Genomic DNA, 54,557 nt, shown 5'->3' with positions numbered 1-54,557 from the left:
GCGCGGCAATGGTTATCTGGTCGTGTTCGACGATATCAGCGAAGTGATCTCCGCCAATCGTACTGTCGCGTGGGGCGAAGTCGCGCGACGGCTGGCGCACGAGATCAAGAATCCGCTGACACCCATACAGCTGTCCGCCGAGCGCCTGGCCATGAAGCTGGACGGACGGCTCAGCGAAGACGATGCGGCCATGGTCACGCGCTCGACAAATACCATCGTCAATCAGGTGTCCTCGCTCAAGAAAATGGTGGATGACTTCCGCGAATATGCGCGTACGCCGCCGGCCCAGATGCAGCCTATCGATATCAACGCCCTGGTGGGTGATGTGCTGTCGCTGTATGGATGGGATCCGTCAGGCGAGGGTGGGCGGGTGCATGTGCCCGCGCCAGGCATGGAGGTTAGCTTCGATGCCGACCTGCCGCAGATAGAGGGCGATCCCACCCAACTGCGCCAGATCATCCACAATCTGTTGGCCAATGCGCGTGACGCCGCGACACAAGAGCAGCCGATGTCAGAGGCCAGGATTTTTGTTCAGACCCGCTTGACACATACGCCCAGCGAAGGCCGGGCCGACCAGCCTGCCGTGCGTTTGACCGTGTCCGACAATGGCCCGGGCTTTGCGCCGCAAGTGATTACCCGGGTGTTTGAGCCGTATGTCACGACAAAGACGGGCGGTACAGGGCTAGGACTTGCTATAGTTAAAAAAATCGTGGAAGAACACGGCGGCAGGATCGATGTATCCAATCGCCGTGAGGGTGGGGCACGTATATCCATTCTCCTGACTCGGCTGGCCGATACGCGGCCTGCGCTGGACGGCAGCGTGCAACGATACGATAATTCAGAAAATAAATAGGTGATGCCATATGGCCAGAATTCTGGTTGTTGACGACGAAATAGGTATTCGTGAACTTTTGTCCGAGATTCTTTACGACGAAGGCCACACGGTCGAACTCGCCGAGAATGCCGCGCAGGCAAGGGCCGCGCGCCTGCGCGCGCGCCCCGATCTCGTCCTGCTCGATATCTGGATGCCGGACACCGATGGCGTAAGCCTGCTCAAGGAATGGAGCTCGCAAGGCCTGCTCGATATGCCTGTCATCATGATGAGCGGGCATGCCACGGTGGATACCGCGGTTGAAGCCACACGCATCGGTGCGGTGGATTTTCTCGAAAAGCCCATTACCCTGCAGAAGCTGCTCAAGACAATCGCGGCGGGCCTGGCCAGGCCAGTCGTCACGCCTGCCGCCGTGGCTGCTGCGCGTATGGAGCAAGCCGATTCGTTGATATCCGGGCAATCGCAGGCGGTACGCGCGCAGCCGCTCACGACATCGGCCATGGAGGATGTTGCTGCCGAAGCCATGCAGCCCGCCAACAATTCGCTGTTGGGCAGTATCTCGCTCGATCAGCCGCTGCGCGACGCGCGTGATGAATTCGAGCGTATCTACTTCGAATATCATCTGGGCCGCGAAAACCACAGCATGACGCGGGTGTCCGAAAAAACCGGGCTCGAGCGCACGCACCTGTATCGCAAGCTCAAGCAGCTAGGGATAGATTCCTCGCGCCGCAAGCAGTCCTCCAGTAATTCATAGCGGCCCTTTTCGGCTTGCACTGCTTCACCGGCATGCGCGCAACACGCATGCCATGCTTCTGATGGTGCATGTTCGCAGCCAGCGTCAATCGTCAATGCCGCAGCGCTAATCCTCGCCAGGCTTGTTGCGGGGTACGACGCGCGGCCCTGATGCGCCGCTTCGCCCTATGGCGCCCACCGAAATGCGCGTTTCGCCCGAAGGCAAGCGCCGAGAGGCGGTGCGCCACGCATGCCCATAAGCAACTTCCATGGTCAGATGTATCGTGCCGTCGATATGGCGTTGTGCCGACAGCGCGTCGAGCAAGCGCTGGCGCCATGCGCGGCCCGACAGACCGGGTTTGCGATCCAGGCTGGGATTGCCGCCCAGCGCGCGCAAGTCTTCGAGCAGCTTCTCGGGCGTGCGGTAGGTCAGCGTGATGAGCTCCTGATCCATGACGGGGTCCGCGAATCCGTGGACGAGCAGCAGGTCACCGAAATCATGCATATCCACGAACGCCGGGGTTGCGGTGTTCAGGCCTGCATCGGTAATGGCCTGGCGCACTTCCTTGAGCGAACCGGGACCCAGGCAGGAAAACATGGCCAACGCGCCTGGCTTGAGAATGCGGCGCCATTCGGCCAGGGCATGATGTGGTTCGGGATGCCAGTGCAACGCCATATTGGACCAGACCAGCTCGATGCTTTCGGGTGGCAGGCTCGATTCAGCCAGATCGGCCAGGGAAAACTGGACAGGCCGCATTGGCTTGTTGCGCAACCGTTGCCACAGGCCAGGTTTGGTCAGATAGCGGTCGCGCGCGACGTCGAGCAAGGCGGCGCAGCTGTCCTGGCCGGTGTAGTCGATGGCGGGATAGCGCGCGCGCAAAGGCTCCAGCGCATGGCCTGCGCCACAGCCAGCGTCCAGGACGGTGCCGGGTGTCATGCGGATGACACTCAGGCGCTGGAGCATGCGCTGGGCAATTTCTCCGTAGAAAAACTGGGCGGCATCGAGCGGGCTGCGGCGAGCGAACTGCTGGCTGACATGTCCGGTGGCAATGCGCAGGGAAGGCGGCTGTGACATAAGAGGACGCGAGGACTGGCGGCTGGCGGGCAATCGTGCTGAGATGACCAGAGCCCGTAAAACTGTCTTGTCCAATCGGAAAAAATACCATTATGGCTTATCTGTCACGACTGCGCGAATTGGTGCCCACCGCCTGCCCGCTGTGTGAGTGCGCATCACGTGGCGGCGATTTGTGCATGGCGTGCGATCAGAGCGTCATGCGCACACTACGTGCCAGCGGGCCGCGCTGTCCGGTGTGCCAGCTTGCGCTTGCGCAAGACGGTCGCTGCGCGGACTGCCGTGCGCGAGCCCCCGCGTTTGACCGGGTCGTCATCGCCTTCGACTACACAGAACCAGGTGATTTTCTGGTGCATCGGCTGAAATCCGGGTACCGCTTTGTGCTTGCGCCCATGCTGGCGCGTCTGTTGGCGCGCGCCGCCCGCCAGGCAAAGCTGCCGGACAATACAATGCTGGCGCCCGTGCCTGCGCGCCGTGCGGGGATTCTGCAGCGCGGCTTCAATCCGGCAGCTGAAATTGCGCGCCATTTGGCGCGGCAACTGAACCTGCCCTGCCAGCCAGCGCTGTTGCGCCGCGTACATGAGGGCAGACGGCAGGCGGGGCTGCCGCGCGCTGAGCGCATGCGCAATGCGCATTCGCTGTACGATTGTGCCCGGCATGTTGATGGCCTGCACATTGGTGTGGTCGATGATGTGCTGACGACAGGCAGCACGCTGCACAGCATCGCGACGGTACTCAAGGGCGCCGGCGCTGCGTCGGTGTGCGGGCTGGTGCTGGCGCGCACGCCACACGGCTGAACTAACCTATGGATTCCTATGTTTCACATCATTCTGGTAGAGCCTGAAATCCCGCCCAATACTGGCAATGTCATACGACTGGCCGCCAACACGGGTGCGTATTTGCACCTTGTCCGCCCGCTCGGTTTTGTACTTGACGACAAGAAGCTCAAGCGTGCCGGGCTCGATTACCACGAATGGGCGCGCATGCGCGTACACGACAGCCTGGAGATCGCCCTGGAGGCGATCGGCGGCGATCCAGCGCGCCGCTTTGCACTGACCACCAAGGGGCATCAACAACTGGGCGCAACCCCTTTGCGGCCCGGGGACATATTTGTGTTTGGTCGGGAAACCGCGGGCCTGTCCGCAGCGCAGATGGCCTTGTTCGGGCCATCGCAGCGGTTGCGGCTGCCCATGATGCCCGAGCAGCGTAGCCTCAATCTGTCCAATGCAGTCGCGGTGACCGTATTCGAAGCCTGGCGCCAGGCGGGTTACGCTGGCGCAGTCTGATCGTTTTCTTATAGATAGATACGGAACATAAAAATAATTTACATATATGTTTTTTATATAAATAATGCTGTTCCGGCTTATCGTCATTTTCTGCGGTTCCTGCTAAGGTAGATCCTCCTCTTCTTGATCCGAATCAGGTGTTCAGCATGGCTCTCTCCTCCTTATCTCATCGTTCTGTGTTTCGCGCTACGCAATCCCTGGCCGCCGGGCTGGCCCTGCTAACGGCCTGTGCCGGCAGTCTGGCCGCCGAATGGCCGGATCGTCCCATCACCATGCTGATGGGGTTTTCGGCAGGCTCAGGCGTCGACGTCATCGCACGAAGCATCCAGGAACCATTGCAGCAGGCGCTGGGCGCTACCGTGGTCATCGACTATCGCGCGGGGGCGGGCGGCAACCTTGCTTCCGCCGCGGTGTCGCGCGCCCAGCCTGATGGCTACACCATTTTGTTGGGCACGGCTGCAACCCACGGCATCAATCCCGCCATTTACAAAGAGCTGCCTTTCGACGTCGAAAAGGACTTCACCCCGATCGCGCCTTTGGTCGATGTCTCGAATGTGCTCACCATCAACCCCGACGTCATCGACGTCAACACGGTCGAAGAGTTCATTGCCGAGGTCCAGGCCAACCCCAACAAATACTATTTTGCCTCTACCGGCATTGGTACGGGCACACAATTGGCTTTTGAAGAGTTCAACGCCAAGGCCAAGCTCAAGATGGTGCATGTGCCCTACAAGGGCGGGCCCGAGGCCTTGCAGTCCGTGGTCAAGGGGGAAACCTGCTGCATTTTCAATCAGGTGCAAACAGTGTTGGGGCAATACAAGGCCGGCAAGGTACGGTTGCTGGGCGTGTCCACAGCCAAGCGTATCGATGTCATCAAAGAGGTGCCCACTATCGCCGAAAAGGCCATTCCTGGCTTCGACAGCTACATCTGGTTCGGTTTGTTCGGGCCCAAAGGCATGGATCCGGCGCTGGTCGAAAAAATCAACGCCGCAGCGTCCCGTGCCGTGGAGAACCCCGAGGTCATCAAACGCCTGAGCGCTACGGGCAACACCATACACGTCAGTTCACCAGAGGAATTCACTCAACTGGTCCACGAAAACCGCGTCAAATGGGCGCAGGTTGTCGAGGCGGCAGGGCTCACTCCCCAATAAGCCAACCGCAGACACGCAGCGCGCGAGCCTGGATATTCACCAGGCTTGCCTGCGTTTGCCGCATCGTCACGCGGCCCGACTCAGCCTTCTTGTTTTGCAAGCTCGGGCTCACCCAGGTTCAGCATCAGTCGGTTTGCCCAGGCAAAAATGGAACCCGCGTGCAGCAAGTCGAGAATTTCATTGTCCGGCAGGCCAACATCCTTCAACGCCTGTATATCTGCCGGGCCGATATCCTGCGGGGCTTCGGTCAGGCGTATCGAGAACTTCACGATCGCCTGTTCGCGCGCGTTGGTGCCGGCCGTGTGCGGGTCATCGAACACCTGCACCACGGTGTCATGGCGCTTGGCCAGCTGTTCGAAACGCTGTGCGTGCACCGAGGCGCAATACACGCAGCCGTTGATGCGTGACACCACCAGAGAACTGAGCTCGCGGTCCGCGCGGGCCAGACCCCCCGGCGCATACATGATGGCGTTGAAGGCTTCGGAGCGCTGGCGCAGGATGGCGGGCTGATGCACCAGAAAAAGATAGTAGTCCTGAACCCTGGCCTTGGGATGGCTCATGCCCAGCACTTCCTGCTGTTCGGGCGTGGCGGTGTCAGGATCCACAACGTCCAGCCACGCCTTCCAGTCCAGTGTTTCGTTGGTAAAGCCGTTGTTTTTGATGACTGTGCTCATGCTGCCTCCGATGCTTTCATGGCCGACAGGCCCGCGACCACTCTGATCTGGTACGAGAGATAGGCCACCAGTTGGGCCAGGGTGACGATATCGGGGGTGGACAGGCCCGCGGTATGCAAGGCTTGCAGCGCAGCCTTGTCACCCTCAATGGGGCGGGTGATCAGGGTCTCAGTGAAGACCAGCATGGCTTTCAGGGGCGAGTCCGGCAGGGTTGCGATGTCGCCGGCTTCAACGGCTGCCAGGGCGGCGGTATCGACGCTGCTGGCTTGCAGCGCCGCGCGATAGTGCTGTGTGAGCGTTGCGGCGTGCGACAGGCGACAGGCATGCAAAGCGATCAGCAGGCGCTCACCCAGCGGCAGTTGGTGGCCCTCGGGTGCAAAGAACAGCGCATGACTGGCCTGCGTCGCGTCGACGACTTTCTGACGGGCGTGGCGCGTGGCATAGAGCGCATCGTCGGGGGTGAGCCCCACGACCATGTCTATGACGTCATCGGCCGGCGTATGGGCGGTGGCGGGTGATACTGCGGGGTGTTCCATCTTTGGGCTCCATGTTGATCCAGCGCTGTGCGTGAGGTGGGTCGGCTGGCGCGCGGATGTGCCAGCCATGTCCGGCAAGGGGGTAGCGCTGCCTTAATCGGCGGGTGTCCATTCATCGCCAAACACTTCGGGTTCGGCATAAGCCTGCAGATCCGCGAACTGAGTTGCGACGGTTTCAGTCAGCAGCAGGCTGGCGATGCCTCGCGAGAGGCGGCCGGCACCGTCGCTGATGGCGGGAATATCGCCTGAGACCTGGCCATGCGTCAATGTGGCGGGGTAGCAGAAACAATGCACCCGGGACAGCCCGGGCAGTGCGCCCGGGGATTTTTCCTGAAACTCGAAGGCCGGGCCGAGGTCGGGCGAATCTCGCAATTCGCGATCGTCCCCGCCTTCTTCGGGCTGGAAACGATCGGACCATACCCGTAGATGCGGCGCGATCATGGCATATTCCGGCCTGCTGTTCCAATCGATACAGAAGCCCGTGGACAGTACCAGAAAATCCAGCTCAAAGGTTTTGCGAGGCGTGGCGACCTGCAGCGTGTTTCCGGCTTCGGTCACCGACAGCACAGGCGAGCCCAGATGAAAGCGGGCCTGAGGGTGCCGGGAGACGCGCAGCACACTGCCGCGCGGCGGGGGAACCTGCTGGACGTTGATATAGTGCCGTATGCGCCATTTCCATTCGTCAGGCAAGCCGGCGAAACCGTGCACATAGCCGGGATGGCCGGCGCCCTTGTTTTTGTTGATGCTGGGCATCTCGGGGCGCCGGATAAGCAAGTCTACGCTGGCAGCGCCGTTTTCCAGCGCGGTGGCAGCGCTGTCCATGGCCGATGCGCCAGCCCCGACAACACCAACACGCAGCCCACGCAGCGAGGCATAGTCCGTGTCGTCCGACGAGTGCGCCCAGTGCTTGCGGCTGACGCCCTGGATAAAGTCGGGAACGGTGGCGCCGCCCAGGCCGTCCCGGCCTGTAGCCAAGACGACCCGGCGCGCGTAGGCCGTTCGGGCGCCGTCGGGTGTCTGGATGTCTAGCTGTACATAATCGGGATGCGGAACGATATTGCATACGTCGTGCTGGTTGCGCAGATCCACCTTCATGACTCGGCGGTACCAGCGCAGATAGTCCATCCACTGCAGGCGTGGAATCTTGTCCAGCGCATCCCAGGCCTGCTGGCCGAACTGAGCTTCGAACCAGGCGCGAAAAGTCAGCGCCGGCAGGCCCAGCGCCGGGCCCGTGAGATGCTTGGGGGAGCGCAGGGTTTCCATGCGCGCAGTCGTGGCCCAGGGGCCTTCGAAGCCCGCAGGCGCTGCGTCGAAAATCGGTGCGCAAATACCCAGGTGCTTGAGGGCGGTGGCGGCCGCCATGCCGGCCATGCCGCCACCTATGATGGCGACATCCAGCAAAGGTTGGCCATGAATGTCCGCAGCGGGCACCCAGGGCTGCGCAGGCAGCGCCAGCCACGCCAGATCCTGAGCGAGGCGCTGCTCCAGGGCCTGCAGGCCTTCTCTGCCTGTCGAGTGCTCAGCCTTGTGCATAGGTGTACCAGCCATCAGTCCAGAGAGAGTCCAAGACGATCGATCAATTCTTCCCAACGCGCCGTTTCGTTGATGATGAGGTCGGTCAAGGCTTGAGGGGAGGAAGGCGCGGGCGTAAAGTACAGCGCAGCCATTTGCTTGCGTATGTCGTCGCGTTGCAGGATTTTTCCGACGGTGGCGTTCAGCCGCGCGACGATATCCTCCGGTGTGCCGGCCGGCACAAACAGCGCATCCCAGGAAATGGATTCGAAGCCAGGATAGCCCTGCGAAGCCATCGTCGGGATGCCGGGCAGCACATCGCTGGGCTCGAGGCTGGTAATGGCCAATGCGCGCGCTTTGCCGGCAGCCACCTGGGGCATGGCGATGCCAGGCACCATGAAGCCGGCCTGTACATCGTTGTTGATGATGGCCATGATGACCTGCGGGAAGCCGGGGTAGGGAATCTGTTCCAGCTTGATATCCGCCTGGTGCTCCAGCATGGCCATGCCCAGGTGCGACGAACTGCCCGGGCCGACCGTGCCGTAGTTCAGCGCGCCGGGGCTGGATTTGGCCGCGTCGACAAAGTCTTTGACGGACTTGACTCGAGACTTCTCCGGCACCACAAGCACGTTGGGGCTGGTGCCTACCAGGCTGATGGGCGCGAGATCCTTGAGCGGATCGTAGCCCAGTGTTTTCTTGTAGAGTGCCGGCGCCGTCACCATGGGGCCGTTGATGGTCAGCAGCAAGGTGTAGCCATCAGGCTTGGCGCGACTGGCGTACCGCGTGCCGATATTGCCGCCCGCGCCAGATTTGTTTTCCACGACGACAGGCTGGCCCAGATCTGCCGACAGTGGCTCTGCAATGGCGCGCGCCAGCGTATCCGGCGACGATCCGGGTGGAAAGGGCACAATCATCTGTATTGGCTTCTCTGGCCATGCGGCCTGTGCCGACATCGACAGGGCGAGTGCGCCAGCACCCATCAGCAAAGCGAGCGTCCGGCTCAATCGGCGGCCTGCAAAAACATTCATTGTCATGAGTATTCCTTGTTCAATCGCATTCTTGTTCCGCTGAGCGGGGAAAGGCATGGGATGCTGAAAGGGCGGGCGCCCAAGCGTGCATGAAAACCATGCCGGCCGGCGCGGCGGCGCGTCAGGTCGGCGCTTCGGGCCGGGCTTCCCGGGCCAGCAGCGACGACACCGCCTTGCGGGGCGACAGCCCTTCGAACAGCACCTGGCATACCGCCTGGGTAATGGGCAGTTCTACCCCCATGTGTTGGCCGAGGGCCAGCGCCGCTCTGGCGCAGCGCGCGCCTTCGGCGGTGATGCCGCCAGCCAGCGCCTGCTCCAGGGTTTTGCCTTCGCCGATGGCGACGCCCACCTGCCGGTTGCGAGAAAGCGGCCCCGTGGCCGTGAGCACGAGATCGCCCAGGCCTGTCAGGCCGGCAAAGGTTTCTGCCTGACCGCCCAGCGCCAGGCCCAGCCGCTGCATTTCGGCCAGCCCGCGTGTGATCAGCGCGGCGCGCGCATTGGTGCCCAGTCCAAGGCCATCGCCGATGCCACAGGCTATGGCCATGATGTTCTTGAGCGCGCCGCCGACTTCAACGCCGACAATATCCGTGCTGGTGTATATCCGGGCGAGGCGGCCGTGCATGATGTCGACCACGCGCTGCGCCGTAGGGGAGCTGGTGGTGGCGATAGTCAGTGCGACAGGCAGCCCTTGCGCGACTTCGCGGGCGAACGAAGGGCCGGACAACACACCCAGCCCCACGCCGGGCAACGCGGCAAACGCGGACGCGGCGATCTGGTGGGGAAGTTGGCCTGTTTCGTGATGAAAACCCTTGCAGGTCCAGACCACGCTCAAGCCCTGATGTGGCCGGTTGACCAGCCGTTCCGCAAGCTGCCTGCAGATCTCGGCGAGGCCCGCAACCGGAACGCCAAGAATAATGAGGTTGTTCCCGGCGACCTGTGTGTTGGCGGCCTGGGGCCCGGCCGTATTGGCAGGGACGATTGGCGCGCGCGATTCGTTCGGCAGCCCGGATGGCGCGACATGGCTGATGGCTTCATCCAGGTTTGCCGTCGCCCGCAGCGCATCGGGCAGCGCGACATCCGGCAGATACCGCTGGTTGACATGATGCGCATTAATGGCGCGCACGATGTCGGCGTTGCGGGCCCAGAGCAGTGTGCTCGCCCTGGCGGTTGCCAGCGCGGCCAGGGCCGTGCCCCAGCTCCCTGCGCCTAGAACGGCGACACGCGGCGCCACTGCGTTCATCGCAATTACTGGCGGGTTGTGCCAGGAGGCACGTACAGACCCGATTCCTTCTCGTCTTTTTGCTCCTCGGCGGCCTGTGCCAGCCGCTGCTCGTACAGCCCCTGGAAGTTGACTTCGGTCAGGTGCAATGCGGGCAGCGACGTGCGGTTGATGGCATCAGCGACGTTGGCTCGCAGATAGGGGTAGAGCATGGTCGGGCACACAATGCCGAGCAGTGGATCGAGCTGTTCAGCAGGGATGTTGGCGGCTTCGAAAATGCCTGCCTGCGTTGCTTCGACCAGATACAGGACTTTATCCTGGATACGCGTGGTGACAGTGGCTGTCACGGTGGCTTCGTAGACGGTTTCGGCCAGGCGCTGGCCGCCGACATTGATGGAAACCTCGACCGTGGGGCCTTCCTGTTCGAGGAAGATCTGTGGCGCGTTCGGCATTTCCAGGGACAGGTCCTTGATGTAGGTGCGCTGCAGGCTGAAGCTTGGCGCGTTTTGCTGTTGTTCCTGGGCGTTGGTCTTTTGTTCGTCGGCCATGTCGGTTCCGTTAGGTAAGGTTCAGTGTGGGAAGTTCAGTATTGTTATTCGGCCTGCAGCAGGGGCATGAGGCCGTCTGCGCGGTCCAGCGCAGCCAGTTCATCGTAACCGCCCACGTGGGTGTCGCCAATATAGATCTGCGGTACGGTGCGCCGCCCTGTGCGTTCCATCATGATGGCGCGTTGGGCGGGATCGAGATCAATGCGGATTTTGTCGATGTCGGCGACACCGCGCTGCTTGAGCAGCATTTCAGCGCGTACGCAGAAGGGGCAGACGCCCGTGGAGTACATGGTGACCTTGGCCATGATATGGTCCTTGATAAAACAATTCAGTGTTTGCGGGACAGCGGCATGCCTGCCTGCAGCCAGCTGCGCAGGCCTCCTTCGAGGCCCACCGCCTGGTCATAACCCTGTTTGCGCAGTGATCCGACAATACGTGTGGATTCGCGGCCTTGATCGCAAACAACGATAATGGGCTTGTCCTTGGGCAAAGAACCCAGTTTAGCTTGAATATCGGCGGCTGGCAGGCTGCGTGCCTGGGGAACCGTGCCCGCCTTGAACGCTTCCGGGCCGCGCACGTCGACAAAGACCCCTTGTTTTTGGTTGGCCAGCAGGACGGCCTCGCTGACGCTTACGGTTTTGGCGCCGCCCTTGAGAATAGTGGGCAGGAGCAGCATGATGCCGGAAGCAACGGCCGTGAATAAAATGATGAGGTTGGTCTGGTCAAGAAAAAAGTCCACGATGTGTCCTGTTATGGCCGGCGGGCGGCCTGTTCATGGCCCTGAATACAGGGCAGAATCCGGGGATTATAAAATGGTCCGCGATTTTCAACTTTTAGGCGTTAGCAATCATGTATAAACTCGTCCTGATGCGCCACGGCGAAAGCCAGTGGAATCTCGAAAACCGTTTTACCGGCTGGAAGGATGTCGATCTTACCGACACCGGACGGAAACAGGCCTGGCAGGCTGGCGAGCTGCTCCGGGACAACGGCTTTCAGTTTGATCTGGCATTCTCTTCTGTGCTCAAGCGCGCGATTCGCACGCTCTGGATCGCCCTGGATGCCATGGATGCCATGCATACGCCCGTGGGTCTGAGCTGGCGCCTGAACGAGCGTCATTATGGCGCCTTGCAAGGCTTGAACAAAGCGGAAACCGCCGCCAAGTTCGGTGAAGAGCAGGTGCTGGTGTGGCGCCGCGCCTATGCCATCGCCCCCGAACCCATGAGCCAGGATGATCCCCGTCACCCTCGTTTTGACCCGCGCTACAGCAAGGTTCCGGCCGACCAGCTTCCCTCTACCGAATGCCTGAAAGACACGGTGGATCGTGTGCTGCCATTCTGGAACGATTCCATTGCGCCCGCCATCCGGTCTGGGCGCCGGGTTCTGGTCGCCGCCCATGGCAACAGCTTGCGCGCGCTGGTCAAGCATCTGGACAATATTTCGGATGACGATATCGCCCAGTTGAATATCCCCACGGGGCAGCCGCTGGTCTACGAGCTCGATGACCAATTGAAACCGCTACGCCATTACTATCTGGGCGATCCGGCCGAGATCGAGGCCGCCATGACCGCCGTGGCCAACCAGGGCAAGGCCCGTACTTAAATGATGTTGACGCAGCGCGCGATAGCCTCCATGGTTCTGGCCCTCTGTAGTGGTGGGCTGGCATGGGGGGCGGACGCTCCGCTTGCGCAGCAGCAGGCCAGCGCGCGCAAGCAGCAGGCCGAGCTGCGCGATCGCATCGCGGCGCTGCAAAAAGAAATCGACAACCAGGAGTCCGCGCGCCGTGATGCGGCGAACGAACTCAAGGCGTCCGAGTCCGCCATTTCCGATATCAATCGGCGGCTTGCCGAACTGGATGCGCGCCGCAAGCAACTTGAAGCCGAACTCGCTGGCCTGAACGTCAAGATAAGCGCGCAAAAAGGTCGTCTGGCCGAACGTCAGGGCGAACTGGGCGACCAATTGCGCGCGCAGTACGCCGGCGGGCTGTCGCCCTGGACGGCGCTGTTGTCGGGCGATGATCCTCAGGTGATAGGCCGCAATCTCAGCTATCTGGGTTACATCACGCAGTCGCAGGCCCAGGCGATACGCGCCGTGCGGCAGGCGCTCGACGAGCTGGCCGTGCTGCAGAATCAGGCGCAAGCTGGCAAGCAGGCGCTCGAAAAGGTTGCAGACCAAACGACGAGCGAAAAACAGGCGCTCGAAAAGCAGAAGGCGGAACGTCAGCGCGTACTGGCCCGTATCGAACAGGCGCTCAAGACGCAGCGGAGCCAGGCGGCAGCGCTGTCGCGCAACGATGAGCGGCTCGGTGAGCTCATTACGGGGCTTGAGGCCGAAATCAAGCGCCAGGAAGAAATCCGCAAGGCAGAAGAGGCCCGCCGTCGCGCCGAGGCCGCCCGCAAGGCCGAAGAAGCCCGAAAAGCCGCGCTGGAGCGTCGGCAGGCGCTGGAACGCGAGCGTGAACGCGCCCGCGAAGCTGAACTCGCCGCGCAACGCGCTCAAGAGCAGGCCGAACGGCAACAAAAGGCTCAGGAAGCGGCGCGGGCTCGTGAGCAGGTGGAGCGGGCACGCCAGCAGGCCCGGGAGGCCGAGCAGGCCCAACAGGCCGAGGCGGCACGGCAGGCCGAAGCCCAGCGGCGCGAGGAGGCTACCCGGATCCGGGGCTCGGTCGAGGGGATCCGACCGCCCGGGACTGCGCCGGCAGGCGAGGCGGCGCCAAGCGCGCAGCCGGCGGTGCCGGCGGGCGGCTTCCAGGGCCTGGGCAAGCATCTGACCTACCCAGTCAAGGGTCAAATACAGGGCAAATTTGGTGCGCAACGGCCGGAAGGCGGGCTGTGGCGTGGAATTGTGCTGCGCGCGTCAGAAGGCACGCCGGTGCGCGTGGTGGCGGCGGGCCGTGTCGTATATGCCAATTGGTTGGCGGGTTTTGGCAACATCATGATCGTGGATCATGGCGACCAGTATCTTACCGTGTATGCTTACAACCAGAGCCTGTTAAAACAGGTAGGAGATATCGTCAAGGCAGGCGACACGGTCGCCGCGGTGGGGGCAACAGGGGGCCAGGTTGAGCCGGGTCTTTATTTTGAAATCCGGCATAAGGGAACCCCCGTAAACCCGCTGCTTTGGCTGTCGCGTTAATTTCGGTACTATTTGTTTGACACGATTGATTGACGGTGCGAACAATATTTTGAAAAACATATCGGGAACATGCATGGGCACTCGCAGGTTAGGCAGCTTCGGTTTGGTGGTAGTGGGGGCGCTGGGCGGTGTGCTGGTCAGCCTTGGTATTACAGCGGCTGCACAGCGGGGCGACCCATTGCCGCTCAAAGACCTGCAGCAGTTTGCCAATGTATTCGGCGCCATCAAAAGCAGCTATGTCGAGCCAGTCACCGACAAGCAGCTCATCGAGGATGCCATCAAGGGCATGTTCAGCGACCTTGATCCGCATTCCGCGTATCTGGACGCCGATGCGTTCAAGGAAATGGAAGCCATTACCCAAGGCGGTTTTGGCGGCCTGGGCATCGAGATCGGCAGCGAAGACGGCATGCCCAAGGTCATTGCGCCCATCGAAGATACGCCAGCGGCGCGGGCGGGCATTCTGGCCGGCGACCTCATCACCCACATTGATGGCAAGCCCACCAAGGGCATGACGCTCAGCGACGCCATCAAGCTCATGCGCGGCGAGCCCAAGACCACCATCGAACTCACCATTCAGCGCAAGGGCCGCGACAAGCCACTGGTCGTGAACATCGTGCGCGATCTGATCAAGGTGCGCAGTGTGCGCAGCAAATTGCTGCCCAACGATATTGCCTACGTGCGCATTGCCCAGTTCCAGGAACGCACCGTGCAGGACCTCACCCGGCAATTGGGCGAGCTGAGCACCAAAGAAAAGCCCAAGGCGCTGGTGCTCGACCTGCGCAACGATCCGGGCGGGTTGCTCGATAGCGCCATCGGCGTCTCGTCGGCCTTCCTCAAGCCAGACGTGCTGGTCGTGTCCACCAAGGGCCGCATCCCTTCATCCAATCGCAATTACTATGCCAAGCCGGCAGATTACATGCGCGGCTATTTCGATGTGGCCGCGCAGTCGGCGTCCGGCGCCAAGGTGGCCGACTGGGTCAAGACCGTTCCCATGGTGGTGCTGGTCAACGTAGGCTCTGCATCGGCCTCCGAAATTGTCGCGGGCGCACTGCAGGATCATGGCCGCGCCAAGGTCATGGGCAATCGCACCTTTGGCAAGGGATCTGTGCAAAGCGTGCTTCCCCTTAGCGAAGACACCGGCATCAAGCTCACGACGGCGCGCTACTACACGCCATCGGGCCGTTCCATACAGGTCACGGGCGTGGAGCCCGACATCACGGTCGACGACACGGCGCAGGGCAATCTGTTTCGCCTGCCACGCGAAGTCGATCTGCAACGCCATTTGATCAACGGCAATGTCGTCGAAGACGAATCGGTCGTGCCCGAAATCGAAGAATCCGAGTCCGATGTCACGCCCAAGATGTTCGAGTTTGGCGGCGACGATGATTATCAGCTCTCTCAGGCGGTCAATTTCCTGGAAGGGCGCCAGGTCAAGCAGAATGACCCCAAGCTGGTGGCGCAGGCCGAAAAATCACGCAAGGGCGCTGACAAGCAAGACGCCGGCACGGCATCGGACACGACGCCTGGCCGCCGTGGCGCGTCTGGCCCTGAGCAACGCAAAGACAAGCCTGCCTCATCCGGAAACAACCACAGCAGCGACAAGCCGGCGGCCGAAAAAAAAACTCTAGAGAAAACCAATAACGGGGCGCCGGTAGAGCATTTCCGCATTACACCCGAAGGAATTATGCCGGTAACGCAATGAATGATCAGCAGTTATTGCGCTATGCGCGGCACATTCTGCTCGATGAGTTTGGTATCGAAGGTCAGGAGCGCCTCCAGCAGGCCAGCGTGCTCATCGTAGGCGCCGGCGGACTGGGCTCGCCGGCAGCCACCTATCTGGCGGCGGCGGGCGTGGGCCATCTGATATTGGCCGACGATGACGAGGTCGAACTCAGCAATCTGCAACGGCAGATACTGCATACCACGCCCAGGGTGGGTTGGCCCAAGGCGGAATCGGGCAAGCGCATGTTGCAGGAGATCAACCCCGATATCCGTATCGATGCGGTGGTGGCCCGATTGCACGGCCTGGCGCTGGACGAACTGGTTTCCCAGGTTGATCTCGTGCTGGATTGCTGCGATAACTTTGCGACCCGGCACGAGGTCAACCGGGCTTGCGTCAAGGCCGGCAAGCCGTTGATCTCGGGCGCAGCCATCCGCTTCGCGGGGCAGGTCAGTGTTTACGATTTACGCCGCCCTGATGCCCCGTGCTACCACTGTCTGTTCCCCGAGCATGAAGGTGCGCGCGAGCTCTATTGCGCAACCACAGGGGTGCTTGGGCCGCTCGTGGGCATCATAGGCAGCACACAAGCCGCTGAGGCAATCAAACTGCTGTCGGGCATGGGGGAGCCCCTCACCGGCCGCCTGCTGTGTCTGGACGCGCTGTCGATGCAGTGGCAGAGCCTGGGATTCACTCGTGATCCGGGCTGCGCGGTATGCGCAGGCCGCAGCGGCCCACCAACAGATGGCCAATCGCATTGATCCGGGCGTCTACGTACAGACCGCGGCCGCTGTACAGGGCGGAAAAAGGCGTGCCAGGATGAAACACATGTACGGTGCGCATGCCGACCTGGCGCGCCCCGCGCAAATTGCGCAAGGTATCCTCAACCAGGATGACACGCCGGGCGGGCACGCCCAGCCGCGCGAGCACCTGCCGCATCAGCGCGGCGGAAGGCTTGGGCCGCATGCGGCCTTGCAGTGTCATGTGGTCAATGGCCCAGAGGCCGTCGAAACAATGCAGGATGCCCAGGGTGTTGAGGACTTCGCGCGCGTAGCGCAAAGGCGCATTGGTCAGCAGTATCTTGCGCCCGGGCAAGCACGCCAGCTTGCGCGCCAGCCCGCGCTCGCTGTGTACCAGCGGCGCGATCTCGAAATTGTGACTGCGTTCCAGGAAATCCCCGGCGCGTGCGCCATGATGGCGCACCATGCCGATGACGGTGGCGCCGTAACGTTTCCAGTAGCGATGTCGTATTTCGTCGGCGGCGGCCTTCTCCAGGCCGAGCGTGTCGGCTACCGCTCGGGACATGGCGGTGTCGATGGCGCCAAAAATGCCTCGCGAGCAGTCATGCAGGGTGTTGTCCAGATCAAAGAGCCAGACGGGGGCGCATTGCGCGCCGCCCGCCAGTTTGCGCACACGATGTTTGTCGGCTTTGCGCAGCGCGGCTCGTCCGGAAGAGGGCAACGCACGGATCGGGGGGCCTGACGCCGCTTCAGGCGGCGCGGGCGAACGGGCACGGCGCAGGGCGGACATGCGTCCTAGTGAGAACTGATCATGGTGCCGACGCCGCGGTCGGTCAGAATCTCGAGCAGCAGACAGTGGGGAACCCGGCCATCGACCACATGCACCGATGTTACGCCATTGCGGGCGGCATCCAGGGCAGACGATATCTTGGGCAGCATGCCGCCTGATATCGTGCCATCAGCAAAGAGTTCGTCGATATTGCGCGCAGACAGACTGCGCAGCAGTTCGCCGTTTCTGTCCAGCACGCCGGGGGTGTTGGTCATCATGACCAGTTTTTCGGCGCCAAGCACTTCTGCCATCTTGCCGGCGACAACGTCGGCGTTGATGTTGTATGCGGTACCGTCCTCGCCATAGCCGATAGAGGAAATGACAGGGATGAACTGATCATCCTGCAGCGCCTTGACGACGGCGGGCTCGATGCGGGTGATGTCGCCCACATAGCCGATATCCAGCCATTGGCCGGGGTTGTCGGCATCCGCCATCATTTTTTTCCTGGCCTGGATCAGGCAGCCATCCTTGCCTGTGAGGCCCACGGCCTTGCCGCCCGCCTCATTGATCATCATGACGATATCCTGCTGCACCTGGCCGCCCAGCACCCACTCGACCACTTCCATGGTTTCGGCGTCGGTGACGCGCATCCCCTGCACGAAAGTGCCTTCTTTGCCGATGCGCTTGAGCGCCGCGTTGATCTGCGGGCCGCCGCCGTGCACGACAACGGGATTGAGCCCCACCAGCTTGAGCAGCACGACATCATGCGCGAAACTGCGCTGCAGCGCTTCTTCTGTCATGGCGTTGCCGCCATATTTGATGACGACGGTCTTGCCGTGAAAACGGCGGATATAGGGCAGCGCCTCGGAGAGTACTTCCGCCTTGACAGTGGCGGGTTGGCTGGCCGGGTCGATGGAAGTGGTCATGTGCTTAACTGGCAAGGGCCTTGTTCACAGTTGTCAGGAATGCCGTCTTGTCGTAATTGCCAAGATAGCGCTTGATAATGTGGCCCTGCTTGTCGATCAGGAAAGCGGTGGGCGTAAGTTTGACGTCGCCGAAGGCCTTGGCCAGCTCTCCCTGCGCGTCGATGACGACAGGGAATGGCAGCTTGCGGGTTTCGGCGTAGTTGAGCACATAATTAGGTGGATCGTACTGCATGGCCACCGCGATGGTTTCATAGCCCTTGGACGACAACGCGTCGTAGTTGGCGATCATGTCGGGCATTTGCGCAATACAGGTGACGCAACTGGTGGCCCAGAACTTGACCAGCACCACCTTGCCGCGCAGGTCCTCGAGGCTGGTTTTTTGACCGGAAATGGTCGTGAACGCCACATTGGGCGCCGCCTGGCTGGTGCCGCCGAATTGCCAGATGCCGATGCCGGCCAGCGCCAGCACGGCAACAAGGCCGATAAGCAGTTTTTTCATTGCACAGGCAAGGCTTGTGGGCCTTCCTCGGTAGAGTCGGACAAGGTATTGGCGGAGCCCGTTGTTTCGGCAGGCTTCGATGGAACCGGCGCGCCTGGGTCGCGCAGGCTTTCCGGTGAAATGATTTCAAACAATTTTACTACCTTGCTCACGCCGCTGACACTGGCGGCGGCCTTGGCGGCGCGCTGGCCTTCGGCGTCTGTGACCTTGCCGAGAAGATAGACCACGCTTCTTTCGGTTTGCACAACGATGGTGCGGCTGGGGACTTCTTTGGTGTTGATGAGCGCGGTGCGCACCTTGGACGTGAGCCAGGTGTCGTTGGTGCGCACGCTGAGCTCGGTGAGGGTGCCCACGCGAAGCTGGTTGACCACGCGGTTGACCTTTTCTACCCTGGAAACGACGCTTTCGGCCTTTTGCTTGTCCTGCTCGGTGGGGACGTCGCCCGTGAGCAGCACCACGCCGGCATACGAGGTGGCCGCAACGCGTGCGCGGTCTTCGAACAGCTTGCGCATTTCGGATGCGGCTTTGAGCTCAATGGACTGGTCCTCGACCTGTTCGCCTGCGGTGCGCCGGTCGGTGGCAACGACAGCGGTGGTTGCGGCGGTGCCCCCTACCACCAGCAGGCCGCAGCCGGACAGTGGTGCAATCGAGGAAAGCGCAAGGCTCGCCAGCAGCAGGCGTTGAGCGATGGAGCGTTTGGACGTGGCAGGCATTACAGAGTGTCTCCGAGCAGTAGCGCATCGATGCCGTCGCAAAGGGCATGAAGCAGAACGATATGGACTTCCTGGATGCGCATGGTGCGGTCGTGAGGAACGCACAGGTGCACATCGGTTTCGTTGAGCAATGTGGTGATCTGGCCGCCGCCTTTGCCGGTGAGGGCAATGATGGACATCTCCCGATCGTGGGCTGCCTCGATAGACCGGATTACATTGGGCGAGTTCCCGCTGGTGGAGATCGCCACCAGCACATCGCCGGGCTGCCCGAGTGCATTGACTTGCCGTTCGAAGATCGAGTCGAAGCCGTAATCGTTGCCGACGGCTGTAAGAATGGAGGTGTCTGTGTTGAGCGCGATGCCGGCCAGCGGCAGGCGGTCGCGCTCGAAGCGGCCGACCAGTTCGGCAATGAAATGCTGCGCATCGGCTGCCGAGCCGCCATTGCCGCAGGCCAGCACCTTTCCGTTATTGGCCAGGGTGCCGAAAACCATGTCGACTGCCGTTGCCAGCGGCGAGGCGAGCTCTTGCGCACTGGCCCGCAGGGCATCAATCGCATCATCGAAATGCGTTGTCATGTGGGAAGTCATGTCCATGAGCACAATTATCTCATGTTCAAACAAAAACGATGTCAAGGGACGTAACGCGTGTACGTACGCGGGAGGGTCAGGTTGAAAACGCGTTGCGTATCCAGTGCAAGGCGCCTGGCTCCAGGCTCACGACATCAAAGCGGCAGGGCGGTGTGCGCCCCGCATAATAGCGCCTGCACAGCGTCGGCAGCCAGGCGTGAGCGGCGCGAACCAGCCTGGCCTGTTTTTCGAGCGTCACGCTGGCGGCGGCGCCGCCAAACTGGCTGGATTGCCTCAGCCTTACCTCGATGAATACCAGGGTGCCGCCATCGTCTGCCACCAAGTCTAACTCTCCTGTACGGGTGCGCAGGTTGTGGCCTAATATAGTCAACCCCTGCGTTTCAAGATGGGCGCGGGCGGCCTGCTCGCCCTTGTGTCCTGTGCGCTGGGTAGGTGAGCGCGCAAGCAGTTCGTCGGCAACCCGCCTTGTGTCGCGCGCGCGCTGTCGCGGGCGGCGCGCCTTGCGGTGTCGGGCGGCGCCGGCCAGTTCGTAGGTCAGAGTATCATCGGCCATCAATCGCTTATTCAAGGTATTCTGAGTCGCAGTATGCACGAAATTTCCGCTTCCTCAGGCGTCGACCAGACATGGAAACGTCTCACTGAGCGCGTCGACGCTCAGCACTGGCCGGTGGCCACCCTCTATGTGGTGGCCACGCCTATTGGCAACCTGGGCGATCTTAGCCTGCGCGCTTGGCAGGCGCTGTCGCGCTGCGATGTCATTGCGGCCGAAGACACGCGATCCAGCCGTGCTTTGCTGGATGCGTGGGGCGTGCAGACGCCCCTGATCGCAGCTCACCGGCACAACGAAGCCCAGGCCGCTCAGGCCATTGTTGAGCGCCTGTCGGCGGGCGAGCGTGTCGCGCTGGTGTCCGATGCCGGGGCGCCAGCGGTCAGCGACCCTGGCGGACGCATCGTGCGCGCCGTGCGCGAGGCCGGCTACGGCGTTGTGGCCTTGCCGGGTGCCAGCGCCGTCATCACGGCGCTCATGGCCAGCGGCGTAACATCCGATGAAAACCCGGCTTTTGTATTTGCTGGATTTCCACCTCCCAAGACCACGGCGCGGCAAAAATGGCTGCGTGGCTGGTGCGCAGTGCCGGCACCGATCATTATGTTCGAATCACCCCATCGGCTTGAGGCCACCGTGCGCGACCTGCTTGCGGTGTGCGGGCCTGCGCGGCGGCTCACGCTGGCGCGCGAGCTCACCAAGCGCTACGAGCAGGTGCATACGCTGGCGTTGGCCGACGCCGCCGGCTGGCTGGCCCAGGATGCGCACCGAAGCCAGGGGGAGTTTGTGCTCATTGTGCACGAGGCCGAGCAGGTATCGCAGGAGGACGGAGAGGTCGACGCCGCTGCCGCCACGATGCTCGATGCCTTGCTGGAAACTTTGTCGGTACGCGATGCGGCACGCGTCGCGGCCAGGGTGACCGGGCTGCCGCGCGATACGCTTTATGCCATGGCGCTGGCCCGGCGAGGCGACTAGCGCAGCGCCATGGTGGAGTTCATGCCGGTTTCCTGCTCGATACGCAGGGCGGCATTCACGGCTTCGGTACGCGACGCATACGGCCCGATACGAACCCGATACAGATCGCCGGAGGGCTGAACCCGCGCTACGCGCGTTTCAACCCCCATGATCTGCGCGTTGAGCTTGTGGGCGAGCGCATTGGCTGTGCTGGACGCGCTGAATGCGCCGAACTGCAGGAATACCTGGCCGGCCCCCCCGGTAGGATATGGGGCCTGGGCTGAGGGCGCGCTGGGGCCGGGCGTGTCTCCCTGAGCCCGCGTCTGGGCGGCGGGTGCAGGGCTGTCACCAGGCGCTGGGGGCGGCCCCGCATTCGTGGCGGAAGACAGCGCGAGAGCCTCCAGGGCATCCGGAACTGGCTGTGGCGTCGTGGCGGATCCATCCGACGACACGGTATGCATGGTCAGCTTGGGTTCCGGCGCGACGTCCGGCGTGTCGCGCGCCATCAGATGAGGCTCGGGCCTGGGCAAGTCGGTGTCGATGCCCGGCCCCGGCAGCCCTTCGCGTATTTGATCGTTGGTAATGGCTTCGACGATGACCTTGCCGCTGCCCGGCCCGATCAGCCCGAGCTTGGACGCCGCGACATAAGAAAGGTCGATAATGCGCGAACTATGGAATGGGCCGCGGTCATTGACGCGCACGATAACGGATTTGCCGGTGCTGGCGCGCGTCACGCGGGCGTAGCTGGGCAGGGGGAGCGTGGGATGGGCGGCCGTCATGGCGTACATATCGTAGATTTCGCCATTTGCCGTCTTTTTGCCGTGGAATTTCCGGCCATACCAGGAGGCTGTGCCCTCCTGGCGGAAGGCATCGTTGTCCTTGACGGGGATATATTGCTTGCCGAAGGCAGTGTAGGGCCGGAAGTTGGCCGGCGTATGGGTTTCGATGCGCGGCACTGCGTTTGGTATGTTCTCGATATCCGAGGGAATGTTGGATCCGGGGCCGTCATCCTTGTAGTACCCCTCGCCTTGAGTGCTGCGGCTGGTAGGCTTGTCGCCGGTGCCGGCGCAGCCGGCCAGCACGCTTGCCGTCAGAATCAGGGCGAAGGTCGTATAAGTGCTAAATCGGTTCATGGAATGTCTGGCGGCGGCTGATTGCGATGCCTGATCAGCAGTGGTGAGTGGTCGGCGAATCGCAGGGCAAGCTGTTCAGTGACATACACCGAACGGTGCTTGCCCCCTGTACAGCCGATCGCGACCGTAAGATAGTTGCGGGTATCCTGCATGTACAGCGGCAACCAGCGGCGGATAAATCCGGCGATATCCTCGATCATGGTTTCCACGCTGCCAAATTGTGACAGCCATTTGGCGACCGGGGCATCGCGCCCCGTGAGCGGGCGTAGCTCACGGTCGTAGTGGGGGTTGGGCAGGCAGCGCACGTCGAAAACCAGGTCGGCGTCGCCCGGTACGCCACGCTTGTAGGCGAAGGATTCAAACGTGAGCACGACAGGCGCGCGGTCTGCCTGAACCAGATCGCGCACCCAGGCGCGCAACTGCCCGGGCGTAAGATCCGAGGTATCGATGACGTGTTCTTGCTCTCGCAGTGGCGCAAGCAGTTCGCGCTCGGTGTCTATGCACTCCTGCAGCGAAGGCGATTTGCCGCCTTGCTGCAGGCGGTCGGTCAGTGGATGGCGGCGGCGGGATTCCGAGTAGCGCTGCTGCAGCGTATGGTCGTTGGCGTCCAGGAAAATCACCCTGAAGGCAACCCCTATGGACCGCAGGCTGGTAATGACGCCAGGCAGCTCGACAAGGTCGCCGGGCGTACGCACGTCTATGGCAACCGCCACCCGCTCCAGTTCGCTTTCGCGCGTGCTGGCGATGAAGTCATGCAGAAAACGCACAGGCAGATTGTCGACGCATGTGTAGCCGGCATCTTCCAGCAGACGCAAGGCGACAGATTTACCTGATCCAGAGATTCCCGTGATGAGTACAATCTTCAGCATGTTTGCACGACGCTTCCGGTAAAGGCGGGCCGGCGATGCCGGGGCCGCCCGGGGGCTAACAAAATGCGCCAGCGTTTAGGCTTGCGCTGCACAACCTGCCCAGGCGCCCGGCGCACAGGCAGGCAAGGGCCGTTGGTCAATCGTTGCGGCCGCTGCTTTCCATGATGGCAATGGCTTGCCGCTCGATGAAGTCGCCCATGGTGTCGATGCCGCGCAACGTGAGGATGGTGTTGCGTACCGCGGCTTCGACCAGTACGGCGAGGTTGCGCCCTGCCGCAACCTGCAGCATGACGCGGCGAATGGGCGTACCGAGGATGTCTTGGGTTTGATCCTGCATGGGCAGGCGCTCGAAGGCGTCTGGTGTGGACCGTATCAGGTGCACGACCAGCTTGAGTTTCATTTTACGCCGCACGGACGTTTCGCCAAATATGGTGCGTATGTCCAGCAGACCCAGGCCCCGGACCTCCAGCAGATTCTGCAGCAACGCGGGACACTGGCCTTCGATCACGTGGGGGGCGGTGCGCGAAAGCTCGACCGCGTCGTCGGCCACCAGCCCGTGGCCGCGCGAAATCAGCTCCAGCGCCAGTTCGCTCTTGCCCAGCCCTGATTCTCCCGTGATGAGCACGCCCACGCCGAGCACATCCATGAAAACACCATGGGCGGTGGTGCGCGGCGCCAGCCGCTTGCCCAGGTAGATGCGCAGCAGGTCGATGAGTTGCGCGGCATCGATAGAGGTGGCCAGCAGAGGAATTTGCTGCAGATTACAGAACTCGATGAGGTCGTCCGGCGGGTTGACGCCTTCGGCCATGAGTATGGCGGGCACCCCCCCTGTCACCAGGTCTTCGAGGTGGTGAATGCGGCGCTTGGCGTCGAAGCGGGTGTAGTAGGCCAGCTCTTCGGCGCCGAATACCTGTATGCGCGAGGGATGGATAAGGTTCAGGTGTCCGACCAGGTCTGCGGCGGACATGCCCAGATCCGGGATGAGGCGATGCGCGGCGCCTTGTCCGCCGACCCAGGTAAAGGGAATGCGGTCTGCGTTGTCGCTGACAAGTTCCTGGATGGTAAGCATGGCGTGGCTTCTCAGGCCGCCGGCCCACTGGTGAGCAGGCGATGGATCTGCGCTGGATCGGTTTCGGTGGCCAGCGCCTGGCGCAGATTGGGGTCTGCCATCAGCCGGGCGATTTCAGCGAGAAGATCCAGGTGCAGCTGGGTGGCAGTTTCTGGCACCAGCAGAATGAACAGCAGGTTGGCCATGCGGCCATCGGTGGCATCGAAGCGCACGGGATCCGCCAGGCGGATAAAGGCCCCACACGGTTCCTTGAGGTCTTTGATGCGGCCGTGCGGAACGGCGACATGGTGCCCCAGCGCGGTGGACCCCAGTCGTTCGCGCGCGATCAGACTGTGGAATACCGTTGTGCGTGCAATGCCTTGGTGGTTTTCGAAGAGCAGGCCTGCCTGTTCGAACGCCCGCTTCTTGCTTGTAACGGCCAGGTCGAGCACGACATTCTGCAGGGGCAGGATACGCGACATTAGATTCATAAGCGCCATTATATGAGCTTGGAGCCAACGGGTGAAAATAGCATAGATTTCGGGTTCAGTGTAACCGGGACAGTCGTTCGGGCGCAGCGAGGGCCGGGGCACGTACGGAAGCGCTGTTGCGCGAGGGGGAAACCGGCCTTCATTAAATGCAAAGGCCTCAATCATCCACTTGATCGAGGCCATGTTGCTGGGTTCCCGGTGCGGGTCAGCCAAGCAATTGCTTGCTGTGTCGCGGCGGGTTAGCCAGTGCGGTTACTGAGGTGCAGTAATGATTTCTTGCCTTTTGGCGGGTTCATGCGAGTAGTCCTGGGACTTGTTTTTGTACTTGATGACTTGCCGGTCGAGTTTGTCTGCGAGCAAGTCTATGGCAGCGTACAGGTTTTCGTCGACCGCTTGGCAATGTATGTCTTTGCCGCGTACGCGCATGGTTACATCAGCGGTGTGCCGGAGGCGTTCCACCGAGAGTATGACCTGTGTGTCGATCACGTTATCGAAATGCCGCAACACCCTTGCCATCTTGTTAAGGACGTATTCGCGGATGGCGGGGGTAACTTCAAGATGACGCCCACTGATGCTCAGGTTCATAAAGGACTCTCCTTGCAAAAAAAGTTGCGCCTATAGCGCGGTGTACTGCGGTCTTTTCTCCTCTTCGTAAGCTACGGGTAATAATTTCAGTGTATAGATTATGCAGCGTAAATCAAGTGCCATTCCGTGGTGGCGGGCGTATTCCCTAAGACGCGCCGGCGAAGTGTTACATCTTGAAGTTCTTGCCCAGGTAGACCTTGCGCACCGCTTCGTTGTCGATGATTTCGCTGGGGTGCCCGTTGGTAAGCACCTTGCCTTCGCTGATGATGTAGGCGCGATCACAGATGCCCAGCGTTTCGCGTACATTGTGATCAGTAATCAGCACGCCGATATTGCGGTTCTTGAGAAAATGCACGATGCGCTGGATTTCGATGACAGCGATCGGGTCAACCCCCGCGAAGGGTTCATCCAGCAGAATGAAGCGTGGATGCGTGGCCAGGGCGCGGGCGATTTCCACGCGCCTGCGTTCGCCGCCCGAGAGCGAGATGGCCGTATTGCGGCGAATATGGCCAATCTGAAGTTCGTCGATGAGGGACTCCAGGTTTTCGCCGATACGCGCGGCGCTGAGCGCCCGCCCATTTTCATCATGCTGCAGCTCCAGCACGGCCCGAATGTTTTCCTCGACGGTCAGACGACGAAAAACGGAGGCATCCTGGGGCAGGTACGACAGGCCCAGGCGCGCTCGCTTGTGCATGGGCATGCTGGTGATGGTGGTGTCGTCGATTTCGATGCGGCCGGAATCGGTCGGCACGATACCAACAATCATGTAAAAGCTGGTTGTCTTGCCAGCCCCGTTAGGACCGAGCAGGCCGACAACCTCACCGCTGTCCACCGATAGGGAAACATCATGCACAACAGTGCGTTTGCCGTAAGTCTTGCGCAGGCCGGTTGCCCGAAGACTGCCGGGTTGAGCATTGGGTGCGCGCGTGGGGGCCGCTTTCGACAAAGGGGAATCAGGCATAAAACAATCCAGGTCTTGGCGGGCCGCTACTGGGTGGAAGCGGATTTTTTCTGGCATTCGGCCAGCGCGGCGTCCACCTTGGCGCGAGGGTGGGCCAGGGAGCGTACGCGTCCGCCGCTGGCGGCGGACTGCGGGCCGCTGAAGGCTTCGTAGGTGTCGGTTTTCTGGTGGTAGATCACGCGCTCGCCCTTGATGTTGTCGAAGGGCTTGCCGCAAACATACCGGGTGATGATGGCCTGTCCTATCATTTCGAGCTCTTCATTCTTGCCATCGTATTCGGCGCGCAAGCCCTGCGCTTCGATTACTTCGTATTTTTCGGGATTTTCCTGGCGCACGTGCACGAGCTTGCCCTTGTCCGCCGTGGCAGTGCCGAATTGGAAGCCGTCGGCATCTTCGCGCATGGTCAGTTGGTCAGACGTGAGCTTGAGCAGGCCGCGCGTCATGATCACATTGCCTGTGAACACGCTCTGCCGCTTGACGTCGTCGTAGTGCAGCGTGTCGGACAGAATCAGGGTGTCGGGTTCTTCGGCGGGCGCGGCGGATGAAGCGCTGCTGTCCTGGGCCAGCGCCTGGCCGGCGGCCAGATACATGGCGGCGGCGAGTATCCCGGTGGCGTAACGGTGCAAGGGTCGTAGGATCATGGTTTTTGTTCTGTGGTTCCGGAGCTGGGCGTTCCGGAAGAGGATGGATTGGGGATGAGGGTGCGCTGCCGGGATGGCGAGGCCTGCTCCGGCTTATCCTGCGTCGGCGACGCGGCAGCATCATCCGATGATTTGTCGCGCGATTCGGCGCCGGATATCTTGACGTCGGTTGCCGAGAACACGCGCAGTTGTCTGGTGTTGTTATCGTAACGCATGCCCTTGCCGTTCATGGTGGATTTGCCGTGAACCACCAGGGCGGGCAGGCTGGTTTCGACGATATTGTCGTCGGGCAGCAGGGTGAGCCGCTCGCTGGTGACATCCAGCGGCTGATTTTCCGCATCCGGCATGCGGTGTACGTGGGCGTTGCCTTGCATGACGATGCGCGCGCCGTCCTGGTCCATGATGGCGATATCAGAGGTGCCGATGGTCACGGGCGACCCTGGTTGCTGCCCGACCGCGCGTGCTACCGTGATCTCGTAAGAGTCGTCATCCGGAAAGTGATGCATCTGATCGCCTTCGAGCCGGTTGATGGCCATCCCGGTTTCGTCGGTGCGAACCATGACGAAATTGCGGGCCCAGGAGTCGGGTTCGTGGGTAATGCGGCGCGGTGGGTCTATGGGGATGGCGCGCTGCGCATAATCCGCCGCCCACCAGGTGCCCAGCACCAGAGCAAGCAGCAGCAATATCGCGATGAGCGCGGGGGCACGTTCTTTCATGGGCTACTGGATGGCTCCGCTCATGCGCATGGCGTTGGGCGCGAAAAACGCCCCTAGCCTGCGCTGGGAGGCCAGGATAAGGTCGCAGCATTCACGTACTGCGCCATCGCCCCCGTGGCGCGAGGAAATCCAGTGCGCCGCCTGGGATACATAGGCAGGCGCGTCTGGCACGCTCGCTGCAAATCCGACGCGCTGCAGTGCGGCGAGATCAATGATGTCATCGCCCATGTAACCGATTTCAGCCAGCGTACAGCCCTGTTGCTGCGCAAGCTCGGCGATCACCCGCGCCTTGTCGCGCACCCCCTGGTAGACCAGCGATATGCCCAGTTCGGCGGCGCGCCTTGCCAGAATGGGGCCTTCGCGGCCGGTAATCAGCGCCACCGTAATGCCGCTTTCGCGCAAGAGCTTCAGGCCATGGCCGTCGAGCGCGTGAAAGCATTTGATGAGTTCGCCATGTTCGCCGTACCAGAGACGGCCGTCGGTGAGCACGCCGTCAACGTCGAAAGCCATGGTGCGCACCTGGCGGGCGCGTTCCACGACGGCGGGAGAGATCCTGGCCAGGATCAGGGCTTCGGCGGGATGGGAAAGATCGGACAGTTTCATATCAGATTACCTTGGCGGCCAGCAGATCGTGCATGTGCAGTGCGCCTAATAATAGCCCGGTCTCGTCGATAACGAGCATCTGGCTCATGCGGCCGGCATCCATTTGCGTGGCGGCCTCGACGGCCAGCGCGCCCGGGGCGATGGATTTGGGATGGGGTGTCATGCCGGTGCTGACGGTCAGGGGGCGAATATCGCCATGGCTGGCGATGAGCCGGCGCAGGTCGCCATCGGTAAAGATGCCTAGGGGATGACGGCCATCGTCGATGACAATGGTCATGCCCATGCCTTTGGCAGACATTTCGACCAGCGCGTCAGGCACCAGGGTGTCGGATCGGACGATGGGCAGGGCATCGCCCTTGCGCATGATATCGCGCACCAGCGTGAGCAAGCGGCGCCCCAGTGCGCCACCCGGATGCGAGCGGGCAAAGTCTTCGCGGCTGAAACCGCGGGATTCCAGGCAGGCGACCGCAATGGCGTCGCCGAGAACCAGCGCGGCGGTGGTACTGGCGGTGGGAGCGAGGTTCAGCGAGCAGGCCTCCTGTTCGACATGGGCATCCAGGTGAAGATCCGCATTGCGGGCGAGATCGGATTCTGGATGGCCGGTGATGGCGATAAGGCGAGCACCCATACGCTTTACGACCGATAGCACGGTGATGAGTTCCTCGCCTGATCCGGAATAGGACAGGGCAAGCACGATGTCTTGGGCGGTAAGCATTCCCAGGTCGCCATGGATGGCTTCCGCGCCATGCATGAAAAATGCAGGCGTGCCGGTAGAAGCCAGGGTGGCGGCAATCTTGCGGGCGACATGGCCGGATTTGCCGATGCCTGTGACGACAATGCGCCCCGCACAGCCCAGAATCATGTCGACTGCCTGCTCGAAGCTGCCATCCAGGCGTTGATCCAGCGCCTGCAAGGCGGCGATTTCGATGCCGAAGCTGCGGTGAGCGGATGCCAGGATGGCGCTTTGGCCAGAGGAGGGTAGGTTCTTCATTCAACGATTTTAATCAATCCTGCTGGCTGCGGATACCGAACAGAGAGTTGCCTGCAAAGTGCGCGGGCGCGGTATAGTGTGGCTTCTGGTTTTCTCCTGTTTTCTTGGCAAATCACCACCATGCACACTGACCCCGCCGACTACGTTCGTTCAACGATACGTAGCGTACCTGACTGGCCCAAGCCAGGGATTATTTTTCGCGACATTACCCCCGTGCTCCAGGATCCGCGCTCCTTCCGCGTGCTGGTCGATCTGTTCGTGTATCGCTACATGCGGCACAGGCTGGATCTGGTGGCCGGCATTGATGCCCGGGGCTTTATCCTGGGGTCGGTGCTCGCCTACGAGCTGAACCTGGGTTTTGTTCCGGTCCGCAAAAAGGGCAAGCTGCCGTTTCGCACGGTGGCAGAAGAATATACGCTTGAATACGGCAATGCGTCAGTCGAAATGCATACCGATTCAGTGCGCCCTGGCCAGCGTGTCCTGCTGATCGACGATCTGATCGCCACCGGCGGCACCATGGTGGCAGCGTCCAAGTTGCTGCAGCGCCTCGGGGCCAATGTCATTGAAGCCGCCGCCATCATCGATCTGCCTTATCTGGGGGGATCCGAGGCGCTCAAAGCCACAGGGCTGCCTTTATATACGGTCTGTAGTTTCGATAGCGAAGCCCCCTAGGCTGCGCGCCCTGCCTGGCGGCAGTCGGCGGGGCGCCGCTGACCGCCTGCCGCGCACGCTTTATTATCGAAAGGCGCGGCAGCCAGGCCATGCCTGGCTGCCCATGTCGCCGTCGCGCAGGCCTATACCAGCACGCGTTCAATGCCGCCCTGGTTGGCATCCCGCACGTAGTTCTGCATCCAGTCTTCGCCCAGGATATGGCGGGCCATTTCAATGACGATATAGTCCGCTTCCATGCCTGTGTCGCCCTCGTAGCGCGACAGCCCCTGCAGACATGAAGGACAGGATGTCAGCATCTTGATGGGCCCGCTATAGCCATCCGAGCGCAGCGATGCGACGTTCTTGCCCAGCTCTTCTTCCTTGCGGTAGCGGACCTGCGTCGAGATATCGGGCCGCGATACCGCCAGCGTGCCGGATTCGCCGCAACAGCGGTCCGTCTTGATTGCGTCATCGCCCACCAGGCTGCGTACGGTTTTCATCGGATCCTGCAGTTTCATCGGCGTATGACAGGGGTCGTGATACATATACCGAACCCCCTGTATGCCCTGAATCTGCATCCCTTTTTCCAGCAGGTACTCGTGAATGTCGATCAGTCTGCAGCCGGGGAATATTTTCTCGAATTCGTACCCCGCCAGCTGATCGTAGCAGGTGCCGCAACTGACCACCACCGTTTTGATATCCAGATAGTTCAGGGTGGTGGCCATGCGGTAGAACAGCACACGGTTGTCGGTAATGATTTTTTCGGCTTTGTCCGTCAAGCCGTTTCCGCGCTGCGGATAACCGCAGCACAGGTAGCCGGGCGGCAGCACGGTCTGCACGCCGGCATGCCAGAGCATGGCTTGCGTGGCCAGCCCCACCTGCGAAAACAGCCGTTCCGAGCCGCAGCCCGGGAAATAAAACACGGCCTCGCTGTCGGCCGACGTTTGGGCCGGATTTCTGATAATGGGGATATAAGCCGCGTCCTCGATATCAAGCAGCTTGCGTGCGGTTTGCTTGGGCAGGCCGCCCGGCATTTTCTTGTTGATGAAATGAATCACCTGTTCGCGGATGGGGGCCTTGCCCACCGTGGCCGGCGGACGATCCGCCTGCTTGCGCGTGGGCGCGGCCAGGACATCGTGCGCCAGGCGCTGTGCCTTGTAGCCGACTTCGACCATCGCGGTGCGGGTGGCCTTGATGACGCGCGGATCTTTGGCGTTCAGGAAGAACATGGCTGCCGACGTGCCGGGGTTGAAGGACTTCTTGCCCATGCGGCGCAGCAGCGCGCGCATTTCCATGGAAACATCGCCAAAGTCGATATCCACCGGACAGGGGTTGTAGCATTTGTGGCAGATGGTGCAGTGGTCGCCAACGTCTTCGAACTCTTCCCAGTGCTTCAGGCTTACGCCCCGGCGGGTTTGTTCTTCGTACAGAAAAGCCTCGATCAGCAAAGAGGTGGCCAGTATTTTGTTGCGCGGCGAGTAGAGCAGGTTGGCGCGCGGAACGTGGGTGGCGCACACGGGCTTGCATTTGCCGCAGCGCAGGCAATCCTTGATGGCGTTGGAAATGGAGCCGATCTCGCTGCGCTGCATGATCAGGGACTCATGGCCCAGCAGATTGAAGCTTGGCGTCCAGGCGTGGCGCAGATCAGCGCCGGGCAGCAGCTTGCCCGCATTAAAGCGCCCGGTGGGGTCGATACGGCGCTTGTAGTCCTGGAAGGGGGCCAGTTCTTCATCGGTGAGGAATTCGTACTTGGTCAGGCCGATGCCGTGTTCGCCTGAAATCACGCCGTCCAGGTCGCGCGCGATCTGCATGATGCGCGCCACCGCCGCATTGGCTTCATGCAGCATGTCGTAGTCATCCGAATTGACCGGGATATTGGTGTGCACGTTGCCGTCGCCGGCGTGCATGTGCAGCGCAACGAACACGCGACTCTTGAGAATGCGGTCATGCAGTGCCTGGATGTCGGCCAGGATGGCGGCATGGTCCGCGCCGGCAAAGCAGCGCTCCATGGCGCTGCGCACTTCGGCTTTCCAGGAGATGCGTATGGTGTGATCCTGCACCACATCGAAAATCGTTGCATCGGCCTGATGGGCCAGCCGCTGGGCCAGCGCAGGCAAGACGGCTTCCAGGCCCAGCTCGCGCAAGGTGTCCATGTGCTGCGCCAGGGGCAGGTCGAGATTGTCCAGCAGCCAACGCCACCGTGTCCGCACGATTCTGACGGTGTCCAGCGCATCCTGGCGCCGGTCGGCGAGCAATTCCTCGCGCGCATGTTCCGCGTCGTCTTGATCCGCGATCTTGCCCGTCGGCAGGTCGCCTTGCAGGAATGTTTCCAGTTCGTCCAGGAAGCGCAGCTTGTTGCGTGTGGACAGCTCAATGTTGATGCGCTCAATGGCGTCGGTGTACTCGCCCATGCGATTGAGCGGAATAACGACGTCTTCGTTGATCTTGAACGCATTGGTGTGGCGGGCGATGGCTGCGGTGCGCGCCCGGTCCAGCCAGAATTTCTTGCGGGCTTCGGCGCTGACTGCCACAAAGCCTTCGCCATGGCGGGTATTGGCAATACGCACCACCTCGCTGGCCGCCAGGGCGACGGCATCGGCGTCGTCGCCGACGATATCGCCGATCAAAACCATCTTGGGCAGGCCGCCACGCTTGCTCTTGGTGGCATAGCCCACAGCGCGCAGATAGCGCTCGTCCAGGTGCTCCAGGCCCGCCAAAATGGCGCCCCGGGCGCGGCCTGGGCCATCCAGGTAGTTCTTGACCTCGACAATGGAGGGAACGGCGTCGCGCGCCTGGCCGAAGAACTCCATGCAGACTGTGCGCGTATGGGCAGGCATGCGATGCAGCACCCAGCGCGCGGCGGTAATCAGACCGTCGCAGCCTTCCTTTTGCACGCCGGGTAGGCCAGCCAGGAATTTGTCGGTGACGTCCTTGCCCAATCCCACCTTGCGAAAGCTTGCGCCGGGGATGACCAGGGTTTCGGTGCGCAGCGGGAGGGTGCCCGGCAGGGCTTTGCCATCGGACCACTTGAGCTCGAACCGGGCTTCGTCCACATCATGGATCTTGCCCATGTTGTGATCCAGGCGCGTGACGTCCAGCCAGTTGCCCTCGGGATCCACCATGCGCCACCAGGCCAGGTTATCCAGCGCCGTGCCCCATAGCACGGCTTTCTTGCCGCCGGCATTCATGGCAACGTTGCCGCCCACACAGGACGCGTCGGCCGAGGTGGGATCTACCGCGAACACAAAGCCGGCGGCCTCGGCGGCTTCGGCAATGCGGCGGGTGACCACGCCCGCGCCGGTGAGAATGGTGTGCTCGGGGTGGTTCAGGCCGGGCAGGTCGGTGGCCTGAACAGGACCAATCGTGTCGAGTTTTTCGGTATTGATGACCACCGATAGCGGCGACAGGGGAATGGCGCCGCCGGTATAGCCTGTGCCGCCCCCGCGCGGGATGATGGTCAGTTCAAGCTCGATACAGGCGCGCACCAGCGCGGCCATTTCGTTCTCGTGATCGGGTGTGAGCACCACAAAAGGGTACTCCACGCGCCAGTCTGTGGCGTCTGTTACATGCGAAACGCGGGACAGGCCATCGAACTTGATGTTGTCTTTATGGGTAATCTGGGACAAACGCCGGACCACTTTCTTGCGCAGTTCGGCGGTCTGGATGAAATCCTGTTCGAACTGGGCAACGGCTGTGCGGGCCGCGGACAGCAGGCCGCCCACCTTGGTGTCGCGCGACGACACACTGGCGTCGCGCCGCTGGTCGATAGCGCTCAGCCTGTGCTCAAGCGCATGCGTGAGCTGGTGGCGGCGCTTGGGATTTTCGAGCAAATCGTCGAACAGGTAGGGGTTGCGCTTGACGACCCATATGTCGCCCAGCACCTCGAAGAGCATGCGCGCGGAACGGCCGGTACGGCGCTCGCCGCGCAGGTCGGACAGGAGTTGCCAGGCTTCATCGCCCAGCAGTCTACAGACGATCTCGCGATCGGAGTACGACGTGTAGTTGTAGGGAATTTCGCGAAGGCGAGGGGCTGCCTCGGCAGCCTGGGTGGCAAGCAAATGACTGGCTAGGGGGGCGTTCATGACCGGAAGAAAATAGGGCCCTTAAAGATATAGTGTAAGGGATAACACTGCGTTGTAGGCAAATGGCTGGCGCGCCGGTCAAGCGCCGGCCATTTGTCCCTGCCAGCGAGCCGCCGGAAAGGCGGCGTTCTGCAGAGCGCTCAGGGCAATACCTTTTCCAGAAAGTCGCGGGCGCGATCGGATTTGGGCGCGGAAAAGAACGCCTCGGTATTGTCGGTTTCGACAATGGTGCCGGCATCCATGAACACGACCTTGTCGGCGACTTTCTTGGCAAAGCCCATTTCGTGGGTGACGCACAGCATCGTCATGCCTTCCTGAGCGAGTTCCACCATGACGGCAAGCACCTCGTTGATCATTTCGGGATCCAGCGCCGAGGTGGGCTCGTCGAACAGCATGACCTCGGGATCCATGGACAGCGATCGCGCGATCGCGACCCGCTGCTGTTGGCCACCCGAAAGCTGGCTGGGATGCTTGTGCGCATGGTCCTGCAGGCCTACCCGTTCAAGCAGCGCCAGCCCCTTCTTTTTTGCCTCGCCGGCATTGCGGCCCAAGACCTTTTCCTGCGCAATGGTGAGGTTCTCGAGCACAGACAAATGAGGGAAAAGCTCAAAGTGCTGAAATACCATCCCGATATGCTTGCGCAGTTCGGACAGCTTCATCTCGCCGCTATGAATGGATTTTCCCTTGAACAGGATATCGCCTTCCTGAAAATCCTCCAGGCCGTTGATGAGCTTGATCAGGGTGGATTTTCCGGAGCCCGACGGGCCGCAAAAGACCACGACCTCGCCCTGTCCGACCGAGGCGCTACAGTCCTGGAGCGCCTGAAACTTGCCATACCATTTGGAAACGTTCTTGATTTCAATCATATTGCGTCCTTTGCTGAACCATTTTGACCAGGATGCTCAGTGTCGAGCAGATGACCCAATAGACCAGGCCGGCAAAAAGCAGCATCTGGATCAGCGTGCCGTCGCGCTCGCCAATACTCACGGCATTGCGGAAAAAGTCCCCCAGCGCGATCACATAGACCAGGGATGTGTCCTGAAAGATCACAATGCATTGCGTCAGCATGATGGGCAGCATGGCTTTGAAGGCCTGGGGCAGAATGATGTAGCGCATGGTCTGGTAAGGCGTCATGCCCAGTGACCGGGCGGCGTAGAACTGGCCGCGCGACAATCCCAGGATACCCGCGCGGATGATTTCGGCGAAGAATGCGGCTTCGAGCAGCGAGAAGGCCACCATGGCCGACACCAGCCGAATATCCACGCTGGGCGACAGGTCAAATACCGATTTCAGGACCTGCGGCACGATCAGGAAGAACCACAGCAGCAGCATGACCAGCGGTATGGATCTGAACAGCGAGACATAAGACTGGGCAAATATGTTCAGCAGTTTGACCTTGGAGACCGCAAACAGCGCCAGCACCGTGCCCCAGGCAATGCCGCAGGCAATGGCCACCAGCGTTACCTGCAGCGTGATCCATGCGCCGGTGATCAGGATCTGGCGCGAATCGAACAGGGCGTTCAAGTCGAATTCGAACATGTCAGTCTCCCATCAGCCCGGGCAGGCTGGTGCGTTTTCTGATCCAGCCCATAAAGTGAAGAATCAGAAAGTTCATGAGTACGTAGGCGAGTGTGACAACGATGAAAGACTCGTACGGCTGTGCGGTGTAGTCCACCAGTTGGCGTGCTTGTCCGCTGAGTTCGAGCAGCCCTATCGTGGACGCCACGGCCGAGTTCTTGGAGATGATCAGGAATTCGGAGGTCAGCGGCGGCAGGATGTGGCGGAAAACTTGCGGAAGAATGATGTAGCGGTAGGTCTGGAGCAGCGAAAAACCCATCGCCAGGCCGGCGCTGCGCTGGCCGCGCGGCAAGGCGCGTATGCCCGCACGCAATTGTTCGCAGATGCGCGAGCCGGTATAGATGCCCAGCGCAAAGACTGAGACAATGAAAAACTGCAGATTGGGCGCGATGCCTTTGATCCAGTCTCCCACTGGCGTAGGCAGCAATTCCGGCACCACGAAATACCAGATAAAAAACTGTACGATCAGCGGGATATTGCGAAAAACGGAAACATAGGTCGTGCCGATTGCCCGTGCCGCTGCGGGCGGGAGCGTGCGCAATATGCCAAAGAAGGTGCCGGCGACCAGTGCCAGAATCCAGGCGCATACCGTCAGCGCAAAGGTGGTGGCAAAGCCGGTGCCGATCCAGCCCATATAGGTGGAGGGCTCACCGGTCGCGACCGGCTGCACGAGAACCTCCCAGTTCCAGTTGTAGTTCATAATTTGCCCTTCAGAGGCACAGGTAAAGCGCCCCGGCATTCCGGGGCCTGCAGAGACGGACAGCGCGGCATCAAGGCGTGATCTTGTCGTTCGGGTTGGCGAACAGCGCCTTCATGGCATCGGACATCGGAAAGTCCAGGTTCAGTTGCTTGGGCGGAATGGGGCTCATGAACCATTTGTTGTAAATGGCCTGCGCCTCTCCGGACGTCTGGGCCGTGGCAATGACATCATCGAGCAGGGCCTTCATCTGCGTGTCGCCCTTGCGGACCATACACCCATACACTTCAAACGACTGCGGTGTTCCTGTGATGACGTAGTCCTTGGGATCGCGTGTCTTGGCCCGTTCGCCCGCCAGCAGTGCATCATCCATCATCATGGCCTTGGCGCGCCCGGTGGAGAGCGTTAAAAAGGACTCCGAATGATCTTTTGCGCTGATGATCCGCATGCCGAGGCTTTTATCGACATTCAGCTTGCGCAGCAGAATCTCTGATGTCGTTCCCGCGCCGACGACCACATTGGTATTCTTGAGATCGTCAAAATCGGCGATGCCCGAATCCTTTTTGGTGAGCAGTCGGGTGCCGATCACGAAAATGCTGTTGGAGAAATCCACCTGCTTTTCACGGGATTCATTGTGTGTCGTGGTGGTGCATTCAAAATCGAAGGTACCGTTCTGCAACAGCGATATGCGGTTTTGTGAGGTAATAGGCAGCTTCCGGACTTTCAGGTCCGGCATGTCCAGTTCCTTCTTGATCCGTTCGAGCACCAGATTGGTGTAGTCGATCGAATAGCCGATGGGCTGCTTGGCATCGTCGTAATAAGAGAAAGGAATGGAAGACTCGCGGTAGCCGAGCACAACTACGCCCTCGTCCTTGATTTTCTTGAGCGTGCCGGTCAATTCCGGCGTGCTGGCCAGCGCCGTGCCCGAAAAAGCCAGAAGGCCTGCCGCCAACAAGGCGGCCTGAAGGGTGGCGCTGCGGTTGAGGAACTTTATAGTCATGATGTCTCCAGTGTCACGTCGCCTCAGGATCAGGCCTGATTGACGAGGGTTGTTACGTCGATGATGTACATCTGACGCTCATGTTCGTGCACCGAATCGATGCACACCAGATTGCCGTCGCGGCTCCAGCGCGGATGCAGGTCGCAGCGGTTTTCTTTTCGAAGATTAGGATCGGTATAAAAGCTGCCCAGGTCGTAGCGCACATCGTTGTCGCAGTCGTACATGATGAGCACGCGCTCGTTGGTGTCGGGGTCAGGGTAGGTATCCGTAAGCAGCCATCGCTTGTTGACCGGCGAGAATGTCATGTGCCCGTTTTCGGTCAGGATGCCTTCGCCAATGACACGGGCCTGTGCATGGTCGTCGTCTGTATACAGGTGATAATGAATGCTGCCATGATGTGGCCCCCAGACGATGATGTGCTCATTATCCTGCCAGAGGGGATGCGAAATCTGATACTCGGATTTTTCGTAGTCGTAGGTGCCGACCGCATTGGGGTCGAAATCAGCGGCCAGTTGCGGCAAGGGATGGTCCGAGCATTCCAGCAGTCGCAGATTGCTGCCATCCGGATCCATGGTGATCAGGCGATGCAGAAAGCAGGTCTCGTCTTCGACGCGTTCTGTCCAGCGATGCAAAAACAGAATACGACTGGACGCCGGGTTGATCTCGATATGGCTGACCCAGTGGATCGCCTTGTCCATGGAGGCGCGGTGATGAAACTGCTTGAGCTGGTCATAGCTCACCAGCAGGCGTGTTTCCCCGGTTTTCAGGTCGACCGAATGGATGCCGTCATCGGCCGGGCAGCGCGGCATGTCCGTGCGCTTGCCGCCCGCTTCGGCATAGCCGATTGTTTCGTGGGTGATATAGAGCCGGCTGTAGTCCACCGTCACGGCGTACCGGCTGTTGGGCGCCGCCACATAGATGGGCGTGTCCAGATAGCGGGTTTGTCCTGTGGCGACGTCGTGGATGGCTGAACCAAAGCCGGGGTAGAGACCGTTCTTGCTGTCTCGCCGCACGTTGTAGATGAATTGCAGTCCCGCTTCGCCATCCAGCCATTGCAATTGGCAGCCCATTTGCCAGTTCCACGCCGTGGTCGTGCCACAGCTGTGGTAACGATTGTCATCCTGCAGGTCGAAATAGCCCACTTCCGCCACCAGTTCGGGCGTGATGTCCGCATCCATCATGGCGACGCGGTTGCCCAGCACATAGCGATCGCTTTTGTCCCAAACGGTTTTGTCGTAGTACCCGAAGAAATAGTGTTTGTCGTCGCGGCCCAGGCGGCGAACAGGGCAAGGGTGCGAAACAGAATGTGCGTGACTCATGGATGTCTGGAAGAGATGGCCTCGCTGCCGAGGCGGGATTGCGGTCTGGTGCGATCTTCCGGCGGGGGCCGGGATGCTCGCCTGGATGGGTTGACGAGGGGATTATAGAAAGCGCACTCAATACAAGATAATTCTTTTTTAGCGCCTCTCTATTCAGTTTCGATATACTGTACGCCAACGACGCACTAACATTACGACGCATACACTCTGGCCTGCCGCTCATGCCCCGCCCTCTGAACTTCCAGCAAATCCAGGCATTCAAGACTGTCATGGAAACCGGCACCACCACCAAGGCCGCGTTGGCCCTGAATACCACGCAGCCTTCGATCAGCCGCCGCCTGTCCGAACTGCAGAGCGCGACCGGGCTGCAATTATTTGATCTGTACAACGGGCGGCTCAGGCCTACACGCGAGGGCAGCCAGCTCTACCAGTCTGTGCGCAAGCACTTCGACGGCCTCGAAAAAATCGAATCTGCCGTGCAGATACTGCGTAAATCAGGTACGGGCGTACTTCGCATCGGCAGCACCCCTACGCTGGCCGCCGGCTTGCTGCCGGACATCATCGCGCGCTTCATGCATCAGCATCCTGGGGTCTACGTCAATCTGCAAACCCTGGGCACGCCCCAACTGACCGAATACTTGCGCCAGGATTTGCTGGATTTTGTGCTGACCACCGGCACCATCGAGCAGAACGATATCGTGTCGTCCCGGCTGATGCGCGCCAATGCGGTGTGCGTCGTACCGCGCGAACACGCGCTGGCAAAGGTGGATTATGTCGACCTGGAAAGCCTGCACACGCACAAGCTCTTGCTGCTCAACGATACCGACGACATCATTCTGGCCATGCGCGCGCTGCTGCGCGATCGCCAGTATCCGGACGACATTGCCATCGAGACCAACTCTTCCATTACGATCTGCTCGCTGGTTGCCGCGGGGGTGGGGGTAGGGGTGGTCAATCCATTTGTCGCCAACAGTTTTGCCGACAGGCTGGCCATTAAACAGCTGCGGCCGCACATCGGGATGCAGGTCACCTTGGCGCGTTCCGTGACACTGGCGCCCTCTTTGCTGGCCAATCGCTTTGTCCAGCAGTTGCAGGAATCGGTGCGGCGCGCGCCTTAGGCGGTGATCCACCCGGCTGCCTGCGGGCGGCGGCTGAACCGGCCAGGATGCCAGGCCGGTTCAGCCGCTCAGTTGCCCGGGAAACATCCACAGCAGTCCGGCCGTCATCAAAAAGTAGCGGAGAAACTTGCCGATGGCAATGTAGACCATGCTGCGCCAAAACGGCATGCGCAGCCAGCCGGCAACGGCGCAAAGGGGATCGCCCACCACGGGCAGCCAGGAAAACAGCAGGGCGGGCGGCCCCATGCGATGCAGCCAGTAGCTGACATAGTCATGCCAGCGCCCCCCCGCTTTGGTGCGGGGGTGATAAGGATGTTTTTCTCGCCAGCGCCCATAGGCCTTCTCGGCAGCCAGGCCCATGGCATAGCTGATGGCCGCGCCTGCGGTGTTGCCGACGGTGGCGACCAGGACTGCGGGCCAGAACATGGCCGGTTCCAGCTTTACGTAGGCGAACACGGCGGGTTCGGACCCGAGCGGGAGCAGGGTGGCGGACACCAGGCTGACCACGAAAATGGCGCTCAGGCCCACACTGGGCAGAGCGAGGGCGGCGAGCAGCCAGTGAATAGAGGTATGCAGCCATGCTTCCATAGCGCGCAAGTGTAATGGTATTCTGTTTGTTTGTTGCCAAATTGTTGTCACAGTGGCCGCAACAATTCTCGTATCGTCAGCGCCGGTTACCCTGCCCCCGCTTTTTTCCGCCCGTTTTCACATCGCCCTCGTTCATGTCAACCGACTATCTCAAGCGCATACTGACCTCCAAGGTGTATGACGTCGCCATCGAATCCGCCCTCGAATCCGCCTCCCAGGTTTCATCCCATATCGGCAACACCGTACTGCTCAAGCGCGAAGACACCCAGCCCGTCTTCAGCTTCAAGCTGCGCGGCGCCTATAACAAGATGGCCAGTCTCGCCCCTGCGGAACTCAAGCGTGGCGTGATAGCGGCCTCGGCCGGGAACCATGCGCAGGGCGTTGCGCTGGCGGCCAAGCGGCTGGGGTGCAGGGCGGTCATTGTCATGCCGGTCACAACGCCGCAGGTCAAGGTCGACGCAGTCCGCGGCCTGGGCGGCGAGGTTGTGCTGATCGGCGACAGCTTTTCCGATTCTGCCGAGCACGCGCGCGAGCTCGAAAAAAAGGAAAAACTCACCTTTGTGCATCCCTTCGACGATCCCGACGTCATCGCGGGCCAGGGCACGGTTGGCATGGAAATCCTGCGCCAGCACCCTGATCCCATCGACGCGATCTTCGTGGCCATTGGCGGTGGCGGCCTGATCAGCGGCGTGGCGGCCTATGTCAAGCAGTTGCGGCCCGACATCAAGGTCATCGGTGTTCAAACAGTGGATTCCGACGCCATGGTACGCAGTGTCAAGGCGGGCCGGCGCGTCACGCTCAATGATGTAGGCCTGTTTTCCGACGGCACCGCAGTCAAGCAGGTCGGGCTGGAAACCTTCAAGCTGGTGCGGGAATACGTCGATGATTTCGTGCTGGTGGATACCGATGCCATTTGTGCCGCCATCAAGGATGTTTTCCAGGATACGCGCAGCGTGCTCGAGCCTGCGGGCGCGCTGGCGCTGGCGGGCGCCAAGCGGTATGCGGCAGACAACGCCTGGAAGGGAAAAACCATGGTCGCGATCACCTCGGGTGCCAACATGAACTTCGATCGCCTGCGCTTCGTGGCCGATCGCGCCGATGTCGGCCAGGCCCGCGAAGCCGTCTTTGCATTGACGATTCCCGAAAAACGCGGCAGCTTCCTGCGCCTGTGCGAGGCGGTGGGCAACCGCAGCGTGACCGAGTTCAATTACCGTATTTCCGACGCCGAGACCGCACATGTGTTTGTCGGCCTGCAAATCAGCTCCACGGCCGAGCAGGAGCGTCTGGCCAATTCCTTCCGTAAAAAGGGCTTCCCCACGCTGGATCTTTCCGGCAACGAGATGGCCAAGACGCATTTGCGCTACATGGTAGGCGGGCGCTCCGAACTGGCCGAGCACGAAATGCTGTTCCGCTTCGAGTTTCCTGAACGGCCAGGCGCACTCACCCGTTTCCTGGGCGCGATGAATCCCAACTGGAACATCAGCCTCTTCCATTACCGCAATCAGGGCGATGACTACGGCCGCATCCTGGTCGGCATCCAGGTGCCGCCGGCTGACAAAAAGGTCTTCAAGGCTTTTCTGGATGGCTTGGGCTACCCCTACTGGAACGAATCCGATAACCCGGCTTATCGGCTATTTCTTTGATTCGTTTTGCGCCGCCCATCGCAACTGGGGTCGGCGCGCCTGCGCGCCTAGCGGGCGATGGCCGCCGCCAGTGCCTTGCGTAGCGGGGCCAGGCTGTCGTGCAGCTGGATAAACGCCTGCTCGCGCTGCATGTCCAGCGCTTGCGCCTGATCCAGCGAAATCTCCGAAAACGACAGCGTATCGCCCGGCATGCTTTGGGCCACCCTGGGAAGGTCTACCGAGGCGATATGGCCGATCTTGGCGTAGCCGCCCGTTGTTTGCCTGTCGGCCATCAGAATGATGGGCTGGCCATCTGCCGGCACCTGGATGCTGCCTGGGCTGGTGGCTTCGGAGAGCAACTGCACGGGTTCGCGCAATGACAGGGCCGGCCCCTGCAGCCGGTAGCCCATGCGATCAGAATCGGTGCTTACGCGAAATGCCTCCGAAAACAGTGCGTGCAGGGCCTGTTTGGTGAACAGGCCGGTATGGGTGCTGCGAAGAACGCGCAGCGTGCTGCGCTGCTGCAAGCTGAGGGTGGTGGGCAGGTAGATGCGAATATTCCACAATGCGTCTTCCAGCGCTTTCAGGTCGGCTGAGGCCAGCACCGAGTTCAGCGCCAGGGTGTCGCCTTTACGCAGTGCGCGTCCTTCCAGCCCGCCGAAGCCGCCGCGCAAATAGGTGCTGCGACTGTGCAGCACGCTTGGCAGCGACACGCCGCCGTGGACCGCGAGATAGGCCCTGAGGCCCGACTGGCGGGGTCCGAAAGCCAGCCTGTCGCCCGGGCGCACGATCAAGGGGCGGTGGTTGGCAACAGGCTGGCCATTCACCGAGGGCGCCAGATCGGCGCCGCTCAAGGCGATGCAGGCCGGCGTGTCGAATTGCAGCGTCGGCCCCCCAAAAGTGATTTCCAGCGTGGCCTGGTCGTGAGGATTGCCCACCAGCAGATTGGCCAGTCGGTGTGCCCGATTGTCCATGGCGCCGCTCACCGGGATGCCCAGATGCTGCTGGCCGTGGCGACCCATGTCCTGGAACGTCGACAGCAGACCGGGCTTGATCACCTGGATGCTCATGCCCGTGCTCCAAGCAGCCGTTCGTACTCCGCTGCCGTGATGGGTATGAAGCGGATGCTGTCGCCCGGCGCCAGCAGCGTGGCAGGCTCCCGGCCCGGATCGAACAGCACGACGGGGGTTGCGCCGATGATGTGCCAGCCGCCAGGCGAGGCATTGGGATAAATCATGGTCTGCCGGTTGGCTATGGCCACAGAGCCGGCCGGTAGTCGTGTGCGCGGCGTGCTGCGGCGGCCAATGTCCAGCTTTTCATCATGAACGCCAATATAGGGCGCACCAGGGGCAAAACCCAGCATGAACACATAGGCGGTTTGCTGGCTGTGCAGACGGATGACGTCGGCTGGATCGATGCCGCAGTGCTGCGCGACGTGGGTCAAGTCTGGGCCGTAGTCATCCCCATAGCAGACAGGGATATCCACGATGCGGGCGGGGGCGATGTCTTCGGCGTTGTGCCGCAGGGTGTCCAGCACCGCCTCGATGCGCGCGGCGAGAAGCGCATGAGGCATTTCAGGGCTGTCCTGAAGTGAGCCTGCGGCCGTCAGGTTTGGCTGATAGTGCACGGCGACTGCGTTGAAGGTGGGCACGACATCCGTGATGCCCTCTATCTCTGCCCGCCTCAGCGCGGCGGCCGCTCGGGCGCATTGCCGGCCTGTGTCGATACTCATGCCGCGCCCAAAGCCGATCTCCAGGCAGCGATCGCCTTGTGCTTCGATCGTCCAGCGAAGTGTTGGGCCGTCGGCGGAACCGGGCATGAGGGGCAGTCTCCGTATCGTTTCAGGGGCGTTTGTGACGCCTGTTGTCGCGGCTGGCAGGCGTGCGCTTCGGGGTATTTTAGGTCAGAGACATAATACCCGCGCCGCAACGATTTGGGCTGGGTGTCGACACGGGCGCTTATTCGCTGCTGGCGACGCGCGCGGGTGGGAACACCAGGGAAAACAGGCTGCCTGCCCCGAAACGGCTCTGGATGCGCAGTTCGGCGTTGTGACGCATGGCGACGTGTTTCGTGATCGCCAGGCCAAGTCCGGTGCCGCCGGTAGCGCGGGAACGACCTCGATCCACTCTGTAAAAACGCTCTGTCAGGCGGGGAATATCCTGGCTGGCGATGCCGATGCCGGTGTCCTGCACGGAATAACAGGCGTGGCCGTCTTCGGTGAGATACCAACTGACCGTAATGGTGCCGTCCTTGGGGGTGTAGCGGATGGCGTTGGTCAGCAGGTTGGAGATGGCGGACGCCAGTTCTGTGGCGCTGCCCGTCACGCAAAGGTCTTCGGTAATGTGCTCGACGAAAACATGCTGGTCGTTGGACAGCACACGGCTTTGCTGCAGGGCAGTGTGGATGACCTGGCTCATGCGTACGGATTCGCCTTGTGCGCCAGGCGAGGATTCGAGTGTCGACAGGGTGAGCAGATCCGCCACAATGGCCTGCATGCGATGGGCCTGCTCCAGCATCAGGGTATGGTAGCGGTGTTTTTGTTCTTCGCTGAACGACTCGGGCGGCATGTCGCGCAAGGTTTCAAGAAAGCCCGACAACACGGTGAGCGGGGTGCGCAACTCGTGCGAAACATTGGCCACGAAGTCTTTGCGGGTCGTCTCGAGTTTCTCGACCTGGGTCACGTCGCGCGTGACCAGCAGATACTGGCCGACACCGTAGCGGGTAAGCTGGACCAGCAGGGTTTTGTCCTGGTCATCGGTGTTCAAGTGCAGCAGCAGCGGTGCAGGCCAGGTTTCCTGCTGTGCATAGCGCGCGAATTCCGGCGCCCGCAGAATGTTCAGGATGCTGTGCGAGCGGTCTTTTTCGAGATTGAGCCCGATATGGTCGCTGGCCATCTGGTTGCACCAGGTCAGCTGCATGGAGTCGTCCAGGGTCAGCGCGCCGTCCGGCAGGGCTTCAGCCGCCAGCATGATGCCATCGACATGGTGATTGAGATGGTCGATCTCTTGTTTGTCTTTGCGCAGCTTGCGGTAGATAGGCGCCAGGATTTCATCCCAGGGGCCCACCGAAGGGGGCGGGGGTTGATCGATATCCTTGACCCATCTGGCAATACGCGACAATTGCAGGCCGCTTGTGAGCACCATGGCCAGCAGGCCAAGGGAAAACACCGCCCATCCTGTGCTCACACCCAGCCACGCACCGATTATCCAGCCCAGCAGCGCCCATGCGCCGATTGAAATAAGGGTTTTGGTCATAGGGTGGAAATTCCGGCGATTCAATGGTTTGTCCTGGCCAGGACATTGTTCGGATGATAGGAGGGTAAGGGCGTGCTCAAGCCTGCTTCGTGGGCCTGGCCGTAAAGCGGTAGCCGGCGCCGCGCACAGTTTCGATGTGATTTTCGTGCTCGGTGGGCTCCAGCGCCTTGCGCAGGCGACGGATATGAACATCGACCGTGCGCTCCTCGACGAAGACATGGTCGCCCCATACCTGGTCCAGCAGTTGTGCACGGGAAAACACACGTTCTGTGTGTGTCATGAAAAAATGCAGCAGGCGGAATTCGGTAGGGCCCAGCGATAACGCATGCTCGTTTCCTGTCACGCGGTGAGTGCTGGGATCCAGGCGCAGCGTGCCAATCGTGATGAGGTCGTCGGTGAGCTGAGGCGCGCGGCGGCGCAGCACCGCCTTGATGCGGGCAATCAGCTCCTTGGGAGAAAACGGCTTGGTGATGTAGTCGTCGGCACCCGCCTCAAGCCCGTCAACCTTGTCATGCTCGGCGCCCTTGGCCGTGAGCATGATGACGGGCACCTGGCGGGTACGTTCGTCCGATCGCAGCGTTTTGGCCAGCGTGATGCCCGATGCGCCGGGCAGCATCCAGTCCAGCAGAATCAGATCAGGCAATTCCGCGCGTATCAGTGTTTGCGCCTGCTCGGCGTCGAATGCGCGCAGTACTTTGTGCCCTGCAAAAGACAGATTGACGGAAATCAGCTCCTGGATGGCTGGTTCGTCTTCCACGACTAAGATGGTTGTGCTCATAGGGGGAAATGATGATCGCTGTTGTCCATGGGGGTGATCATATGGCGCAAATATGTCAGGTTTGTGAAAATCATAGGTCATCTTCGTTTGCCTTGTATCACGTCCTGGCCCGGGCCGGGGGATGCGGGCGCAATAAACACGTTGGGCTTGCCGCTTGCTGGCGCGTGCTTCGTAGCCTGTGGCTCAACCAGAATGATGTACGATAGGCGGATCATGCAAAATACCGATATTCCCTCTTCGTCGGCCCCCGAACGCGACAGCGGCGACACCAGCACCCATTTTGGCTTTTCGTCTGTGCCAGAGCGCGAAAAGGCCGGCAAAGTCGCCGAGGTCTTCCATTCCGTAGCGGGGCGCTACGACGTGATGAACGACCTCATGTCCGCTGGCCTGCATCGCGTCTGGAAGGCCTTTACGATAGGGCGGGCAAATGTGCGTCCGGGCATGAAAGTGCTGGATATCGCGGGGGGCACGGGCGATCTGGCGCGTGCTTTCGCCAGGCGCGCAGGCCCGTCCGGCGAGGTCTGGCTGACAGATATCAACGATTCCATGCTGCGGGTGGGGCGCGATCGCCTGACCGATCTCGGCCTGTTGTTGCCTGTGGCCGTGTGCGATGCCGAAAAGCTGCCGTTTCCGTCTGGTTATTTCGATCGCGTCAGCGTGGCGTTTGGCCTCAGGAACATGACGCACAAGGATCAGGCCCTTGCCGAAATGCGCCGCGTGCTCAAGCCCGGCGGCAAGCTGCTGGTGCTCGAGTTCTCGCGGATTGCCAAGCCCCTTGCGCCCGCCTACGACTGGTATTCCTTCAATGTACTGCCCTGGCTGGGCCGGAAAGTCGCTGGCGACGAGCACAGCTACCGTTATCTGGCCGAATCCATACGCATGCATCCGGACCAGGCCACCCTGGCCGGCATGCTCGAAGAAGCCGGCCTTGCGCGGGTCCGCTATTTCAATCTGAGCGCGGGGCTCGTGGCGCTGCACGAAGGCGTTTACCTTGGCTGACCCCTGCGCTGCGCAATCCTGACCCGACCGGTAACGCATTGAAAGGCATTGCGCAGGGAGCGCGCGCAATGTTTTTTTATGCGGCAACCGCCAGATTATGATAATGTTCAGCTTCCAGTAAGAATTGTTATCCATCTCTGCGCAGGGCATGTTCCTGCGCTTCTTTATCAAGCTCCCGCGCCTTCGCAGCGCGGGACACAGGAGCAAATCATGACCCATCGAGGTTCCCGACTGCTAGCCATGTTCGTACTGGCCATTGCGGCCGGCGCCATGCTTGCTGCGCCATTCGATGCAGAAGCTCGCCGCATGGGCGGCGGCAAGAGCTTTGGCCGCCAATCGTCCAACATCACTCAGCAACGCCAGGCTGTCACGCCGCCCGCAGCCAGCACAACGCCTCGCACCGCCGCGCCAGCGGCAGGCGCGGCCACAGCCGGCGCGGCCAAGGCAGCAACCGCCCGCAGTGGCATGTCCCGCTGGCTTGGCCCGATTGCGGGCATTGCCGCCGGCCTGGGTATTGCCGCGTTGCTCTCGAGCCTTGGCCTGTCAGGCGCATTTCTCGAATTCATGTCCAGCCTGCTGCTGATCGGTCTGGTCGTTTTCGCTGTCATTTTCCTTGTACGCAAGCTGCGTGGCGGCGCGGCGCGCCCAGCCCTGCAAACAGGGGGCGCAAGCCCAATGCGTCGCCAGGCAGAGCCTGCGCAGCCTACCTGGCAGCGTCAGCATGCCGGTCCGGCCGCGGCGCCTGCCGCGGCGTCGGTTGGCGTTGCGCCGGCCGCCGTGCCCGCGCCACCCGTCGACAAATCCTGGTTTATCCCCGGCGATTTCGACACAGCGTCGTTCCTGGCCAATGCCAAGTCCCGTTTCATCGAAATCCAGGCGGTGTGGGACAGCGGCGATATCGAAAAGCTGCGTGAATTCATGACAGACGACCTGGTCGCCGAGGTCAAGCCCGAAATCCTCCAGCGCGCGGGCGCCAATGTCACCGAAGTCGTACTGCTCAATGCCGAATTGCTGGGCATAGAAGCCGTGTCGGGTGGCCATCTGGCCAGCGTCCGCTATTCCGGCATGCTGCGCGAAGCGCCGGATACCGAGGCATTCCGTTTCGAAGAGGTCTGGAACCTCTACAAGGCGGATGATGCAGGCTGGCTGTTGGCAGGCATACAGCAGATCCCGCTGGATTACGCCAGCTAAGTCTTCAAACATGCGTGGTTGGCGCCCTCACGGGCGCCTTTTTTTCATACAAGATCATGGTCCGGGCGCAAAACCGTTAAACTTGAGATCTTGCCTACACGGCTTTCCAAGGCTAACGATGCGACGGCCTGGCCGCGCACGCCCGAACATGTTCTTCTTGCCCTTTTTGCCTGATCCCGCTGCCTTTTGCCGACGCCCGCTCAATGCGCTGTTGCGTCGGGAAGACTGGGCGCGCGAGCGTCTGGGCCGTCATGCGGGCAAATCCATCCGCTTTCTTGCCGGCCCCTTCAATGTAAACCTGGCCATCCAGGCCGAGGGGCTGTTCGGCGCCAGCGATCCGGCCATCGTGCCGGATGTGACGCTCACGCTGCCGGCAGATCGCGTTTCCAGTCTGCCACGCATCCTGCGCAGCCGGGATCCGGCCAATTTGGCAGACATCCTGCATGTCGAAGGGGATGCCGGGCTGGCGCATGTCGTGTCGGATCTCGCCCGCGATTTACGGTGGGATCCCGAAGACGACCTGGCGCGGGTGGTGGGCGATGTGGCGGCGAGCCGGCTGATGGACGGCGGCAGACAGGCGGTGGCCGGCCTGCGCCAGGCCGCCACGCGCGTGGCGGACAACACTGCGGAATATCTCACAGAAGAAAGCGCGATGATGGCAGCGCGGCCTGCGTTCGACGACGTGTCTGCCCGGCTGGTGCAACTGGGCCAGCGCCTGAACGGCCTGGAAGCCCGCGTAGCGGCCCAAGAAACTCCAGCAGGCACGCGGCCTGCACGCAAGGCTTGAGTCCAGGCTATGTTCACATTTTGCCGTTTGCTTCGCATTATCTTCATTGCATTGCGCTACCGGTTGGACGAACTGGTGCTTTCCAGCATCAAGCATCCGCTGGCCTACGGTCTGCTGCGCATTGTCCGCTTTGGTCGCCCGCCGCGTACGCCGCGTGGCGTACGCCTGAGGCTGGCGCTGGAATCTCTGGGGCCTATTTTCGTCAAGTTTGGTCAAGTGTTGTCCACACGCCGGGATCTCATACCGCTGGACGTCGCGATGGAGCTCGCCCTGCTGCAGGATCGCGTGCCCCCGTTTCCATCCGACCAGGCAGCAGCCAGCATAGAAGCTGCGCTGGGCGCCTCGCCGCATACCTTGTTCAAGCATTTCGAGGTTGATCCGGTCGCCTCGGCCTCCATTGCCCAAGTACATTTTGCCGTGTTGCATGATGGCCGCGAGGTGGCGGTCAAGGTGTTGCGGCCAGGCATGCGCGACATCATTGAGCAAGATTTGGCGCTGCTGGCCGTGCTGGCAGGCCTTGTAGAGCGCTTGGCGCCAGACGGGCGCAGGCTCAAGCCGCGCCAGGTGGTCGCCGAGTTCGACAACTACCTGCACGATGAGCTCGACCTTATTCGCGAAGCGTCCAATTGCAGCCAGTTGCGCCGCAATTTTTCGGCGGATAAAGGCCGCGATCATCTGCTGATTGTGCCTGAGGTTGTCTGGGAATACTGCGCCACCACGGTCTTTACCATGGAGCGCATGCGGGGCATCCCCATCAGCCAGATCGAGCGCCTCAAGGACGCCGGCATCGACACGCAGGAGCTGGGCCGCAAGGGCGTGGAAATCTTCTTCATGCAGGTGTTCAGCGACGGCTTTTTCCATGCCGACATGCATCCCGGCAATATTTTTGTATCCGACCAGCCGGAAACCAAAGGCCGGTATATTGCGCTGGATTTTGGCATTGTTGGCTCGCTGTCCGAGTTCGACAAAAACTACCTGGCCCAGAATTTTCTGGCGTTCTTTCGCCGTGATTATCACCGGGTGGCCCAGTTGCATATCGAGTCGGGCTGGGTGCCGCCCACTACGCGCGAAGAAGAGCTCGAAGGCGCGGTGCGGGCGGTTTGCGAGCCTTATTTCGACCGTCCCCTGTCCGAAATATCGCTGGGGCAGGTGTTGCTGAGGCTATTCCAGACCTCGCGCCGGTTCAATGTCGAAATTCAGCCGCAACTGGTATTGCTGCAGAAAACGTTGCTCAATGTAGAGGGCATGGGCCGTGATCTTGATCCGGGCCTGGATCTCTGGAAAACCGCCAAACCCTATCTTGAGAAATGGATGCATGAGCGGGTGGGGCTGGCCGGCCTGCGCCGGCAACTGGACAAGGAGGCCGCGCAGTGGGCGCAGATCATGCCGCAGCTTCCCCGTTTGGTGCATGCGCACCTGAGTCGCCCTGCGCTGGCGCCTGAGTTAAACTTAGAGATTGAGCGTCTGCGCCGAACCCAGGAGCACACAAATCGTGTGCTGATGACCTTATGCGCAATACTGGCTGCCGCGGTCGGTGTCGCCCTTTGGGCGCTCACACGAATATGACAACGACAGGCATGCGTTGCATGCCGCCATCCCACCCCCTGAAATACTCCTGTCAACCGATAGCTTTACATTAAGGTGACCAGGTTGGCGCGCAAAGACAGCGCCTTCGATTAAGAGAGAGCCCCATGCTTTACCCAGAATTGTTCAAGTCGATGGAAGCAGTGCGCTGGAATATGGCGACGGACATCCCTTGGGATGACTACGATGCGTCCAAGCTTACCGACGACCAGGCGTATACGATCAAGATGAACGCCATTACCGAATGGTCGGCGTTGCCTGCCACCGAAATGTTTCTGCGCGACAATCGCGACGACAGCGATTTTTCGGCCTTTATGTCTGTGTGGTTTTTCGAAGAGCAGAAGCATTCGCTGGTGTTGATGGAATACCTGCGGCGTTTTCGCCCGGAGCTGGTCCCAACCGAAGAAGAGCTGCACAAAGTACGTTTCGAATTTGATCCGGCGCCTGCGCTGGAGACATTGATGCTGCATTTTTGCGGTGAAATCCGGCTCAATCACTGGTATCGCCGCGCTGCAGACTGGCATTCCGAGCCTGTCATCAAGGCAATCTACAGAACAGTTTCCCAGGACGAAGCGCGCCACGCGGGGGCGTATCTGCGTTACATGAAGCGCGCGCTCATCCATCAAGGCAAGGAAATCAGCGAGCAGGCACGATTGGCGTTTTCCAAGATTGGGGTGCTGATGGCATCGGCGCGACGCAGCTCACACGCTTTGCACCCGACCAATCTGCACGTGAACAAAGAAATGTTCCCGCGCGACACCATCCAGTCCAGACTCCCTTCGCCCGAATGGCTGGAGCATTGGCTGGATAACCAGATCTGTTTTGACAACGAGTGGGAAGGCAAGGTCAGTTCACGCATTCTGCACAATCTTTCGCTGCTGCTGGATACCTCCTTCCAGACTGCACAGGATCTGAATCGCTATCGCAAGCAGCTTGTCAGAACCCTGGCGCCTGTCTGACCAGCAAGCCATCCTGTTTCATGTCAGCCAGTTTCGAATCCAAGATCCTGTCACGCGAAGCCTGCATTGCAGCGGCGCGTGCCGGCACGCTGCCGCGCCCGCTGGTCTTTACCAATGGGGTGTTCGATATCCTGCATCGTGGCCATGTCAGCTATCTGGATGCCGCCGCCGCCTTGGGTGCCAGCCTGGTCGTGGCGCTCAACACCGATGCCTCGGTGCGCCGCCTGGGCAAAGGGGATGACCGGCCGCTCAATGAGCTGGCGGATCGTCAGGCCTTGATCGCCGCGCTGGCCAGTGTTGACTGTGTCACCGCCTTCGATGAAGACACGCCGCAGGCGCTGATTGAAGCACTGCGGCCCGATATTATCGTCAAGGGCGGCGACTACGATATGGCTGTCTTGCCGGAAACGGCCAGCGTGGAAAGCTGGGGCGGTCGGGCCGTGGCGATTCCGTTCGAGCACGAGCGGTCAACCACGCGGCTATTGCGCAAGATACGCCAGCAAGGCTGAATCCGCGCGTTATCTGTGCAGCCGGGCCTGAGGGCCCTTCGGCGCCTGTTTGTTGAGCGCAGCGCCCGAAGTCCCGATGGCGGGCAGGCAACGGCAAGTTGCGCAACCACAGGCGCCAGGCTAGTTGCCGGGGTGTGTCAGCAACTGATTGATTGCCACGATATCCTCGTCGGTGAGGATCCCGCTGCTGGCTTTTAGCCGCAAGCTGCTCATCAGCGTGTCGTAACGTGCACGAGCGAGGCTGCGCTGGGTTTCGTACAGTTGCTGCTGTGCATTGAGCACATCGATATTGACGCGTACACCTACTTCGTAGCCGGTGCGGTTGGCCTGCAGGGAGGCAAGGCTGGATTGTTCGGCCGCGCGCAGTACTTCGACCTGGGCCCGCCCCGAGGTTACCCCCGAAAAATACTGTTGCGTGGACTGTATCGCCTGCCGCTTGGCATTTTCGAGTTCGTAGCGGGCTTGCTGCAGGCGGGACGCCTGTTCGCGGACTTCGGACGAAATCCCGCCTCCGGCGAACAAGGGGATGGAGAGTTGCAGGCCTATGGCGCTGTCCAGCGACCGTGGGCCAGGATCCGGGTTCCCCGTGTTGCTGTAGATGCCACGGTTGGACGCGCTGCCGGTTTGCGCCTGCAATTGCAGGGTGGGATAGTGGCCGCTCTTGGCAATATCGATTTGTTTTTCGACGATTTTGGCGGCAAGCTCCGCGCGGGCGACCGTGAGGTTCGCTTGCACGGATTGGGCTGTCCAGGCATCGAGCTGATTGGGTTCGGGGGCAGGAAGGCGCGCGTCAGGCCTGAGTTCGGCGAGTGTGCGGGGCCGCTCGGCAATGATACTGGCCAGAATGTCTTCGCTGACCTGCAAGATGTTTCGCGCTTGCAGTTCGCTGGCATTGACCAGATCCAGCCTGGCCTGCGCCTCGTAGGTGTCTGTGATGGTGGTGCTGCCCAGCTCAAAGCCCTGCCGGGCTGCCTGCAACTGGGTCTGGATGGCATCTTTTTCGGCCTGCAGCGCGCGCAATGTGTCCTGCGCCGCGAGTACATCGAAATACGCCTGGGCGACCCGCAGGATCAGATCTTGATAGGCCCCGGCGCGTGCGACGTCGGCCGACCGGGCGATGTATTGAGACTGCTTGAGCGCATCCCAGGCGCCGATGTCGATAATGGGCTGCGTCAGTCTGAGCGTCCATAATGCGCTGCGGTCGCGACGGCTGTCGTTCAAGCCGGATACACGACGCGTATCGTCAACGCCCGCACCGATATCGGCCGTGACATAAGGCAGCAGCTGCGCCCTGGCCTGAGGGATTTTTTCTTGCTCGGCATCGCGCCCTGCACCGGTTGCCGCGTAAACAGGATCGCGCTGCAGCGCGAGCTGCCAGACTTCGAGCAGGTCTTGTGCCTGTGTGGGGAGGACGCTCGCCGAGAGCAATAGCGCCAGTCCGGCTCTGTACCAGCGTCCCTTAGCCATCTAGAACTTGAAATGCGAAGTAGCGACGCCTCGTAACGGCTTGATGACCGTATCGAACAGGCGTACGGTTTCGAAGCTGGCGGCACTGGTGCGGGTAATGCGGCAGGCTGTCATGATGGGGTTGTGTCCCACCACCGCCACCAGGCGCCCACCGATGCAAAGCTGGTATTTCAGGGCGTCGGGTACAGCGGGTACCGATCCGGTGAGCAGGATGGCATCGTATTCGGTCGTGCCCCAGCCGGCATGGGCGTCGCCCACTTCGACGCTGACGTTGTCGATCTGGTTGCGCTGCAGGTTTTCCTGCGCAAAGGCAGCCAGCCTGCTGTCGACCTCGATGCTGACGACTTGTTGCGCGAGCTTGGAGAGCAGGGCCGCCTGGTATCCTGAACCTGTGCCGATTTCCAGTATGCAGTCTGTGGGCTTGAGCTGCAGTTCTTGTGCCAGGCGGGCTTCCACCTTGGGCGTGAGCATGACTTCGCGGGTATCGACGGAATTGATGATCAGCGGCAGTTCGGTATCGGAGAAGGCCAGCCCCTGCATGGGAGCGGGGACATAGCGTTCGCGCTGCACCTCGAACAACGCCTGCAGAACACGGAAATCGAGCACTTCCCAGGGGCGGATTTGTTGCTCGACCATATTGAATCGAGCTTGTTCGATTTCGGAAAGTGCGGTGACGTTCATGGTTTCTACATGGAAAAACAGTGGTAATGAATTGTAGCGACAAGGGGACCCGCCGGCCCCCAGGTTGCACTACTCTTATCCTGGCTACTATAGCGTATTTGACTTCAAAGCGTATCCGGAAACGGGCTGAAAAACTGGGTTCCTGTCAGTTTGTGATGCTTTTGTTTGACGATTGCGCCGGCCACCATTGATGGAAGTGTTGCACCGGCCCGTGACCGCTGCCAACGCTCAGATCTGACGATCGCGCGATCGCGTTTACCAGATAGGCCTTGGCCTGTTCCGCTGCCTGCGGCACGCTGTCGGCGCGCGGCAGCAAGGCGGCCAGGGCGGCGGACAGCGTGCAGCCTGTGCCATGGGTATTGGGGGTGTCGATGCGGCGTCCCGGAAGCTCGATCAGGCGGTCGCCATTGTGCAAGACATCGATCGTGTCGTTGCCGGGCAGATGTCCGCCTTTCAGAAACACCCAGCGGTCGCCGTCGTCATC

The 54,557-nt window shown here is 61.2% G+C and carries 58 protein-coding genes (2 of these 58 cut by a window edge); 19 read left to right on the top strand and 39 right to left on the bottom strand.

Annotated elements, in window-relative coordinates:
- Both ERE07_RS11130 and ERE07_RS11125 read left to right on the top strand, forming a co-directional pair.
- Window positions 1-853, top strand: the 3' end of a protein-coding gene (locus ERE07_RS11130) for a sensor histidine kinase (protein WP_130008887.1). 1,535 nt of this gene lie to the left of the window's left edge; only the last 853 of its 2,388 coding nucleotides appear in the window; its start codon lies off the left edge, out of view; its stop codon occupies window positions 851-853.
- Window positions 854-863: 10 nt separating this feature from the next.
- Window positions 864-1,586: a response regulator gene (locus tag ERE07_RS11125; protein ID WP_130008886.1), complete on the top strand. Its 723-nt coding sequence runs from the start codon at window positions 864-866 to the stop codon at window positions 1,584-1,586.
- A 105-nt stretch (window positions 1,587-1,691) separates the two neighbouring features.
- Here ERE07_RS11125 and ERE07_RS11120 read toward each other — a convergent pair whose 3' ends face one another.
- Window positions 1,692-2,639, bottom strand: coding sequence for a methyltransferase domain-containing protein (locus ERE07_RS11120; protein WP_130008885.1), 948 nt, complete (start codon window positions 2,637-2,639; stop codon window positions 1,692-1,694).
- Between the two features lie 92 nt (window positions 2,640-2,731).
- Here ERE07_RS11120 and ERE07_RS11115 point away from each other — a divergent pair, with 92 nt between their 5' ends.
- From ERE07_RS11115 to ERE07_RS11105, 3 genes are all read left to right on the top strand, one after another.
- Window positions 2,732-3,433 carry a ComFC family protein gene (locus ERE07_RS11115; protein ID WP_130008884.1) on the top strand — a complete coding sequence of 234 codons (702 nt, stop codon included), beginning with the start codon at window positions 2,732-2,734 and terminating at the stop codon, window positions 3,431-3,433.
- 18 nt (window positions 3,434-3,451) lie between these two features.
- Window positions 3,452-3,922 carry a tRNA (cytidine(34)-2'-O)-methyltransferase gene (locus tag ERE07_RS11110; RefSeq protein ID WP_130008883.1) on the top strand — a complete coding sequence of 157 codons (471 nt, stop codon included), beginning with the start codon at window positions 3,452-3,454 and terminating at the stop codon, window positions 3,920-3,922.
- A 146-nt stretch (window positions 3,923-4,068) separates the two neighbouring features.
- Window positions 4,069-5,073, top strand: a complete 1,005-nt coding sequence (locus tag ERE07_RS11105) for a Bug family tripartite tricarboxylate transporter substrate binding protein (RefSeq protein WP_130008882.1) — start codon at window positions 4,069-4,071, stop codon at window positions 5,071-5,073.
- A gap of 80 nt (window positions 5,074-5,153) precedes the next feature.
- Here ERE07_RS11105 and ERE07_RS11100 read toward each other — a convergent pair whose 3' ends face one another.
- The 8 genes from ERE07_RS11100 to ERE07_RS11065 all read right to left on the bottom strand — a co-directional run bounded on the left by ERE07_RS11100 (window position 5,154) and on the right by ERE07_RS11065 (window position 11,329).
- Window positions 5,154-5,747: a peroxidase-related enzyme gene (locus tag ERE07_RS11100; protein ID WP_130008881.1), complete on the bottom strand. Its 594-nt coding sequence runs from the start codon at window positions 5,745-5,747 to the stop codon at window positions 5,154-5,156.
- The gene (locus tag ERE07_RS11095; RefSeq protein ID WP_130008880.1) at window positions 5,744-6,283 is read right to left on the bottom strand and encodes a CMD domain-containing protein; all 540 of its coding nucleotides are present in this window, start codon (window positions 6,281-6,283) and stop codon (window positions 5,744-5,746) included. The genes ERE07_RS11100 and ERE07_RS11095 overlap by 4 nt, the downstream gene beginning before the upstream one ends.
- A 93-nt stretch (window positions 6,284-6,376) precedes the next feature.
- Window positions 6,377-7,831, bottom strand: coding sequence for a flavin-containing monooxygenase (locus tag ERE07_RS11090; protein ID WP_245153638.1), 1,455 nt, complete (start codon window positions 7,829-7,831; stop codon window positions 6,377-6,379).
- Window positions 7,831-8,823: a Bug family tripartite tricarboxylate transporter substrate binding protein gene (locus ERE07_RS11085; protein WP_130008916.1), complete on the bottom strand. Its 993-nt coding sequence runs from the start codon at window positions 8,821-8,823 to the stop codon at window positions 7,831-7,833. The genes ERE07_RS11090 and ERE07_RS11085 overlap by 1 nt, the downstream gene beginning before the upstream one ends.
- 121 nt (window positions 8,824-8,944) lie before the next feature.
- Complete coding sequence (locus ERE07_RS11080; RefSeq protein ID WP_130008879.1) at window positions 8,945-10,063, bottom strand: NAD(P)H-dependent glycerol-3-phosphate dehydrogenase; 1,119 nt, start codon at window positions 10,061-10,063, stop codon at window positions 8,945-8,947.
- Window positions 10,064-10,068: 5 nt separating this feature from the next.
- On the bottom strand, window positions 10,069-10,590 hold the full coding sequence (gene secB / locus ERE07_RS11075; RefSeq protein WP_130008878.1) for a protein-export chaperone SecB: 522 nt from the start codon (window positions 10,588-10,590) through the stop codon (window positions 10,069-10,071).
- A 44-nt stretch (window positions 10,591-10,634) separates the two neighbouring features.
- Complete coding sequence (grxC, locus tag ERE07_RS11070; protein ID WP_130008877.1) at window positions 10,635-10,895, bottom strand: glutaredoxin 3; 261 nt, start codon at window positions 10,893-10,895, stop codon at window positions 10,635-10,637.
- A 23-nt stretch (window positions 10,896-10,918) separates the two neighbouring features.
- On the bottom strand, window positions 10,919-11,329 hold the full coding sequence (locus tag ERE07_RS11065) for a rhodanese-like domain-containing protein (protein ID WP_245153636.1): 411 nt from the start codon (window positions 11,327-11,329) through the stop codon (window positions 10,919-10,921).
- Window positions 11,330-11,439: 110 nt separating this feature from the next.
- Between ERE07_RS11065 and gpmA the strand changes: the two genes are divergently transcribed.
- The 4 genes from gpmA (at window position 11,440) to ERE07_RS11045 (ending at window position 16,200) form a co-directional block, all read left to right on the top strand.
- Window positions 11,440-12,189, top strand: coding sequence for a 2,3-diphosphoglycerate-dependent phosphoglycerate mutase (gene gpmA / locus ERE07_RS11060; protein WP_130008876.1), 750 nt, complete (start codon window positions 11,440-11,442; stop codon window positions 12,187-12,189).
- A complete protein-coding gene (locus tag ERE07_RS11055) occupies window positions 12,190-13,722 on the top strand; it encodes a murein hydrolase activator EnvC family protein (RefSeq protein ID WP_245153635.1) in 1,533 nt (510 codons plus the stop codon).
- 73 nt (window positions 13,723-13,795) lie between these two features.
- Window positions 13,796-15,424, top strand: coding sequence for a S41 family peptidase (locus ERE07_RS11050; RefSeq protein WP_130008875.1), 1,629 nt, complete (start codon window positions 13,796-13,798; stop codon window positions 15,422-15,424).
- On the top strand, window positions 15,421-16,200 hold the full coding sequence (locus ERE07_RS11045; RefSeq protein WP_130008874.1) for a HesA/MoeB/ThiF family protein: 780 nt from the start codon (window positions 15,421-15,423) through the stop codon (window positions 16,198-16,200). Before ERE07_RS11050 ends, ERE07_RS11045 begins: the two co-directional genes overlap by 4 nt.
- Here the strand turns inward: ERE07_RS11045 and ERE07_RS11040 are convergent.
- From ERE07_RS11040 to ERE07_RS11015, 6 genes are all read right to left on the bottom strand, one after another.
- Window positions 16,130-16,969, bottom strand: a complete 840-nt coding sequence (locus tag ERE07_RS11040; RefSeq protein ID WP_130008873.1) for a pyrimidine 5'-nucleotidase — start codon at window positions 16,967-16,969, stop codon at window positions 16,130-16,132. The two genes, ERE07_RS11045 and ERE07_RS11040, sit on opposite strands and share 71 nt — an antisense overlap.
- Window positions 16,970-16,974: 5 nt before the next feature.
- A complete protein-coding gene (gene argB / locus ERE07_RS11035) occupies window positions 16,975-17,874 on the bottom strand; it encodes an acetylglutamate kinase (protein WP_130008872.1) in 900 nt (299 codons plus the stop codon).
- Between the two features lie 4 nt (window positions 17,875-17,878).
- A complete protein-coding gene (locus ERE07_RS11030; protein WP_130008871.1) occupies window positions 17,879-18,373 on the bottom strand; it encodes a peroxiredoxin family protein in 495 nt (164 codons plus the stop codon).
- The gene (locus tag ERE07_RS11025; protein ID WP_130008870.1) at window positions 18,370-19,086 is read right to left on the bottom strand and encodes a BON domain-containing protein; all 717 of its coding nucleotides are present in this window, start codon (window positions 19,084-19,086) and stop codon (window positions 18,370-18,372) included. The genes ERE07_RS11030 and ERE07_RS11025 overlap by 4 nt, the downstream gene beginning before the upstream one ends.
- Entirely contained in the window at window positions 19,086-19,679 is a 594-nt protein-coding gene (locus ERE07_RS11020; RefSeq protein ID WP_167670839.1) for a phosphoheptose isomerase, read from the bottom strand. The genes ERE07_RS11025 and ERE07_RS11020 overlap by 1 nt, the downstream gene beginning before the upstream one ends.
- 70 nt (window positions 19,680-19,749) lie before the next feature.
- Window positions 19,750-20,226: a YraN family protein gene (locus tag ERE07_RS11015; RefSeq protein ID WP_130008869.1), complete on the bottom strand. Its 477-nt coding sequence runs from the start codon at window positions 20,224-20,226 to the stop codon at window positions 19,750-19,752.
- Between the two features lie 33 nt (window positions 20,227-20,259).
- Between ERE07_RS11015 and rsmI the strand changes: the two genes are divergently transcribed.
- Entirely contained in the window at window positions 20,260-21,192 is a 933-nt protein-coding gene (gene rsmI / locus ERE07_RS11010; protein WP_130008868.1) for a 16S rRNA (cytidine(1402)-2'-O)-methyltransferase, read from the top strand.
- On the opposite strand, the gene ERE07_RS11005 is transcribed toward rsmI, so the two are convergent.
- The 10 genes from ERE07_RS11005 to ERE07_RS10960 form a co-directional block, all read right to left on the bottom strand.
- Window positions 21,189-22,304, bottom strand: coding sequence for a septal ring lytic transglycosylase RlpA family protein (locus ERE07_RS11005; protein WP_130008867.1), 1,116 nt, complete (start codon window positions 22,302-22,304; stop codon window positions 21,189-21,191). The genes rsmI and ERE07_RS11005 overlap by 4 nt on opposite strands.
- Window positions 22,301-23,173, bottom strand: coding sequence for an RNase adapter RapZ (gene rapZ / locus ERE07_RS11000; RefSeq protein ID WP_130008866.1), 873 nt, complete (start codon window positions 23,171-23,173; stop codon window positions 22,301-22,303). Before rapZ ends, ERE07_RS11005 begins: the two co-directional genes overlap by 4 nt.
- A gap of 136 nt (window positions 23,174-23,309) precedes the next feature.
- Window positions 23,310-24,242 (bottom strand): HPr(Ser) kinase/phosphatase, encoded by a 933-nt coding sequence (gene hprK, locus ERE07_RS10995; RefSeq protein WP_130008865.1) that lies wholly within the window; start codon window positions 24,240-24,242, stop codon window positions 23,310-23,312.
- 11 nt (window positions 24,243-24,253) lie between these two features.
- A complete protein-coding gene (locus ERE07_RS10990) occupies window positions 24,254-24,712 on the bottom strand; it encodes a PTS sugar transporter subunit IIA (protein ID WP_167670837.1) in 459 nt (152 codons plus the stop codon).
- A gap of 252 nt (window positions 24,713-24,964) precedes the next feature.
- Window positions 24,965-25,297 carry a ribosome hibernation-promoting factor, HPF/YfiA family gene (gene hpf / locus ERE07_RS10985; RefSeq protein WP_130008863.1) on the bottom strand — a complete coding sequence of 111 codons (333 nt, stop codon included), beginning with the start codon at window positions 25,295-25,297 and terminating at the stop codon, window positions 24,965-24,967.
- 166 nt (window positions 25,298-25,463) lie between these two features.
- Complete coding sequence (lptB, locus tag ERE07_RS10980) at window positions 25,464-26,258, bottom strand: LPS export ABC transporter ATP-binding protein (RefSeq protein WP_130008862.1); 795 nt, start codon at window positions 26,256-26,258, stop codon at window positions 25,464-25,466.
- 26 nt (window positions 26,259-26,284) lie between these two features.
- Window positions 26,285-26,899 (bottom strand): lipopolysaccharide transport periplasmic protein LptA, encoded by a 615-nt coding sequence (gene lptA / locus ERE07_RS10975; RefSeq protein ID WP_130008861.1) that lies wholly within the window; start codon window positions 26,897-26,899, stop codon window positions 26,285-26,287.
- A complete protein-coding gene (gene lptC / locus ERE07_RS10970) occupies window positions 26,896-27,615 on the bottom strand; it encodes an LPS export ABC transporter periplasmic protein LptC (RefSeq protein WP_130008860.1) in 720 nt (239 codons plus the stop codon). The genes lptA and lptC overlap by 4 nt, the downstream gene beginning before the upstream one ends.
- 3 nt (window positions 27,616-27,618) lie before the next feature.
- Window positions 27,619-28,218 (bottom strand): KdsC family phosphatase, encoded by a 600-nt coding sequence (locus ERE07_RS10965; protein WP_130008859.1) that lies wholly within the window; start codon window positions 28,216-28,218, stop codon window positions 27,619-27,621.
- A gap of 1 nt (window position 28,219) precedes the next feature.
- On the bottom strand, window positions 28,220-29,209 hold the full coding sequence (locus ERE07_RS10960) for a KpsF/GutQ family sugar-phosphate isomerase (protein WP_130008858.1): 990 nt from the start codon (window positions 29,207-29,209) through the stop codon (window positions 28,220-28,222).
- Window positions 29,210-29,329: 120 nt separating this feature from the next.
- Between ERE07_RS10960 and ERE07_RS10955 the strand changes: the two genes are divergently transcribed.
- Window positions 29,330-29,881, top strand: coding sequence for an adenine phosphoribosyltransferase (locus ERE07_RS10955; protein WP_130008857.1), 552 nt, complete (start codon window positions 29,330-29,332; stop codon window positions 29,879-29,881).
- Between the two features lie 122 nt (window positions 29,882-30,003).
- On the opposite strand, the gene ERE07_RS10950 is transcribed toward ERE07_RS10955, so the two are convergent.
- From ERE07_RS10950 to ERE07_RS10925, 6 genes are all read right to left on the bottom strand, one after another.
- The gene (locus ERE07_RS10950; RefSeq protein ID WP_130008856.1) at window positions 30,004-33,942 is read right to left on the bottom strand and encodes a DUF3683 domain-containing protein; all 3,939 of its coding nucleotides are present in this window, start codon (window positions 33,940-33,942) and stop codon (window positions 30,004-30,006) included.
- 140 nt (window positions 33,943-34,082) lie between these two features.
- Window positions 34,083-34,808 carry an amino acid ABC transporter ATP-binding protein gene (locus ERE07_RS10945; protein ID WP_130008855.1) on the bottom strand — a complete coding sequence of 242 codons (726 nt, stop codon included), beginning with the start codon at window positions 34,806-34,808 and terminating at the stop codon, window positions 34,083-34,085.
- Complete coding sequence (locus ERE07_RS10940; protein ID WP_130008854.1) at window positions 34,801-35,481, bottom strand: ABC transporter permease subunit; 681 nt, start codon at window positions 35,479-35,481, stop codon at window positions 34,801-34,803. The genes ERE07_RS10945 and ERE07_RS10940 overlap by 8 nt, the downstream gene beginning before the upstream one ends.
- Window position 35,482: 1 nt before the next feature.
- A complete protein-coding gene (locus tag ERE07_RS10935; protein ID WP_130008853.1) occupies window positions 35,483-36,220 on the bottom strand; it encodes an amino acid ABC transporter permease in 738 nt (245 codons plus the stop codon).
- Window positions 36,221-36,290: 70 nt separating this feature from the next.
- On the bottom strand, window positions 36,291-37,217 hold the full coding sequence (locus ERE07_RS10930) for a glutamate/aspartate ABC transporter substrate-binding protein (protein ID WP_130008852.1): 927 nt from the start codon (window positions 37,215-37,217) through the stop codon (window positions 36,291-36,293).
- A 29-nt stretch (window positions 37,218-37,246) separates the two neighbouring features.
- Complete coding sequence (locus ERE07_RS10925; RefSeq protein ID WP_130008851.1) at window positions 37,247-38,536, bottom strand: hypothetical protein; 1,290 nt, start codon at window positions 38,534-38,536, stop codon at window positions 37,247-37,249.
- 221 nt (window positions 38,537-38,757) lie between these two features.
- Between ERE07_RS10925 and ERE07_RS10920 the strand changes: the two genes are divergently transcribed.
- A complete protein-coding gene (locus tag ERE07_RS10920) occupies window positions 38,758-39,654 on the top strand; it encodes a LysR family transcriptional regulator (RefSeq protein WP_130008850.1) in 897 nt (298 codons plus the stop codon).
- A 60-nt stretch (window positions 39,655-39,714) separates the two neighbouring features.
- Here ERE07_RS10920 and ERE07_RS10915 read toward each other — a convergent pair whose 3' ends face one another.
- On the bottom strand, window positions 39,715-40,242 hold the full coding sequence (locus ERE07_RS10915; RefSeq protein ID WP_130008849.1) for a YqaA family protein: 528 nt from the start codon (window positions 40,240-40,242) through the stop codon (window positions 39,715-39,717).
- Window positions 40,243-40,376: 134 nt separating this feature from the next.
- On the opposite strand from ERE07_RS10915, the gene ilvA reads away from it, so the two are divergent.
- Complete coding sequence (ilvA, locus tag ERE07_RS10910) at window positions 40,377-41,885, top strand: threonine ammonia-lyase, biosynthetic (RefSeq protein WP_130008848.1); 1,509 nt, start codon at window positions 40,377-40,379, stop codon at window positions 41,883-41,885.
- Window positions 41,886-41,932: 47 nt separating this feature from the next.
- Here the strand turns inward: ilvA and ERE07_RS10905 are convergent, their stop codons facing one another.
- From ERE07_RS10905 to phoB, 4 genes are all read right to left on the bottom strand, one after another.
- Window positions 41,933-42,934 (bottom strand): 5-oxoprolinase subunit C family protein, encoded by a 1,002-nt coding sequence (locus tag ERE07_RS10905; RefSeq protein ID WP_130008847.1) that lies wholly within the window; start codon window positions 42,932-42,934, stop codon window positions 41,933-41,935.
- Window positions 42,931-43,683: a 5-oxoprolinase subunit PxpB gene (gene pxpB / locus ERE07_RS10900; RefSeq protein ID WP_130008846.1), complete on the bottom strand. Its 753-nt coding sequence runs from the start codon at window positions 43,681-43,683 to the stop codon at window positions 42,931-42,933. Before pxpB ends, ERE07_RS10905 begins: the two co-directional genes overlap by 4 nt.
- 139 nt (window positions 43,684-43,822) lie before the next feature.
- Window positions 43,823-45,118, bottom strand: a complete 1,296-nt coding sequence (gene phoR, locus ERE07_RS10895) for a phosphate regulon sensor histidine kinase PhoR (protein WP_130008845.1) — start codon at window positions 45,116-45,118, stop codon at window positions 43,823-43,825.
- 76 nt (window positions 45,119-45,194) lie between these two features.
- Window positions 45,195-45,896 (bottom strand): phosphate regulon transcriptional regulator PhoB, encoded by a 702-nt coding sequence (phoB, locus tag ERE07_RS10890; RefSeq protein WP_130008844.1) that lies wholly within the window; start codon window positions 45,894-45,896, stop codon window positions 45,195-45,197.
- A 213-nt stretch (window positions 45,897-46,109) separates the two neighbouring features.
- On the opposite strand from phoB, the gene ubiE reads away from it, so the two are divergent.
- The 6 genes from ubiE to rfaE2 all read left to right on the top strand — a co-directional run bounded on the left by ubiE (window position 46,110) and on the right by rfaE2 (window position 51,925).
- Window positions 46,110-46,895: a bifunctional demethylmenaquinone methyltransferase/2-methoxy-6-polyprenyl-1,4-benzoquinol methylase UbiE gene (gene ubiE / locus ERE07_RS10885; protein ID WP_130008843.1), complete on the top strand. Its 786-nt coding sequence runs from the start codon at window positions 46,110-46,112 to the stop codon at window positions 46,893-46,895.
- A gap of 207 nt (window positions 46,896-47,102) precedes the next feature.
- Complete coding sequence (locus ERE07_RS10880) at window positions 47,103-48,086, top strand: Tim44 domain-containing protein (protein ID WP_209021136.1); 984 nt, start codon at window positions 47,103-47,105, stop codon at window positions 48,084-48,086.
- Window positions 48,087-48,234: 148 nt separating this feature from the next.
- Window positions 48,235-48,873 carry a ubiquinone biosynthesis accessory factor UbiJ gene (locus ERE07_RS10875; protein ID WP_130008841.1) on the top strand — a complete coding sequence of 213 codons (639 nt, stop codon included), beginning with the start codon at window positions 48,235-48,237 and terminating at the stop codon, window positions 48,871-48,873.
- Between the two features lie 9 nt (window positions 48,874-48,882).
- On the top strand, window positions 48,883-50,439 hold the full coding sequence (gene ubiB / locus ERE07_RS10870) for a ubiquinone biosynthesis regulatory protein kinase UbiB (RefSeq protein ID WP_130008840.1): 1,557 nt from the start codon (window positions 48,883-48,885) through the stop codon (window positions 50,437-50,439).
- Between the two features lie 125 nt (window positions 50,440-50,564).
- Window positions 50,565-51,416, top strand: coding sequence for a ferritin family protein (locus ERE07_RS10865; RefSeq protein ID WP_130008839.1), 852 nt, complete (start codon window positions 50,565-50,567; stop codon window positions 51,414-51,416).
- Window positions 51,417-51,436: 20 nt separating this feature from the next.
- Complete coding sequence (gene rfaE2 / locus ERE07_RS10860) at window positions 51,437-51,925, top strand: D-glycero-beta-D-manno-heptose 1-phosphate adenylyltransferase (RefSeq protein ID WP_130008838.1); 489 nt, start codon at window positions 51,437-51,439, stop codon at window positions 51,923-51,925.
- Between the two features lie 120 nt (window positions 51,926-52,045).
- Here the strand turns inward: rfaE2 and ERE07_RS10855 are convergent, their stop codons facing one another.
- From ERE07_RS10855 to thiD, 3 genes are all read right to left on the bottom strand, one after another.
- On the bottom strand, window positions 52,046-53,392 hold the full coding sequence (locus ERE07_RS10855) for a TolC family outer membrane protein (RefSeq protein WP_130008837.1): 1,347 nt from the start codon (window positions 53,390-53,392) through the stop codon (window positions 52,046-52,048).
- Entirely contained in the window at window positions 53,393-54,073 is a 681-nt protein-coding gene (locus ERE07_RS10850) for a protein-L-isoaspartate O-methyltransferase family protein (protein ID WP_130008836.1), read from the bottom strand.
- A gap of 145 nt (window positions 54,074-54,218) precedes the next feature.
- On the bottom strand, window positions 54,219-54,557 hold the end of the coding sequence (gene thiD / locus ERE07_RS10845; RefSeq protein ID WP_130008835.1) for a bifunctional hydroxymethylpyrimidine kinase/phosphomethylpyrimidine kinase. Its footprint extends 504 nt past the window's final position; the window shows 339 of its 843 coding nt (coding positions 505-843); the start codon falls outside the window, past its right edge — the gene reads right to left on this strand; its stop codon occupies window positions 54,219-54,221.

Origin of the sequence: Allopusillimonas ginsengisoli, assembly GCF_004153455.1 — a bacterium.
GTDB classification, from domain to species: domain Bacteria; phylum Pseudomonadota; class Gammaproteobacteria; order Burkholderiales; family Burkholderiaceae_B; genus Allopusillimonas; species Allopusillimonas ginsengisoli.
Note: the sequence above shows the minus strand (reverse complement) of the source record. Positions and strands in the feature narration are given on the sequence as shown.

What these genes read in the sequence shown, in the direction of transcription:
- ERE07_RS11125 (WP_130008886.1), top strand. Translation starts at nt 864, where the DNA reads ATGGCCAGAATTCTGGTTGTTGACGACGAAATAGGTATTCGTGAACTT.
- ERE07_RS11120 (WP_130008885.1), bottom strand. Translation starts at nt 2,639, where the DNA reads ATGTCACAGCCGCCTTCCCTGCGCATTGCCACCGGACATGTCAGCCAG.
- ERE07_RS11115 (WP_130008884.1), top strand. Translation starts at nt 2,732, where the DNA reads ATGGCTTATCTGTCACGACTGCGCGAATTGGTGCCCACCGCCTGCCCG.
- ERE07_RS11110 (WP_130008883.1), top strand. Translation starts at nt 3,452, where the DNA reads ATGTTTCACATCATTCTGGTAGAGCCTGAAATCCCGCCCAATACTGGC.
- ERE07_RS11105 (WP_130008882.1), top strand. Translation starts at nt 4,069, where the DNA reads ATGGCTCTCTCCTCCTTATCTCATCGTTCTGTGTTTCGCGCTACGCAA.
- ERE07_RS11100 (WP_130008881.1), bottom strand. Translation starts at nt 5,747, where the DNA reads ATGAGCACAGTCATCAAAAACAACGGCTTTACCAACGAAACACTGGAC.
- ERE07_RS11095 (WP_130008880.1), bottom strand. Translation starts at nt 6,283, where the DNA reads ATGGAACACCCCGCAGTATCACCCGCCACCGCCCATACGCCGGCCGAT.
- ERE07_RS11090 (WP_245153638.1), bottom strand. Translation starts at nt 7,831, where the DNA reads ATGGCTGGTACACCTATGCACAAGGCTGAGCACTCGACAGGCAGAGAA.
- ERE07_RS11085 (WP_130008916.1), bottom strand. Translation starts at nt 8,823, where the DNA reads ATGAATGTTTTTGCAGGCCGCCGATTGAGCCGGACGCTCGCTTTGCTG.
- ERE07_RS11080 (WP_130008879.1), bottom strand. Translation starts at nt 10,063, where the DNA reads ATGAACGCAGTGGCGCCGCGTGTCGCCGTTCTAGGCGCAGGGAGCTGG.
- secB (WP_130008878.1), bottom strand. Translation starts at nt 10,590, where the DNA reads ATGGCCGACGAACAAAAGACCAACGCCCAGGAACAACAGCAAAACGCG.
- grxC (WP_130008877.1), bottom strand. Translation starts at nt 10,895, where the DNA reads ATGGCCAAGGTCACCATGTACTCCACGGGCGTCTGCCCCTTCTGCGTA.
- gpmA (WP_130008876.1), top strand. Translation starts at nt 11,440, where the DNA reads ATGTATAAACTCGTCCTGATGCGCCACGGCGAAAGCCAGTGGAATCTC.
- ERE07_RS11055 (WP_245153635.1), top strand. Translation starts at nt 12,190, where the DNA reads ATGATGTTGACGCAGCGCGCGATAGCCTCCATGGTTCTGGCCCTCTGT.
- ERE07_RS11050 (WP_130008875.1), top strand. Translation starts at nt 13,796, where the DNA reads ATGGGCACTCGCAGGTTAGGCAGCTTCGGTTTGGTGGTAGTGGGGGCG.
- ERE07_RS11045 (WP_130008874.1), top strand. Translation starts at nt 15,421, where the DNA reads ATGAATGATCAGCAGTTATTGCGCTATGCGCGGCACATTCTGCTCGAT.
- ERE07_RS11040 (WP_130008873.1), bottom strand. Translation starts at nt 16,969, where the DNA reads ATGTCCGCCCTGCGCCGTGCCCGTTCGCCCGCGCCGCCTGAAGCGGCG.
- argB (WP_130008872.1), bottom strand. Translation starts at nt 17,874, where the DNA reads ATGACCACTTCCATCGACCCGGCCAGCCAACCCGCCACTGTCAAGGCG.
- ERE07_RS11030 (WP_130008871.1), bottom strand. Translation starts at nt 18,373, where the DNA reads ATGAAAAAACTGCTTATCGGCCTTGTTGCCGTGCTGGCGCTGGCCGGC.
- ERE07_RS11025 (WP_130008870.1), bottom strand. Translation starts at nt 19,086, where the DNA reads ATGCCTGCCACGTCCAAACGCTCCATCGCTCAACGCCTGCTGCTGGCG.
- ERE07_RS11020 (WP_167670839.1), bottom strand. Translation starts at nt 19,679, where the DNA reads ATGGACATGACTTCCCACATGACAACGCATTTCGATGATGCGATTGAT.
- ERE07_RS11015 (WP_130008869.1), bottom strand. Translation starts at nt 20,226, where the DNA reads ATGGCCGATGATACTCTGACCTACGAACTGGCCGGCGCCGCCCGACAC.
- rsmI (WP_130008868.1), top strand. Translation starts at nt 20,260, where the DNA reads ATGCACGAAATTTCCGCTTCCTCAGGCGTCGACCAGACATGGAAACGT.
- ERE07_RS11005 (WP_130008867.1), bottom strand. Translation starts at nt 22,304, where the DNA reads ATGAACCGATTTAGCACTTATACGACCTTCGCCCTGATTCTGACGGCA.
- rapZ (WP_130008866.1), bottom strand. Translation starts at nt 23,173, where the DNA reads ATGCTGAAGATTGTACTCATCACGGGAATCTCTGGATCAGGTAAATCT.
- hprK (WP_130008865.1), bottom strand. Translation starts at nt 24,242, where the DNA reads ATGCTTACCATCCAGGAACTTGTCAGCGACAACGCAGACCGCATTCCC.
- ERE07_RS10990 (WP_167670837.1), bottom strand. Translation starts at nt 24,712, where the DNA reads ATGAATCTAATGTCGCGTATCCTGCCCCTGCAGAATGTCGTGCTCGAC.
- hpf (WP_130008863.1), bottom strand. Translation starts at nt 25,297, where the DNA reads ATGAACCTGAGCATCAGTGGGCGTCATCTTGAAGTTACCCCCGCCATC.
- lptB (WP_130008862.1), bottom strand. Translation starts at nt 26,258, where the DNA reads ATGCCTGATTCCCCTTTGTCGAAAGCGGCCCCCACGCGCGCACCCAAT.
- lptA (WP_130008861.1), bottom strand. Translation starts at nt 26,899, where the DNA reads ATGATCCTACGACCCTTGCACCGTTACGCCACCGGGATACTCGCCGCC.
- lptC (WP_130008860.1), bottom strand. Translation starts at nt 27,615, where the DNA reads ATGAAAGAACGTGCCCCCGCGCTCATCGCGATATTGCTGCTGCTTGCT.
- ERE07_RS10965 (WP_130008859.1), bottom strand. Translation starts at nt 28,218, where the DNA reads ATGAAACTGTCCGATCTTTCCCATCCCGCCGAAGCCCTGATCCTGGCC.
- ERE07_RS10960 (WP_130008858.1), bottom strand. Translation starts at nt 29,209, where the DNA reads ATGAAGAACCTACCCTCCTCTGGCCAAAGCGCCATCCTGGCATCCGCT.
- ERE07_RS10955 (WP_130008857.1), top strand. Translation starts at nt 29,330, where the DNA reads ATGCACACTGACCCCGCCGACTACGTTCGTTCAACGATACGTAGCGTA.
- ERE07_RS10950 (WP_130008856.1), bottom strand. Translation starts at nt 33,942, where the DNA reads ATGAACGCCCCCCTAGCCAGTCATTTGCTTGCCACCCAGGCTGCCGAG.
- ERE07_RS10945 (WP_130008855.1), bottom strand. Translation starts at nt 34,808, where the DNA reads ATGATTGAAATCAAGAACGTTTCCAAATGGTATGGCAAGTTTCAGGCG.
- ERE07_RS10940 (WP_130008854.1), bottom strand. Translation starts at nt 35,481, where the DNA reads ATGTTCGAATTCGACTTGAACGCCCTGTTCGATTCGCGCCAGATCCTG.
- ERE07_RS10935 (WP_130008853.1), bottom strand. Translation starts at nt 36,220, where the DNA reads ATGAACTACAACTGGAACTGGGAGGTTCTCGTGCAGCCGGTCGCGACC.
- ERE07_RS10930 (WP_130008852.1), bottom strand. Translation starts at nt 37,217, where the DNA reads ATGACTATAAAGTTCCTCAACCGCAGCGCCACCCTTCAGGCCGCCTTG.
- ERE07_RS10925 (WP_130008851.1), bottom strand. Translation starts at nt 38,536, where the DNA reads ATGAGTCACGCACATTCTGTTTCGCACCCTTGCCCTGTTCGCCGCCTG.
- ERE07_RS10920 (WP_130008850.1), top strand. Translation starts at nt 38,758, where the DNA reads ATGCCCCGCCCTCTGAACTTCCAGCAAATCCAGGCATTCAAGACTGTC.
- ERE07_RS10915 (WP_130008849.1), bottom strand. Translation starts at nt 40,242, where the DNA reads ATGGAAGCATGGCTGCATACCTCTATTCACTGGCTGCTCGCCGCCCTC.
- ilvA (WP_130008848.1), top strand. Translation starts at nt 40,377, where the DNA reads ATGTCAACCGACTATCTCAAGCGCATACTGACCTCCAAGGTGTATGAC.
- ERE07_RS10905 (WP_130008847.1), bottom strand. Translation starts at nt 42,934, where the DNA reads ATGAGCATCCAGGTGATCAAGCCCGGTCTGCTGTCGACGTTCCAGGAC.
- pxpB (WP_130008846.1), bottom strand. Translation starts at nt 43,683, where the DNA reads ATGCCCGGTTCCGCCGACGGCCCAACACTTCGCTGGACGATCGAAGCA.
- phoR (WP_130008845.1), bottom strand. Translation starts at nt 45,118, where the DNA reads ATGACCAAAACCCTTATTTCAATCGGCGCATGGGCGCTGCTGGGCTGG.
- phoB (WP_130008844.1), bottom strand. Translation starts at nt 45,896, where the DNA reads ATGAGCACAACCATCTTAGTCGTGGAAGACGAACCAGCCATCCAGGAG.
- ubiE (WP_130008843.1), top strand. Translation starts at nt 46,110, where the DNA reads ATGCAAAATACCGATATTCCCTCTTCGTCGGCCCCCGAACGCGACAGC.
- ERE07_RS10875 (WP_130008841.1), top strand. Translation starts at nt 48,235, where the DNA reads ATGTTCTTCTTGCCCTTTTTGCCTGATCCCGCTGCCTTTTGCCGACGC.
- ubiB (WP_130008840.1), top strand. Translation starts at nt 48,883, where the DNA reads ATGTTCACATTTTGCCGTTTGCTTCGCATTATCTTCATTGCATTGCGC.
- ERE07_RS10865 (WP_130008839.1), top strand. Translation starts at nt 50,565, where the DNA reads ATGCTTTACCCAGAATTGTTCAAGTCGATGGAAGCAGTGCGCTGGAAT.
- rfaE2 (WP_130008838.1), top strand. Translation starts at nt 51,437, where the DNA reads ATGTCAGCCAGTTTCGAATCCAAGATCCTGTCACGCGAAGCCTGCATT.
- ERE07_RS10855 (WP_130008837.1), bottom strand. Translation starts at nt 53,392, where the DNA reads ATGGCTAAGGGACGCTGGTACAGAGCCGGACTGGCGCTATTGCTCTCG.
- ERE07_RS10850 (WP_130008836.1), bottom strand. Translation starts at nt 54,073, where the DNA reads ATGAACGTCACCGCACTTTCCGAAATCGAACAAGCTCGATTCAATATG.